Genomic DNA, 54,295 nt, shown 5'->3' with positions numbered 1-54,295 from the left:
GTCGGCTTTGTTCAATCCCTGCAGCGCGCCGTAGTGGCGCTCGTTGAGGCGCCAGCTCTTGACCACCGGCAGCCAGGTGCGGTCCATGGCATCCAGCACATGCCAGAGGGTGTGGGTGGCGCGCTTGAGCACGGAGGTGTAGGCCACGTCGAAATCCCAGCCTTCTGCCTTGAGCAGCCGGCCGGCTTCCAGGGCCTGCGCCACGCCTGTGGGGGTCAGATCGACATCGGTCCAGCCGGTGAAACGGTTTTCGAGGTTCCAGGTGGATTCGCCGTGGCGGATCAGGACGAGTTTGTACATGGTGTGCGGCAGTGAGCGAAGCGGTTTCTGGGCGGAGAGGGCGGGTCGTCAGAGCATGGGGAGAGAAAGAACGGCCATGCCCGCGCCTTGGTAAACCAGACATTTTAGAATCCCTGCCTTGTCCCAGAAAGGTGAACCCTGTGAGTTTCTTTGTCGAAAACTGGACCCTGATCGCCGTGGCCGTGGTTTCCGGAGGCATGTTGTTGTGGCCGGTGCTGCGCAGCGGTGCGCTCAACCCGACCGACGCGGTGCAACTGATCAACCGTGAAAAAGCGGTGGTGGTCGATGTCTGCAGCCCCGAAGAATATGCGGCGGGCCACGTGGCTGGCGCCAAAAACGTGCCCCTGGCCGACCTGGAAAGCCGCCTGCCTGCCGTGGTCAAGAACAAGGCGTTGCCCGTGATTCTGGTCTGTGCCTCTGGCGTGCGTTCCAAGCGCGCGGTGGCCGTCGCACGCAAGCTGGGCTACGAGAAGGCGCAGAGCTTGTCTGGCGGCCTGGCGGCCTGGCGCGGCGCGAGCCTACCGGTCGAGAAGGCCTGAGCCATGGCCCAGCACGTTCGCATCTATTCCAGCGACTACTGCCCCTACTGTGCCCGTGCCAAGGCCCTGCTGCAGCGCCGGGGGGTGACCGATTACGAAGAGATCGTAGTCGACGGCCGTCCGGATGTGCGTGCCGAGATGACACGCATCACCGGTCGCACCAGCGTGCCGCAGATCTTCATCGGAACCACCCACGTCGGTGGCAGTGACGACCTGCACGCCCTGGACGCCCAGGGCGGACTGGTTCCCCTGTTGCAACAGGGCTGAGCCGGTGGCCCGCTTGCCGGGGCCTCTGGCGCAAAGGCGATAATCGCCCAGTGCCCGCTGCGGGACGCCTCCCCGGCGGGCTTTGTTTTGTCCGACGTTTGAAAGCACATCATGGCCGACCAAGATCCCGTGTTCCAGATCCAGCGCATCTACCTGAAGGAAGCCTCTCTGGAGCAGCCCAATTCGCCCGCCATCCTGCTGGAGCAGGAACAGCCGTCGGTCGATATCCAACTGGGCGTGGAAGCCAGCCCGGCGGCCGATGGCGTCTACGAGATCACGGTGACCGCCACGGTGCAGACCAAGATCAAGGACAAGACCGTGTTCCTGGTCGAGGCCAAGCAAGCCGGCATTTTCGAGATCCGCAACCTGCCGCAAGAACAGATGGGGCCGATCATGGGCATTGCCTGTCCGCAGATCGTCTATCCCTACCTGCGCGGCAACGTCGCCGACCTGATCCAGCGCGGCGGCTTCCCGCCGGTGCACCTGGCCGAGATCAACTTCCAGGCCATGTACGAGCAGCAACAGGCGGCTGGGACCAACGGCGCCACCCAATAAGCGGGACCCGGGGATGAAGATCGTCGTCCTCGGTGCAGGTGCCTGGGGAACGGCGCTGGCCGTCAATGCCGCCGGGCATGCGGGCGCTTGCCATGAGGTCACGCTCTGGGCCCGCGATGCGGCCCAGGCGGTCCAGATGCAGGCGGCGCGCGAAAACACGCGCTATCTGCCCGGGCATCCGTTTCCGCCGGTGCTGCAGGTCAGCCACGAGCCGCTGTCGCCCGATGCCGGGTTGCTGGCCCGGGCGGATCTGATCATCATCGGCTCGCCCATGGCCGCCCTGCGGGGCATGTTGGCCTATTTGCGCACGCTGCACGTGCCCGTCGCGTGGCTGTGCAAAGGTTTCGAGTCTTCGCAAGAGCCGGGCGTGGCGGGTCTGATGGGGCATGAAGTGGCGGCGGCCGTGGCCCCGCAATTGCGGGCCGGCGTGCTCAGCGGCCCGAGTTTTGCCCAGGAAGTGGCCCGGGGCCAGCCGACAGCGCTGGTTGCCGCCAGCGAACACGCCAGTGTTCGAGAGGCGCTGGTCGCGGCATTCCATGGCCCCACGCTGCGGGTCTATGCCAACGAAGACATCGTGGGCGTCGAGGTGGGCGGTGCGGTCAAGAACGTGCTGGCCATTGCCACCGGCCTTTGTGACGGACTGGCGCTGGGGCTCAACGCGCGGGCCGCGCTGGTCACCCGCGGGCTGGCCGAAATGACACGGCTTGGGTTGGCGCTGGGGGCGCGCGCCGACACCTTCATGGGGCTGTCGGGCCTGGGCGATCTGGTGCTCACCGCCACGGGAGATCTGTCGCGCAACCGCAAGGTGGGCCAACTGCTAGCCCAGGGGTTGAGCTTGCGGCAGGCGGTCGACTCCTTGGGCCATGTGGCCGAAGGGGTTTACAGCGCGCGCACAGTGGTGCAGCGGGCCCGTGCCCTCGGGGTGGAGATGCCCATCAGCGAAGGCGTGGTGGCCTTGCTCGAAGGCCGTCTCAAGCCCGCCGAAGCCGTGGCAACCCTTATGGGGCGTGATCCGAAAGACGAAGCGCTCTGAAGGCGAGTGCCGCCCTGGCACCCACCGGGCCCGGCTCAGATTTCGAAGTTGTCGATCAGGCGGGTCTGGCCCAGCCGGGCTGCGCCCAGCACCACCAGCGATGCCGGTGCCGCTGCGTCGGCGGCGGTCGGCGGCTGCAGGTCTGTGCGCCGGCGCACGGTCAGGTAGTCGGGTTTCCAGTTCCGGCCGGCCAGGGCCTGGAGCGCTTGCTGTTCCAGTGCCGGTAGCTGGTCGGGCAATCCATGGCCGGCGGCCAGCGCATCGCGCGCCAAGGCGCGCAGTGCGAGCGAGAGCTGCACCGCTTCGGCACGCTCGGTGTCACTCAGGTAGCCGTTGCGCGAACTCAGCGCGAGGCCATCGGCAGCCCGCTCGGTTTCCACGCCCACGATGTGCACGGGCAGGTTGAACTGTTGCACCATGCGCCGGATGATCATCTGCTGCTGGTAGTCCTTCTTGCCAAAGATCGCATGGCCAGGCTGGCTGGCGGTCGCGAACACGCACTGAAACAGCTTCATGACCACCGTGCACACACCGGTGAAGAAGCCCGGCCGGAAGTGGCCCTCCAGGATGTCAGCCAGATCGGGGGGCGGCAGAACCTTGAAGCCCTGGGGTTCCGGGTAGAGCTCTTTTTCCGAGGGAGCGAACACCACATCACAACCCTGCGCGGCCAGCTTGGCGCAGTCGGCTTCGAGGGTGCGCGGGTAGGTGTCGAAGTCCTCGTGCGGGGCAAACTGCAGGCGGTTGACAAAAATGGACGCCACCGTCACGTCGCCCAGCGGCCGGGCGGCACGCACCAGTTGCAGGTGGCCTTCGTGCAGGTTGCCCATGGTGGGCACGAGGGCCGGCGATTGAAAGGGCGCGAGCGCGGCGCGCAGGTCGGCGATGGTGTGAACGATTTTCATGAGGGAGCGATGAGCAGGCAGAGGCTGGCGGGCCTCTGGCGGGGACGGGTCTACCAGGCGTGCAGGCTGTCGTCGGGGAAGCTGCCGTCCTTGACGGCGCGCACGTAGGCCGCCATGGCGTCTCGCACGCTGGACTGACCTTCCATGAAGTTGCGCACAAACTTGGGGTTCTTGCCCAGATTGATGCCCAGCATGTCGTGCATGACCAGCACCTGGCCGGCGGTTCCCTTGCCGGCGCCGATGCCGATGGTGTGGCAGGTTTGCAGTTCCGTGGTGATTTCCGCCGAGAGCAGTGCCGGCACCATTTCCAGCACCAGCATGCCGGCGCCCGCGTCCTGCAGCTCCAGCGCGTGGCGGCGCAGTTGCAGGGCAGCGGCGTCACCGCGCCCCTGTACCCGGTAGCCACCCAGGGCATGGACAGTTTGGGGTGTCAGACCGAGGTGGGCGCACACGGGAATGCCGCGTTCGACCAGGAAGCGCACGGTTTCGGCGGTCCAGCCACCGCCTTCGAGCTTGACCATGTGGGCGCCTGCGCGCAGCAGGTCGGCTGCGCTGCGCAGGGCCTGTTCTTTTGATTCGTGGTAACTGCCAAAGGGCAGATCGCCGATCACCCAGGCCGTGCCCTGCACCCGGCGCAGGCCCCGCACCACGCTTTCGGTGTGGTAGCACATGGTCTCCAGCGTGACACCGGTGGTGCTCGACAGACCCTGGCAGACCATGCCCAGCGAGTCGCCGACCAGAATGCATTCCACCCCGGCAGCATCGGCCACGGCGGCAAATGTGGCGTCATAGGCGGTGAGCATGGTGATCTTCTCGCCGCGTTCGCGCATTTCAGCCAGACGCGGCAGGCTCACCGGCTTGCGCGCCGGCAGAGGCGAAGCGGCCGGCAACGTGCCGTAGGGCGTGGCGGATGGTCCGCTCGTGTTGGTTGAGCTCATGGTTTGTTCCTCATGAGGTGGTCACAGTGGGGCGCACTATATTCCATCTGGTCATTTCGATCCCGGTATGCTCGACCCCCATGAAACATTTGTCTGACTTCACAGCCGAAGACCTTGCCGCGCTGGCGCGTGCCGATGTGGCGCGCGCGCTGGCCGAAGATGTCGGCACCGGTGACCTGACCGCTGCCCTGGTGGACAACGGCCGGACCGCGCGGGCCCGCATCCTGGCGCGCGAGCCGGCGGTGATCTGCGGCGGCCCCTGGGTGGAAGCGGCGGTGCTGGCCTGCGATGCCCAGGCGCGCCTGCACTGGCACGTGGCCGAGGGCCAGCGCTGCGGTGCCGATCAGGTGGTGCTGGAGATCGAGGGCCGGGCCCAGTCCCTGCTGACCGCCGAGCGCACGGCGCTGAACTTCCTGCAACTGTTGTCGGCCGTGGCGACCAAGACAGGGGCATTCGTCGAGGCGGTCGCTGGCACCCGCGCGGCCATTGTCGACACGCGCAAGACGCTGCCGGGGCTGCGCCTCGCGCAGAAGTACGCGGTCAAGACCGGCGGCGGGGTGAATCACCGCATCGGCCTGTACGACGCGGTCCTGATCAAGGAAAACCACATCGCCGCCGCAGGCGGGGTGGCGGCCGTTCTGCAGAAGGTGCAGACCGACGCGCCCGAGGCCATGTTTGTGGAGATCGAGGTGGAGACCCTGCCGCAGCTCGAAGAAGCCCTCCGCTGCGGTGCGACCATGATCCTGCTGGACAATATGGACCTGCCGACCCTGCGCGAAGCGGTGCGCCTCAATGCCGGTCGCGCCATCCTCGAAATCTCGGGCGGCGTGAGTTTTCAGACCGTGCGCGGCCTTGCAGAAACCGGGGTTGACCGCATCTCCATCGGTGCCTTGACCAAGGACGTCAAGGCCATTGATTTTTCGATGCGTTTCGACGCTCTTTGATTCCTGATACCGCGTTTTCGTGACAGTCGCCCCCGCCATGAACAGTTCCGATTCCGCCGTCATTGACGTCGAGTACGAGCAGCCTGCCTGCCCGACCCAGCATGCCTGGGCGCGCGTGCCGGTCGAGCCCGGTCCCAAACGGCGTGCCGAGCTCAAGGACCGCATTCGCCGCCTGCTCCAGGAACGCAACGCGGTCATGGTGTCGCACTATTACGTGCACCCGGACTTGCAGGACCTGGCCATGGAAACCGGGGGCATCGTCAGCGATTCGCTGGAGATGGCCCGTTTCGGGCGCGACCACGCTGCCACCACCCTGGTGGTTTCGGGGGTGCGGTTCATGGGCGAGACGGCCAAGATCCTGAGCCCGGAGAAAACCGTGCTCATGCCCGATCTCGACGCCAATTGCTCGCTGGATCTGGGCTGCCCGATCGACGAATTCAGCGCGTTCTGTGATGCTCATCCGGACCGCACGGTCGTTGTTTACGCCAACACCAGCGCCGCGGTGAAAGCCCGGGCCGACTGGCTGGTGACCTCCAGCTGTGCGCTGGAGATCGTGCAGGCCCTCAAGGACAAGGGGCACAAGATTCTGTGGGCGCCCGACAAGCACCTGGGGGCCTACATCCAGCGCGAAACCGGGGCCGACATGGTGATGTGGTCGGGTTCGTGCATCGTGCACGACGAGTTCAAGGGCTTCGAGCTGGAGGCGCTCAAGCAGGAGCATCCCCAGGCCAAGGTGCTGGTGCACCCCGAAAGCCCGGCCGATGTGATCGCGCTGGCCGATGCGGTGGGTTCCACGTCGGCCATTCTCAAGGCTGCCCGCGAAATGGCTGCCCGCGAGTTCATCGTTGCCACCGACAACGGCATGATGCATGTGCTGCGCCAGCAGAATCCCGACAAGGTGTTCTTCGAGGCGCCCACGGCCGGCAACAGCGCCACCTGCAAGAGTTGCGCTCACTGTCCCTGGATGGCGATGAACGGCCTGGAAGGGGTTGCGCAGGTGCTGGAGCGGGGGCTGAACGCCATCGAGGTGGATCCGGCGCTGATCCCGCGTGCCCGGCAGCCGATCGACCGCATGCTGGCTTTCACGGCCGCGTACAAGGCCGGGCACGACGCGGGTGCACTGGTGCCGAATATCGGCGCGGCCTGATTGGCAGGGGCACTGTCCGCATGGAGACCCCAACAAAAAGGCCCGCGGTTGCGGGCCTTTTTGTTGGGGCGGGGCTGCCCGTCTGGGGCTGCGCACTACCGGAAGATCGCGCTCAGGTCGGAACCTTCTTGAGCATTTCCAGGCCCACCTTGCCGTCAGCGATTTCGCGCAGAGCGGTCACGGCCGGCTTGTTCTTGCTCTCGATCTTGGGGGCGTGGCCCTGGCTGAGCATGCGGGCGCGGTAGGTGGCGGCCAGCACGAGCTGGAAACGGTTGGGGATTTTCTCCAGGCAGTCTTCGACGGTGATGCGTGCCATGGCGTTCTCTCGGAAAGTCAGTGAATGTTGAGGGCGCCAAAGGTGTCGGCGCGGGCGATGCGCTGCGCTCCATAACGCAGGCGCTGAGCGTGGACGATGGCTTTCAGGTCGAAAAGCGCACGCTCGAACAACTCGTTGATTATAACGAAATCGAATTCCCGGGCGTGGGCCATTTCCTGGGCCGCGTTCTGCAGGCGCAGCTCGATGGTTTCGGCACTGTCCTCGTTGCGGCGCTCCAGCCGCGAGCGCAGTTCCTCCCAACTGGGGGGGAGGATGAAGACCAGGACCGCGTTGGGAAAGATCCGCTTGACCTGGATGGCCCCCTGGAAGTCGATCTCCAGCACCACATCAACCCCCTGGGACATACGCTGCTCGATGGCGGTCTTGGAGGTGCCGTAGCGGTTGCCGTGCACGCTGGCCCATTCCAGGAAAGCGTTCTGCGTGACCATCTGGTCGAAGGTTTCGTGGCTGACGAAATAGTATTCGCGGCCGTGCACCTCCTGGCCGCGCGGCGCGCGGGTGGTGTGGGACACGGAGGGCGAGACCCGCTTGTCCAGCTCCATCAGGGCTTTCACGAGGCTGGACTTGCCGGCCCCGCTGGGGGCGGCCACGACAAACAGGTTTCCGGGGTAATCCATGGCCTTGGTCATTCGATGTTCTGCACTTGCTCACGCATCTGCTCGATCAGGACTTTCATGTCCACCGAGATGCGGGTGAGCTCCAGGCTGGAGGATTTGGCGCCCAGGGTGTTGGCTTCCCGGTGCAACTCCTGGATCAGGAAGTCCAGCCGTTTGCCGGTTTCGCCGCCCTTTTTGAGCAGGCGTTCAATTTCGTCCAGGTGAGCGGCCAGGCGGGTCAGTTCTTCCGCCACGTCGATGCGGATGGCAAAGGCTGTGGCCTCGGCGAGTGCCCGGTCCTGGGCACTGGCGCTGGCGGCATCGGCGCCGGCATTGCCCAGGGCCTCGTTCCAGCGGTCCAGAAAGCGCTGCCGCTGCTGGGCCACCAGTTCGGGCACCAGGGGCTGGGCCTCTTTGGCGAGCTTGCGCAGTTGCACGAGCCGGTCTTTGAGCATGGCGGCCAGCTTCTGACCTTCGCGCTCGCGGGCCTCGATCAGGCCGTCCAGGGTGGTCTGGGCCAGTGTCAGCAGGCTGTCGTTCCAGCGGCCGGGCTGGGCCTGTTGGCGCGAGGTCAGTTGCAGGATCTCGGCCACCGACAGCGGAGCGGCTTTGGGGCACCAGGCCTGGATGCCGTCCTGCAGGTTCACCAGGCGCTGCAGATCCGAGGGGTTGGGGGCTGGCGGGCCGCTGTCGCTGCGGCCTTCGATCCAGGCGCGCACCTCCACTTTGCCGCGCTTGAGCCGGCTGGACAGCAGCTCGCGCAGAGCGGGTTCGGTGCCGCGCAGGTCTTCCGGCAACTTGAAAACCAGATCGAGAAAGCGGCTGTTGACCGAGCGGATTTCCAGGCCGAGCGCGGCCTGGGGAGCGTCGGAACTGCCTTGCGCAGGCCCGCCAGTTTGGGCTGTGGCGTAGCCGGTCATGCTGTAAACTGCCATCGAATATGGGGCCCTGAAGTTGAGTGGTCCAAAACGAGGCGTTCCGGAAGCCGTTCAAATTATGTCAAAGGTCAAGCCCGCCCCCTTGCCGCCGGACACCGTGATCGGCGGCTACCGCATTGTCAAGAAACTGGCGGCGGGCGGATTCGGGGTGGTTTATCTGGCCGTGGACACCGAGGGCCAGCAGGTCGCCATCAAGGAATACCTGCCATCGTCGCTGGCTTCCCGCGGGCCTGGTGAACTGCTGCCCCAGGTGCAGCCGGAAAAGCTCTCACTCTACCGGCTGGGGCTCAAGAGCTTTTTTGAAGAAGGGCGCGCGCTGGCGCAGATCTCCCACCAGTCGGTGGTGAGCGTGCTCAACTTCTTTCGCGAGAACGAGACCGTCTACATGGTGATGAACTACCTGGAGGGGGCTTCCCTGCAGGAATTCATCATCACCGCGCGCGAGCTCAAGAAGCAGAAGGTGTTTCGCGAGTCGACCATCCGTTCGCTCTACGACGAGGTGCTGCGTGGCCTGCGCATCGTGCACCAGCACAAGATGCTGCACCTGGACATCAAGCCGGCCAACATCTTCATCACCGACGACAACCGCGCGGTGCTGATCGACTTCGGTGCTGCCCGCGAAGTGCTGAGCAAGGAGGGCAACTTCATCCGTCCGATGTACACGCCCGGTTTTGCCGCGCCCGAGATGTACCGGCGCGACTCGAGCATGGGGCCGTGGACCGACATCTACGCCATCGGCGCCTGCATCTACGCCAGCATGCAGGGCTACCCGCCCAACGATGCGCCTCAGCGGCTGGAAAAAGACCGTCTGTCGCTGGCACTGTCGCGTCTGCGCGGTGTTTATTCCGACAACCTGATCGAGGTGGTCGAATGGTGCATGTCGCTCGATCCGCTGTCCCGCCCGCAGTCGGTGTTTGCCTTGCAGAAGGAACTCAGTCGGGAGACGGAACGCAGCTACACCAAGCTGACAGTGGCTGAAAAGATGCGTCTGCAGTTCGACAACATCGTTTCCGACAACAAACGGTCGGCCCGCAAGACCACCGCCGCAGGGACCCGCTTCAAATGAAGTTTTCGGTCTATCAGATCAGTCGGCAGGGAGGGCGCGAACGCAACGAGGACCGCATGGGGTATGCATATACCCGCGAGTCCGGGCTGTTCGTGCTGGCCGATGGCATGGGGGGCCATCCCGAGGGTGCCATGGCGGCCCAGTTGGCCCTGCAGACCTTTTCGGCCTATTTCCAGAAGGCGGCCAGCCCGACCGTGCGCGAGGTGCCGGACTTCCTCTCCAGCGCGCTGATGGCTGCCCACCACCAGATCATCCGGTACGCTGCGGAAAAAGGCATGCTGGACACCCCGCGCACCACGCTGGTGGCGGCGGTGATGGAACGCAACCACGTGCACTGGATTCACTGCGGTGATTCCCGTCTGTACCTGGTGCGCGAAGGGGAGTTGCTGACCCGCACGCGCGACCATTCCTACATCGAGCAGCAGGCCCACCTGGGTCGTTCCACCGAGCACATCAACCGCAACATCCTCTTCACGTGCCTGGGCTCGCCCGCCAAGCCGGTGTACGACGTCTCCGGTCCGGTGCAACTGCAACAGGGCGACCGGGTGCTGCTGTGTTCGGACGGGCTGTGGAGCACCGTCAAGGATTTCGAGATTGCGGACCAACTGGCCCGGCATCCGCTCGAACACGCTGTGCCTGAGCTGGTCGAAATGGCCCTCAAACGGGGCGGTCCACGTTGCGACAACGTCACCGTGCTGGCGATGGAATGGGAGACGCCCGACGAATTCCAGACCACCCGGGTGTCGACCGAAGACATCGAAGAAGGCGTTTTCGCCTCGACCATCCAGTCGGGCGTGCCCGATCCGTCGGTCGAGGATCTGGATGACGAGGCGATCGAGCGTTCGATTGCCGAAATCAACGAGGCGATCCGGCGCACAGCGGAAAAAAATGCGTAGCGCTCGTCACCTCTGTGACCACCGCACCCCAGGGGTGGCGCGGTCGAGCCGGTGTTGCCGCATTCCGGGCTGAGCGTCCGGCCTGTCGGCCTGACGGCTCATCACCCTGTTCATCACTGATTTCGAGGTTTTCCCATGACTGTTTCCTCCCGGCCTGGCCAACGGGCCGCCAATGCCTTGCGCCCCGTGCGCATCACCCGCGGCTACACGATGCACGCCGAGGGCTCGGTGCTGATCGAATTCGGCCACACCAAGGTGCTGTGTACCGCGTCGGTGGAAGAAAAAGTGCCGCCCCACAAAAAAGGCAGCGGCGAAGGCTGGGTGACGGCCGAATACGGCATGCTGCCGCGCGCCACCCACACCCGCAGCAGCCGCGAAGCCGCCAAGGGCAAGCAGACCGGGCGCACACAGGAAATCCAGCGCCTGATTGGGCGTTCGCTGCGCGCGGTGTTCGACCTCAAAGCCCTGGGCGAGCGCACGATTTCGCTCGACTGTGACGTGCTGCAGGCCGACGGCGGTACGCGCACCGCCAGCATCACCGGCGCTTTCGTGGCGGCCCAGGACGCGGTGAACAAGCTCATCGCCGAAGGCAAGCTGGCAGCGTCGCCGATCAAGGACCACGTGGCCGCGATCTCGGTCGGTATCCTGGACGGGCAACCGTTGCTGGACCTGGAGTACGTGGAAGACTCGGCCTGCGATACCGACATGAACGTGGTCATGACCGGCGCCGGTCACTACGTGGAGGTGCAGGGCACGGCCGAGGGCGTGGCCTTCACCCGCAAGGAAATGGACGCGCTGCTGGCGCTGGCTGAAAAAGGCATTGGCGAACTGATCGGTGCCCAGAAGGCGGCATTGGGCGCATGAAGCTGGTCCTTGCATCCAACAACCCGGGCAAGCTGGCCGAGTTGCAGGCGCTGTTTGCGCCGCTGGGCGTGGAACTGGTGCGGCAGGCCGAACTGGGGATTCCCGAAGCCCCCGAGCCCCACCACACCTTCATCGAAAACGCGCTGGCCAAGGCCCGGCACGCCGCACAAGTGAGCGGTCTGCCGGCGCTGGCCGACGATGCCGGTCTGTGCGTGGAGGCTTTTGGTGGGCAACCCGGGGTCGACACCGCCTACTACGCCACGCGCTTCGGCTACGAGAAGGGTGATACCAACAATGTGCGGGCCTTGCTTGAACAGATGCAGGGCGTGAGCGACCGGCGTGCCGCGCTGGTCAGCACCCTGGTGGCGCTGCGCAGTGCCGACGATCCGGAGCCGCTGGTGGCCACGGGCCGGGCGCCCGGCCTGATCACGCAGGCACCCGTGGGTGAGCAGGGTTTCGGGTTCGACCCGGTCATGTTCCTGCCCGAATTCGGCCAGACGTTTGCGCAATTGCCACCGGCGGTCAAGAACGCCCACAGCCACCGGGGCAAAGCCGCCCAGCAGATGCTTGAGCTGATGCGCACCCGCTGGTTCGCTCAGCCATGAGCGAAACGCCCCACTGGAGCGACGTCCGCCACTGGATGCGCCCCGGCACCTTGCAACTGCAAGGCCTGCCTCCCCTGTCGCTGTATGTGCACCTGCCGTGGTGCCTGAAGAAGTGCCCGTACTGCGACTTCAATTCCCACGAGTGGTCGGCCACGGCCGCCGCCGGGGCACCGCTGCCCGAGCAGGCCTACCTGGATGCCCTGCGCGCCGATCTGGAAGCCGCGCTGCCGCTGATCTGGGGTCGTCCGGTCCACAGCGTGTTCATCGGAGGCGGCACGCCCAGCCTGTTTTCGCCCGAGGCGATCGATCGCCTCTTGGCCGATCTGCGGGCGCGGGTACGGCTCGACGCCGACGCCGAAATCACGCTCGAAGCCAACCCCGGCACGTTCGAGCGCGACCGTTTTCGCGCCTTCCGCCAGGCCGGCGTCACGCGCCTGTCGATCGGGGTGCAGAGCTTCAACGACCGGCACCTGAAGGCCCTGGGTCGCGTGCACGACCGGGCCCAGGCGCTGGCCGCCGTCGAAGAGGCGGCCCAGGCTTTCGACACTTTCAACCTCGACGTGATGTACGCGCTGCCCGGGCAGTCGCTGGCCGAATGCGAGCAGGACATCCGCACCGCGCTGGATTTCCAGCCGCCGCACATCTCCATCTACCACCTGACCATCGAACCGAATACGGTGTTCGCCAAGTTTCCGCCGACCGTGCCGGAGGATGACGACGCCTACGCGATGCTGGACCGCATCACCGAGCGCACCGGCGAAGCCGGGTTGCAGCGCTACGAAGTCTCGGCCTACGCCCGGCCGGGGCATCGCAGCCGCCACAACCTGAACTACTGGCAGTTCGGCGACTACCTGGGGCTGGGCGCCGGAGCGCACAGCAAGCTCAGTTTTGCGCACCGCGTGGTGCGGCAGGTGCGGGCGCGCGAGCCGCGGCTCTACATGGAAAAGGCTCTGGCGGGCGATCCGGTGGTGAGCGTCGACGAGGTGGCGCGGCGCGACCTGCCTTTTGAGTACATGCTCAATGCCCTGCGTCTGCGTGAAGGGTTTCTGCTCACCGATTTCGCGGCCCGCACCGGCCTGCCGCTGTCGAGCCTGGCTGCCCGCCTGCGCGAGGCCGAACAGCGTGGCTGGCTCACCGTACGGGGCGACGAGGTCATGCCCACCGCCCTCGGCTTCGATTTTCTGAGCGACGTGCAGGCACTGTTCCTGCCTGATTGAGACAGCGCTGGGTCAGTCGGCCTGGGGCGGGGTGGGGCTCAGGCGCAGCCGCAGCGTGGCGGTGGTGCCCTGTCCCGGCTTGCTGCTGAGGCCAACCGATCCACCGTGCAGCTCGGCGATTTCCTTGACGATGGAAAGGCCCAGACCGGTGCCTGGAACCCTGCCCGAGGTGTCGGCGCGATAGAAGCGCTCGAACGCGCGCGCCATTTGTGCTGGCGTCATGCCGAGACCTTCGTCGCTGATCCGGATGCGTGCACAGGCCGCCCCCTCGCTCGCATCGGTGTCCACCGTCAGGCGGATCTGGCTGCCCGGGGGCGAGTACTTGAACGCGTTGCTCAGCAGGTTGAGCAACGCACGTTCGATTTTTTCGGTGTCAGCCATGACCTGAAGTGCCAGCGCCCCTTCAACGTGAATGGTGCGACCGGCTTCTTGGTGACCCATGTCGGCCACCGCGTTGTCGATGATGTCACCCAACCGCGTTGGAACGATGTGAAAGTCTTTACCTTGCCGCGCTTCGATGCGCGAAAGGTCGAGCAGTTCCTGAATCAGGTGCGACAGCAATTCGCTCTGGCGGTGCACCGTTTGCAGGAGGTCGCGCCGCTGGTGCTCGGGGTATTCGCGATGCAGCATCAGCTCGGTGAAGCCGAGGATGCTGGCCAGCGGCGTTCTCAGTTCATGCGCTGCGGTGGCCAGGAAGTCGCTCTTGATGCGATCGAGTTCCGTTTGCTGCGTGATGTCCTGGAAGTACAGAATGGTTTCGCCACTGCCGGCCAGATTGCGCCGCACTTCGCGTTGCACCACGCGGGGGTAGGGGTGCGTGAGGATCATGACGTCGCGCAGATTGGCGGTGCCCACCTGCTCGACGGGCCGGTAGGTCTCGGGGTTTTCGCACAGCGAACGGAACCACGCGTCGAATTCCTGGCCATTGCACTGTTCCGGGGGAATGCCGATCATCGCCCGCATGGAAGGATTGGTGGAGGTGAGTTCGCCGTCCTTGTCGAACACCGCAAAACCGTCGGGACTGAGGTGAAAGGCCGCGTTGAGACGTGCGGTGCGCTCGATCAGGCGCTGCTTGACCTCGATCTGGCCTGTGACGTCCTCCATCACATGGATGTAGTGGGTGATGACTCCGGCGTCATTGCGGACAGGTGAAATCGACAGTTTGTTGTGGAAAGGGGCGCCCTCCCGGCGGTGGTGGACGAGCGTGGTCGTGAGCGATCCTCCGCGGTGCATGGTCTCCGCCAGCAGTGCCAGGTCTTCCGGATTGGTGGCTGCGCCGTCAAGGATGGACAGGTCCTGCCCGAGTACATCTTGCGGTGCATAGCCGGTGATCCGGCTGAAGGCGCGATTGGCGTAGACGATGGGATGGGCCAGCTTGCGGGCGTCGCTGATCACGATGCCATTGAGCGCGCAGTCGACCGCGCGGCTGTAGAGCGTCAGGTTCTCGTGATCGAGCTTGCGGTCAGTCAGGTCCCGCACGATGCAGGTGTAGCGGATGTCCGGATCGTTGTTGACTTCGCTGATCAGCACATCCACCGGAAACGCCGTGCCATTGCCGCGCAGGGCCTGGCATTCGATCCGGCAGGTACGGCTCTGGGTGCTGTGAATGAGCGTACCGTTGCGCATCAGTTGCTCCAGTTCCTGAATCCTCAGGCTGGGCAGGATCAGCGTCAGCGGCGCCCCATGCAAGGCCCCTGACGTGGGGCCGAAGATGTGTTCGCTGGCACGGTTGGCGTTGTCGATCAGGCCCTGGGGCGTGACGCTGATGATGGCGTCGGCGGCCGTGTCCAGCACCGCTCGCAGGCGCGACAGTTGCCGTTGTGTGTGGCCGATCTGGAACCCCAGTTCACGCGACGCGGCATTGAGTGCCAGACCCAGCCGCCGCACCTCGCGGCTGCTCCAGGGCACGTGGGCGGTGAGGCCGGGCGACTGAGCGATCTGTGTCGAGAGCTTGGCCAAGGCCATGATCGGCCCGATCGACTTCATGAGGCAGCGCCGAAGGATGAACAGCGCTGCGGTCAGGGCCCCCATGGTCAGCAGCCAACTGGTGAACCACTCGGAGGCAGCGCCCAGCAGCGCGCCTTGGGTGGACACGTGCACTTCGATCCAGCCGTGCTCCAGGTAGTCAGTGGCCGTTGGGATGCTGTCGGGCATATCGGGAACCGCCAACAGCGTGTAAACCGATATGGTGTTGTGGCCGTTGATCTGGGGTGAGGCAGGAGGGGACACACGCTGGCCGCGCGGGAAGAGGCTGCGCACGGTGGCGTTGTCGCGCCGTTCGGACTGGACCTGGAGCCAGCCGTCCGGACGTACCAGACGGACTTCGCGAACACCGGGGAGCGACGCGGTCTCTTCGAGCACACCGGTCAGGGCGGCGAAAGAGATGTCCTCAGGCCGGTTCGGATCGGTGCTGGTGGCCAGGTGCGCCGCCAGGCGCGACGCAGAGGTCGCCCAGGCACGCGCGTCCTGCTGGATGTTGACGCTCAGGCGCTGGTAGGCGTAGAGACTGAGCAGGAGGGTGCAAGCCAGAGTGCACGTGATGACCAGAATGTCGACCTGCGTGCGCAGGCTTTGGCGAGACAACCAGTGGCCCAGGCACTGAAGCTTTCGGATGGCCACATGCCGGGGGCTGGGAATGGCGGTTTTCGATGCAGGCATCAGCGGCATCGCCCGAGCAAGGTGTCGACCGTTTCCAGCAGCTTCAGGGGGCTGAAGGCCTTGGTGAGGTAGGCGTCGCACTGCACCTGCTCACCCAGGGCACGGTCGGTCTGCTGGGCGCGGGCCGTCAGCAGGATGACTTTGGTGTGCGACAGCGCGGGGTCCGCCTTGATCTTCTGGCACACCTGGAAACCATCGAGTTCGCCGGGCATCATCACGTCCAGGAGGATCAGGTGGGGCTTGATGCTCTGCGCCAGGCGCCAGCCATCACCGCCGTTGTCCGTCTCGTGCAGCTCGGCGTCTTCCAGGTGCTCCAGGGTCAACTGGATCAGTTTGCGGATGTCGGGGTGGTCATCGACGATCAGGATGCGGGTGCTCATGTGGGGCTCCGGGGGCGTGAACGGGCGATCAGGCGGGACAGGTCCTGCGCGTAGAGCTGGGCCTGCAACAGATCCAGTTGCTGTGTGTCCTGGTGGCGGGCACCCGTGGGAATTTCCAGCCGCACGTCGATCTCTCCGGGTGTTCCGTCGTAGCGCAACCGCCCCCCGTGCAGCTGCAGGATGCGGTGACTCATGGGCAGCCCGATGCGCAGGGTGGGTTCCTCGGCAGCCGATGCCGGCTCTTCCACCGGACGGAACAGGCCGTGGGCGTAGCGCTCGAGAGCGACACCGGGCAACACACCCAGATTGCGGATGTTGATCAGCAGGTGATGCCCCGCCGAGTGGAAGCGCACACGCACCAAGGCTTTCTCGTCGATGGTGCTGGGTTTGCCGGCGTGCTCGATGGCGTTGCGCAGGCATTCCATCAGCGCGCGCCGGATAAGCCGCTGGCTGCCATAGACCGGGGGCAGATCGACCTTGTCGCCTTCGAGCACGAAGCCGGTACCGGACGCACGGGCCAGCGGGGCCAGTTCCTGGCAGATGTCGCGCACCATGTCCGGCATGACCATGCGGTCGTCGCCGATCAGCACATCGTCGCCAAAAATACCGATCAGGTCGGAGAGCCGGTCGAGCCGCTCACGCAAGACCTGCACGGCCAGGGCCGCCGGGTGGTCATCCAGCAGATTCAGGTCGCGCAGGGCAGAAGCTGTGCTGTCCAGGGGGCCCATGAGTTCGTCTTCCAGCAGGTCCATGATCTGCTGCAGGCTCATCCGTGGAGGCGGTGCGGGTGCGGGTGTGGACAGCTCGTCCGCTGGGGCAGGCGTCTGCAGTACCAGCCGCTCGGTCAGCGCCATGGCCACCAGGCCAGCAATGGGGCGCGGAGCAAAAGTGCAGCGCAACGGCACCATGCCCTCATCCGAGTTCACGTCGATATCGACTTCGACCTGGCGTTGGCCCGCGCCCAGGCTGATGTCGCGAATGAGATTCTTGATCTGCGGATCGCTGGGCAAACTCAGAATCGGGCGTGCCGGTATCTTTTTGGCCGCACGGTTGGCGAAGGCCACCCGTCCTTCAGGCGTGAACAGGACAAGCGCGCTGGAAATGAGGTCCAGGAGGGCCAGCAAAGGATTGCTGGAGGGCGCAGGGCTGACAGTCATGGCGCACTTCGCAAAGCAGCGATATCGACGTTTATCCATCCATCTTGAGCGGTTTTGTCCTTCCTTGAAACGCTGCAGCGCAGCATGCGCTGCCCTTATTTTTGAAGCACTGGAGAGCTTTCAGATGACCCCTTTGGTCTTTGTATCCACCAATGGATTACAGATGGCGGTACAGGTGGCTGAGCCTGTAGGTCCATTGACGGACAGGCCTGCTGTGCTGCTGTTGCACGGCTTTCCGGAATTGGCCCATTCCTGGCGACAACAGATGCATGCGCTCGCGGCAGCCGGCTACCGCGCCATCGCGCCGGATCTGCGCGGCTATGGCGACACCGGCGCACATGGCGAGGTGGCCGACTACCGCATGGCGAATCTGGCGCAGGACGTGCTGGGGCTGCTCGATGCACTGGGTATCGCCAAGGCCGTGGTGGTTGGGCATGACTTCGGCGGCGCACTGGCCTGGACCTTGGCGCGCGATCACGCTGACCGCCTGCACGGCGTGGTGTCGCTGTGCACGCCCTACACCCGGCGCACCGACACCGACCTGGCCGAAACCATGCGCCGCACGCGCGGACCGGACAACTACATGGTGTTCTTCCAGACCCCGGGCGCCGGTGAGGCCTTGTTGACAGCGAACCTCGACACGCTGTTCGACCGCCTGATGCGCCGGCCTGCGATGAGCATCGACGAATTCAACCAGCGTTCTGTGCACGCGCGTGCGTTGCCGGCCGATCTGTTTCTCGGCGTGCCCGAACTCATGGGGGAACGCTTTCTGGACGAGGCCGCCATTGCTCACTACACACAGGCCTTTCGGCGCACCGGTTTCACCGGACCGTTGAACTGGTACCGCAATCTGCCGCGCAACTGGGCCGACACCGAGGGACGGCCCGATCAGGTGACGGTGCCCGCGCTCATGCTGTGCGCAGACCGGGACTGCTTCCTGCCGCCCTCCACGACCCGAGGCATGGAGCACATCGTGCCCGACCTGGAGCGCCACACGGTGAGCGACTGTGGGCACTGGATGCAGCAAGAGCGGCCGGAAGCGGTCAACCGGCTGCTGCTGGACTGGCTGCAGCGCCGCATGCCCACATCGGATCGCTGACACGCGAGCGCGCAGCACCGCGCATACAAACCGGGGAGCGTTTCAGCGGGCCTGGCGCAGCGCGTTCACCAGCGCGCTCACGGCCGGTCGTTCCGCCGACGCCGGCGTCGTGCACACACACAGATGGCGGCGTGCCCAGGCGTCCTGCAGGGGTTGCACGCGCAGGTGTGTGGCGGTGTGGGGGCTGCGCAGCACCGCCCGTTGCGGCAGGATGGCCACACCGGCGCCGGCCGCGACCAGTTCGACCACGGCCTCCAGGGAGCCGACCCGCACGCGGTAGTGTGGCAACCGGCCACCGCGCCGCGCCTGCTGGGCGAGAAAACGGCTCAAGCCACTGTCTTCGGGCAGGCCTACCCAGGGCCGCTCCAACAACTGGTGAAGCGACAAGGCTTTGGCAGAACGCTGGCGCCCGGGAAGCAGGGCGACCAGATCGTCGTCGACCCAGCGATGGCTGGGCAGGCCCTGGGTGTCGACATGGCTGGCGACGATGCCCACATCGCAGGCGCCGCGGCGCAGCGCCTCCAGCACCGCTTCGCTGGGCATGTCCTGCAGGTCCAGGTCGATCGCGCGGTGCCGCGTCAGGAAATCGCCCAGCAGGGGCGGCAGCACCTGCGTGACGGCCGAGGTGTTGCCGTACAGCTTGAGGGTGCCGCGCAGGCCGTCCGCAAAGCGGCTCATGTCGGCATGCAAAGAGGCCATGCCCGAGAGGATGCGGTGCGCATGCTCGGTCAGTGCCAGGCCCGCGTCGGTGAGCGCTGCGCCCGACTTGGTGCGCACCAGCAAGGGTGTGCCCACACGCGCTTCCAGGCCCTTGAGCCGGGTGCTCGCGGCCGCCAGCGAAAGGCCCAGGGTCTGGGCGGCGGCGGTGATGGTGCCGGTGTCGATCACGGCGATGAACAAGCGCAGATCAAACGGGTCCAGGCGGAAGTCGACCGGTCGCATGGGGGGGGGCATCTCGTTCCTTCGGGAAAGCCGAAGGATATGCGCAGGTCTTTGTGATTCACAACCCGGCCGTCGCAACCGACCATGTCGGCATGATTACCTGGGAGTTCATCGCCATCGGCGCGGTCTTTGGGTTGGCCGGCAGCGTCAAAGGGGTGACGGGCATGGGGCTGCCCACTGTGGCCATCAGCCTGCTGGGGCTGTGGATGCCGCTTGGGCAGGCCGCTGCGTTGCTGGTATGGCCATCGCTGGTCACCAATCTGGCGCAATGCTGGGGGCGCGATGCACCGCGGCTGTTGCGTCTGCTGTGGCCGATGGGGCTGCTGCTGGTGGCGGCCGCGGTGGTGACGCCGCCGTTGCCCGCCACCGGGGCGTCGGGGCGAGGGATTCTGGGCGGGGTGTTGCTGGCCTACGGGCTCTGGGGGCTGGTGCGGCCGGCACTGCCTGACCTGTCGCGCCGCCCCTGGTTCTGGGGCATGGCCGCCGGGGCGCTGACCGGTGCCGTGACGGCCTGGACCGGGGTGTTTGTGATGCCCCTGGTGCCCTATCTGCAGGCGCTCAAGCTGGACAAGGAGGCGCTTGTGCAGGCGCTGGGCATGTCTTTCACGGTGGCCACGCTGGCGCTGGCTTGGCGCCTGCACGGCCTGGCCGCTGCCGGTGCCTGGCAATGGCCCAGTGTCTGGGCGCTGTTCGCGGCATGGACGGGGCTTTGGTGCGGCGCCCGTCTGCGCGCGCGGTTGAACGGTAGGGCCTTTCAGCGGGGCGTGTTTCTCAGCTTCGTGTTGCTTGGGGCGATCAATCTGTGGTGGCGTTGAAGCCGGCGAGCCCGGGCGTTTCCACGCCGGCTATCGAACTCGCCGAATGTCTTGAGCGCGCTTACCGGTTGGCCTTGTTGTTGCACGACGGGGCGGTGGCGAGCGACGCGATGGGTAACGCCGATGAGCCCGACGCGCAGAAGTTTGCGGCGCGGGTGCTGTCTGCGGAGTTGGTGACGTTGCTGGACGTTGCGCGGGCCGCACAGGTTCTGGAGGCTGCTCGGGTGGCTGCGCACGATCGGCAGGGCTCTCCACCGCGGTGTTTTCTGGCGGGCCAGAATGGGCCATGAAAACCAGAATCTTCATCACCGTGGTCGCTTTGCTGGGAGGCACGGCAACCTGGGCCCAGGTCCACCGTTGTGCGCAAGCCGACGGCACCGTGGTCTTCCAGGATTTCACCTGCGACGGCCGTCCCTCGCCCGAGAGCCTGCGGGCCGCTGAGGCGCGGCAGGCCCAGGCCCAGCAAGCCGCCGGCCCGCAACGGGAGCAGGAACGTCGCAAGACGGCGCTCCAGGCCGCCCAGAGCAATGCGCATTACCGCCGAACGACCCAGGGCCATGCCCGAAACTGCATGCCTTGGCACCAGATCCGCAACCTGGAAACCTCGGCCAGCAGCGTCACGCTGTCGGACAAAGAGCGCAAAACACTGCGTCAGCAGATAGAGGCCGAGAAGCGCTGCCACCGGTCGAAGTGAAGCGCTTGACGGCCTGATGCCGTCCTCCGCTGAGAGACGGTCGTCCATTGGGCGCGACTGTGCATCAACGCACAAACGCGGCGCTTTTTCGAATCGCCTCTCCCAGATGGGGGATGGACAGTCAGGAGCCTGTTGGCATGATTGACGCTGGAATAGCACGCGACGCGTGGTCGATTCGATGTGTCAGCTGTTTTCCGGAATTGCGAGATTATTCTCTTTGGAGAAAATTTATTTTTGTTCTTAATAGGAGTTTGTGGTGAGGAATCGTGTTTTTTTGTTCCTGATTGTTCTGGCGAGTGCTCTGGCATCGGGGTGTGCATTCAAGACCACACCTTATGGTGTTTCCGTGGCGAATGTCGAGGCCATCAAGTCCGCTGGCATCAAACCCGTGGCTGTTGAGAAGTTTGAATCGTTCAGCCCCGGCCTGACAACATTGATGTGTCGCGGGACAGGGCCAGTCACTGTGGAGCCAAGTTATGAAGCCTATATCGAGAAGGCGCTGATTGACGAACTCAAACTGGCGGGAGTTTACGATGTCGGATCCAAGATCAGAATCAAAGGCCGACTGGATAAGGTGGACTTCAGTTCTGCCATTGGTGGGGGGAAATGGTTTTTCTCTGTGACAGTATCTTCAGAGAGTGATGAGGGTTACAGCACAAGCTCGGAATTTCCATTTGAATCGAGCTTTGTGGGTGATCGTGCCTGTCAGGAGGTTGCACAGGCATTTGTGCCTGCCGTGCAACGGCTGATCAAGGATGTGGTGAGTGACGCTCGTTTCAAGAAGCTGGCTCAATAAAGAATCCCCGTTGCCGGAGCCCGGTTGTGATCAACTGGGTCTAAAAAAAATTCAGGAGGAAACGTGAATGCATGTCATAAAACTCTCTTGGCGGTCTTGGTCACCATATTGACTGCTTGTGGTGGCGGAGGTGGTGGCGAGGCTGCGCCAAGCCTGAGGCAGTACGCAGGTCTGTGGAAGAGCCCCTGTTTCGTGATCAACAACAGCCTCTCGGGTCAGACGGTGTTGCGTATCAAGGACGGAACGGCATCAGGCAATGCGCTGAGGGGCTCCTGGGAAAGCTCGCTCTATCCCAATACCCAGTGCTCCGGTGCTGCTTCGGGCACCGAGTGGTACTACCTGGATGGCACGGCGAAAGGCACCAGGGAGACGTCGGCCGGGTTGGCCAACAAGGTGGAATGGGGATTTTCGAGCCCGAATGTCGGGACACCACCATCTCCATATGGTCAACTGATGGTTCTCAAAGACGGGCTTCTTTATTTGGGTGACCGGTCCCACATTGCCGACGATGGGTATCCTTCCGACGTGGATCTATCGATCGCCTGGACCCGCTGAGGGGCGGCCATCGGGTAGCCCTTGAGGCGGCAGGGAGGAGCAGGGGCTGCCTGCCCGCAGGGTGTCAGATGCGGGGGGCGGCAGGCTGTCGCGCACGGGGCTTGCCTGGGATTCCTCTTTCCCGTTTGAAGCCATTCGGTGTGTTAGATTGCGCGATTTCTTATATTCATAAGCAATCAGGGCAAGCCGATGCAGTGGTGATGCCCGCGTGGCATGGCATTCAATTTCGCGTTGCATGGCGTCAGGGGCATGGCCGCCATCCTGGTGCTGCTGTTTCATTCGGCCAGTCCATTTCCGGGCTTGGTCCAGTTCCTGAGTGATGTGCCGGTGTTAGGCGCCCGCTGGGATCTTTCGTTTCTCGTTCGCACGGGCTGGATCGGTGTGGACTGGTTCTTTGTGCTGTCGGGTTTCGTGCTCGCTGGCACTTTGTGGGCAAAGTCCCTGAGCCCGGGCGAAGTGTTGCGCTTCTGGTGGCGCCGGAGCGTGCGCATTTTCCCGGCGCTGTGGCTGCAGTTGCTGACCCTGGTCCCCCTGCTGTATGCCCTCGGGCTCATGGCCAGTATCGACTGGACCCAGGTTTTCGGCAACGCCGTCCTGTGGCTTCGCCCCTTGCCGTGGGGGTACCGCAGTCTGAACGGGGTGTATTGGACGCTGGTGGTCGAGTTCTCGTTCTACCTGCTGCTGCCCTGGCTGCTGATGCTGCTGCGCCGCACCCACATCCTGCTGTTGCTGGCCTTGGTGGTGGGGGCCCAACTGCTGGGCCAGTTCGGGCGCGCCTTGGTGCCGCATGTGGAGTATCTGTACCAGTTCCTGCGGTATGTGTTTCCATTCCTGGCGGGTTTGCAAGTGGCCTTCATTGCCGGCGTTTCGCTGCACTTGCTGGCAAAGCCGTGGCCCGAACGGCAGCGGCAGATGCTACTGGCGGTGCTGGTGCTGGTCTACCTCGCGATGCTGTGGGGACTGAACCATTTCCACAGTGCGATTCCCCGGGGGCACTGGTCGCCGCTGGTCTGGCGGATGGTGATGGCCCTGATCATCGCGGCCATTCTCTGGACCCTGCTGGCGCCCATGCGCGGCACGGGCTGGCTGGCCTCGCGGCCCATGGTCTGGCTGGGGGACATCAGCTACGGCATCTACCTGTGGCACCTGCCTGTGCAGACCGTCACCGCCAAGCTGTGGCCCGACATGTGGACCACACCGCTGGCCAGCGTGGGTGGCCTGCTGTTGACCACGATGGTGACGCTGTTGCTGGCCTCGGTGAGCTATCACGCGGTGGAGCGCCCGCTCATGCGCCGGTTTTCCGGCAAGCGTCAAATGGTCGTGTCACCCGCCCGGCCTGCACCGCCCGATGCGCTCGTGGCGAGGTCGGTCCAATGAAGATGATCAGGGACGGGGCCGATGGCGCTGCACCGGCGCAGGGAACGGTGGTTGCCGCCCTGAGGGCCTTCAGGCCATCGATATTTTGGGGCGGGAGGGACGGCGGGCAGAAACGAAAAAGCGGCCTGGAGGCCGCTGGTTTCCTGCTGTTCTGGCGGAAGGGGTGGGATTCGAACCCACGGACGGTTGCCCGTCGCCGGTTTTCAAGACCGGTGCAATCGACCACTCTGCCACCCTTCCTGAGCGCATCTGTCGATCGGGGATTCTAGCTTGACGCGTTCTGCGGGGCGGCGGTGAGCATGCCGCGCTTTTCGATGAAGCGCACCACCTCGTCGACGCCGGCCAGGGTCTTGAGGTTGGTCATCACCCAGGGGCGGCGCTCGGTGTCCGGGCGCATGCGCGCCGTGTCCTGTTTCATCACGTCCAGATTGGCGCCGACGTGCGGGGCCAGGTCGGTCTTGTTGATGACGAACAGATCGCTCTTGGTGATGCCGGGGCCGCCTTTGCGCGGAATCTTTTCGCCGGCCGCCACGTCGATCACGTAGATGGTGAGGTCGCTCAACTCCGGGCTGAAGGTGGCGGCGAGGTTGTCGCCCCCGCTTTCGACGAAGACGATGTCGGCATCGGGGAAGTCGCCCAGCATGCGGTCGATGGCTTCGAGATTGATCGAGCAGTCCTCGCGGATGGCGGTGTGCGGGCAGCCGCCGGTTTCCACGCCCATGATGCGTTCGGCGGGCAGCGCGCCGCTCACGGTGAGCAGGCGCTGGTCTTCCTTGGTGTAGATGTCGTTGGTGATGGCGACCAGGTCGTAGCGCTCGCGCATGGTCTTGCACAGCATTTCGAGCAGGGTGGTCTTGCCGGAGCCGACGGGGCCGCCAATGCCCACGCGCAGGGGGGGCAGGTTCTTGGTGCGGTTCGGGATGTGGTGCAGCGCGTTCATGGCAGGTCAGGACCGGAACAGTCGGGAGTATTGGGTTTCGTGGCGGGCCGAGAGGATGGCCAGCATGGGGGTGAAGGCCTGGCGTTGTTCGTCGGGCAGGGCGATGGCGTGCTCGACGGCAGCCGGGATCTCGCCCACCAGACGGGCCAGCATGCGTTGGCCGGCCCCCTGGCCGAGCGGGACCGACTTGATGGCCGCCTGGACCATGTTCTCTGCCCAGCCGAAGGCGAAGCCGGTGAGGCTCTGGGGCAGGGGGGCGCCCGTGGCTGCGGCGGCGCAGGCCATGGCCACCGGGTAGGTGGGCGGCGCCAGACGGGCCTGCAGCAGGCTGTCCGTGATGCCCTGGCCCAGCGCGCCCAGCGAGCGGGCCCATTCCAGCAGCGACCGGCCCATCTGTTCGGTCTGCAGGCGTAGCTCCTGCGTTTCGCGCGTGGTCAGCACCCAGTCGTTGAGCGCGCGAATGCGCTCCAGATCGTGCGCCTGCCAGGCGGCGAAAGCCTGGGCAAAGACGGGCAGGTCGCTGCGGGCCTGGCCCAGGTGGAGCTGGTCGACCAGCCATTGGGCCGCGCTGTGCTCGTCGGTCACCAGGCCCGCGTCGATGGCCGCTTCGAGGCCCTCGGAATACGAGAACCCGCCCACCGGCAGCGCCGGCGAGGCCAGCCAGAGGGTGTGCAGCAGCCCTGCGGGCGGGGGAACGGGAGCGATGGCGCTGGTGGACTCAGCCGTGGTCATGATCGTGGGAATGCCCAGGGCCGTGACCCTGTCCGTGGCTGTGCTCATGCCCATGGTGGTGGTCGTGCGCGTGCCCGTGGTCATGCCCATGGCTGTGGCCTGCGTGGCCGCCATGCCCGGCGGCATAGGCGCCGCCTTCGGGTTCGAACGGCTCGCGCACCTCGACCACGTTCAGGTGCATGGCGCGCAGCATGTCGGCCAGCACATGGTCGGGCTCGATCTTCAGATGATCGGGCCGCAGTTCGATGGGCACATGGCGGTTGCCCAGGTGGTAGGCCGCACGCATGAGGTCGAACGCCGGGTCGTGATCGTGTCCGTGGTGGTGGTCGGTGCAGGCGGTGATGCGCAGCACCGGTTGCGGCGCCGCGACCACCCGCAGCAGCGATCCGTCCTGCGTGACCAGCACGTCGCCGCCGCGCACCACGGTGCCGCGCGGCAGGAACACGCCGACACGGCGCCCCTCGGACGATTCGGCGTCGAAGCGGCTTTTCTGGCGCACATCCCAGTCCAGCGTGACCGTGGCTGCGCGGCGCACGAGCACGGCCGCGAGGCCTTGGGCCTGAGGGATGAGCTTGGAGACTTGTTGCATGGATGTCCCTGTTTTGCTATCAAAACAGGAAGTATCGCTGGGCCATGGGAAGTTTGCTGGCGGGCTCGCAGGTCAGCAGCACGCCGTCGGCGCGCACGGTGTAGCGCTGGGCGTCGATCTCCATCTTGGGCAGGTAGCTGTTGTGCACCATGCTGGCCTTGGTGACGCTGCGGCAGTTCTGCACCGCCACCGTGGTCTTGGCCAGGCCGTAGCGTTGCGCCACGCCGGTCGCCTGCGCGGCAGGCGACACGAAGGTGAGGCTGCCCTTGGCCAATGCGCCGCCGAAGGCACCGAACTGCGGGCGGTAGTGCACCGGCTGCGGCGTGGGGATGGAGGCGTTCGGGTCGCCCATGGCGGCCAGCGCGATGCTGCCGCCCTTGAGCACCAGCGCCGGCTTGACGCCGAAAAACGCGGGCTTCCAGATCACCAGGTCGGCCCACTTGCCGACTTCGAGCGAGCCGACGATGTGCGACATGCCGTGCGCGATGGCCGGGTTGATCGTGTACTTGGCGATGTAGCGCTTGACGCGGAAGTTGTCGTTGCGGCTGCTGTCTTCGGGCAACGCGCCACGCTGGTTCTTCATCTTGTCGGCCGTTTGCCAGGTGCGGATCACCACCTCGCCGACGCGGCCCATGGCCTGGCTGTCGCTGCTCATGATGCTGATGGCACCCAGGTCGTGCAGGATGTCTTCGGCGGCGATGGTTTCGCGGCGGATGCGGCTCTCGGCAAAGGCCAGGTCTTCGGGAATGCCGGCGTCCAGGTGGTGGCAGACCATCAGCATGTCGACGTGTTCGTCGAGCGTGTTGACGGTGTAGGGCATGGTCGGGTTGGTGGACGAAGGCAGGAAGTTGGCCTCGCCGACCACGCGGATGATGTCGGGCGCGTGGCCGCCGCCAGCCCCTTCGGTGTGGAAGGCGCACAGCGTGCGGCCTTTGGTGGCCGCGATGGTGTCTTCGACGAAGCCCGATTCGTTGAGCGTGTCGGAGTGGATCGCGACCTGGGTGTCGGTTTCTTCGGCCACGTCCAGGCAGTTGCTGATGGCGCTGGGCGTGGTGCCCCAGTCTTCGTGCAGCTTCAGACCGATCACGCCGGCATCGATCTGCTCGCGCAGCGGTGCGGGCTGGCTGGCGTTGCCCTTGCCCAGAAAGCCCAGGTTCATCGGCAGGCCGTCGGCCGCCTGCAGCATGCGCTCAATGTGCCAGGGGCCGGGCGTACAGGTGGTGGCAAAGGTGCCGGTGGCCGGGCCGGTGCCGCCGCCGAGCATGGTGGTCACGCCCGAGGCCAGGGCTTCGTCCACCTGCTGCGGGCAGATGAAGTGGATGTGGCTGTCGATGCCGCCGGCGGTGACGATGTTGCCTTCGCAACTGATGATTTCGGTCCCCGGGCCGATGACGATGTCGACCCCCGGTTGGGTATCGGGGTTGCCGGCCTTGCCGATGGCGACGATGCGGCCGTCCTTGAGACCGATGTCGGCCTTGACGATGCCCCAGTGGTCGACGATGAGCGCGTTGGTGAGCACGGTGTCGACAGCGCCTTCGGCGCGCGTGCGCTGGCTTTGCGCCATGCCGTCGCGGATGGTCTTGCCGCCGCCGAATTTCACTTCCTCACCGTAGCCGCCGGCGGCCAGGGTGTAGTCCTTCTCGACCTCGATCAGCAGGCCGGTGTCGGCCAGGCGCACGCGGTCGCCGACGGTGGGGCCGAACATGTCGGCGTAAGCGCGTTTGGGAATGCTGGCCATGTCAGGGCTTTCCTTGGAAATCAGAGCTTGCCTTGCGTCAGGCCACGGAAGCCGTACACGATGCGGTCGCCCGCGAAGTCCACCAGTTCGACGGTGCGCTGTTGCCCGGGCTCGAAGCGCACCGCGGTGCCGCTGGCGATGTTCAGCCGCTTGCCCTGCGCGGCGCTGCGGTCAAAGGCCAGCGCAGCATTGGTCTCGGCAAAGTGGTAGTGCGAGCCGACCTGCACCGGGCGGTCTGCGGTGTTCTTCACCACCAATGTCAGCCCGGCACGGCCGGGGTTGAGGGCATGGTCGCCGTCGTCAACAAGGAGTTCGCCGGGAATCATGGGGATGTCCTCAGGCGGCCAACTGGCTGAACAGGTAGACGCCAGCGGCGCTGAGCGCGGCGCCCAGGCTGCCCAGCGCCAGACCACTGCGCCGGCCCAGCCAGCGCTTGATCGCCAGGCCGATGCCAACGCCGCCGATGTGCAGCACGGCCGTGGTCAGCAGGAAGCCGAGCGCGTAGCCGGCAAAGCCGGTCTCGGGCGTTTCGGCACCGTGGGCCAGGCCGTGCAGCGACGCGGCCGCAGCGATCAGGCCCAGACCCAGGGCGGGCGGCAGGGGCCTGGCCGCCAGGATCAGCATGGCGCCGAACATCACCACGCTCAGCGAGATGGCGTGTTCCAGGTAGGGCACGGTCAGGCCCATCATGCCCAGCACGGCGCTGGCCACCAGGGCCAGCAGGAAGGTGGCCGGGCCCTGCCAGGCCTTGTTCGCGGGCAGGGCCGAGACGGACCAGATGCCCACGGCGACCATGGCCAGCAGGTGGTCGGGACCGAAGGGGTGGACCAGGCCTTCCAGGAGGCTGCTGGTGCCGTGGCCGGTGTGGGCCTGGGCGGCGAGGGCGGTGGTACCGAGCGCGGTGGATAGGAGGGTTTTGACGAGTGTTGTGTGTTTCATGAAGGTCCTCGGCAGAGAAGGCGGTGGCACGAAGTGTCCGGGTCAAGGATGCGGTGGAACCGGCTTTGCCGGGCCACTCGCATCGCCCCCTTGGGGGGTGACGGGCGAAGCCCGGCGCGGGGGGGTCAACTGATCGGCGTGTGGACAGTGACGAGCTTGGTGCCGTCGGGGAAGGTGGCTTCGACCTGGATGTCCGGGATCATCTCGGGCACGCCCTCCATCACGTCGTCGCGCGTCAGCACGGTGCGGCCCTCGCTCATGAGCTGGGCCACGGTCTTGCCGTCGCGGGCGCCTTCCATCACGGCGGCGGTGATCAGCGCGATGGCTTCGGGGTAGTTGAGCTTGAGGCCGCGGGCCTGGCGCCGCTCGGCCAGCAGGGCGGCGGTGAAGATCAGCAGCTTGTCTTTTTCGCGAGGGGTCAGTTCCATGGCGGTCGGCGGGGAAAAGGGCGTCGGGTGACCAAAGGCTGTCGATTCAGCAAATACTGTGCCTGCAAGGCACCTTGTTGGTGCGTGGCACAAAATCTGCAGCATTTTCGAGGTGAACACCTCTGCTGAAAACGCCCATACGCCCTTGCCCGCGCCGGTGGACGCGCCGCAGCGCATCATCAAGGTGCGCCGCGACTACAACAGTTGGGTGGCCAGCGAAACCATGGAGGACTACGCGCTGCGCTACACGCCGCAGCGTTTCCGCAAGTGGAGCGAATGGCGCGTGGCGAACACGGCTTTCGGCGTGGCCTCGTTCCTCATCCTCGAAGCGGTGGGCGCCACGCTGCTGGTGCAGTACGGCTTCATCAACGCCTTCTGGGCCATTCTGGCCACGGGGCTCATCATCTTCCTGGCCGGCCTGCCCATCAGTGTGTACGCCGCGCGCTACGGGGTCGACATGGATCTGCTCACGCGTGGCGCGGGCTTCGGGTACATCGGCTCGACGATCACCTCGCTGATCTACGCCACCTTCACTTTCATCTTCTTCGCGCTGGAGGCGGCGGTCATGGCCTACGCGCTGGAGCTGGCGCTGGACATTCCGCCCGCCTGGGGTTACCTGATCTGCGCCGTGGTGGTGATTCCGCTGGTCACGCACGGGGTGTCGGCCATCAGCCGCTTCCAGGTGTGGACGCAGCCGCTGTGGCTGGTGATGATGACCGTGCCGTTCGCGGCCGTGCTGATCATGGACCCGGGGGCTTTTGCCGGCATCGTGCACTACGGTGGTGAATTCGGGGTGGGTGAAGATTTCCGTTGGAACCTTTTTGGTGCAGCGCTCACCGTCGGTATCGCGCTCATCACGCAGATGGGCGAACAGGCCGACTACCTGCGTTTCATGCCGGCCCCCCGGCCGGGCCAGCACTGGCGCTGGTGGGCCGGGGTGCTGGCCGGCGGGCCGGGCTGGGTGATCCTGGGCGTGCTCAAGATGCTGGGAGGCGCGCTGCTGGCCTGGCTGGCGCTGTCGCACATGGTCTCGCCCGAACACGCGGTGGACCCGAACCAGATGTACCTGGCGGCCTACGAATACGTGCTGCCCTACGGCTGGGCGGTGGCGGCCACGGCGCTGTTCGTGGTGGTCTCGCAGCTCAAGATCAACGTCACCAACGCCTACGCCGGCTCGCTGGCCTGGAGCAACTTCTTTTCGCGCCTGACGCACAGCCACCCGGGCCGGGTGGTCTGGGTGGTGTTCAACACGCTGATCGCCTTCATGCTGATGGAGATGAACGTGTTCCAGGCGCTGGGCGAGGTGCTCGGGCTCTACAGCAACCTCGCCATCGCCTGGATCATGGCCGTGGTGGCCGACCTGGTCATCAACAAGCCGCTGGGCTGGAGCCCCAAGGGCATCGAGTTCAAGCGCGCCTACCTCTACGACATCAACCCCGTGGGCGTCGGGGCGATGGTGCTGGCCTCGCTGCTGTCGGTGGCGGCCTACCTGGGGTTGATGGGGGCGATGGCGCAGGCGTTTTCGGCGGTGATCGCGATGGTGACCGCGCTGGTGACGGCGCCGCTGATCGCGTGGGCGACGAAGGGGCGCTACTACATCGCCAGAGGAGAGGGCCCCCACGCTCCGACCTCCATCGAGGAGGGCGGCTATCGGCGGCTGGGCGTGCTGAAGTGCGTGATTTGTGAACGGGACTACGAAGGCCCCGACATGGCGCACTGCCCGGCCTACCAGGGCGCCATCTGCTCGCTGTGCTGTTCGCTCGACGCGCGCTGCGGCGACCTGTGCAAACCCCACGCGCGCCTCTCGGTGCAGTGGCAGGGGGCGCTGCGCATGCTGCTGCCGCAGCGCGTGTGGCCGTACCTGCGCGCCGGGCTGGCGCACTACCTGCTGATCATGCTGGTGATGGCGCCGCTGCTGGCGGCCGTGCTGGCCCTGCTGTACCGCCAGCAGACGCAGGCGCTGGAGACCCAGGCGGTGGCCGGCCTGGTCGACGCCGCGCTGCGCGCCGGCTTTCTGCATGTGTACGCGGTGCTGCTGCTGATCGCGGGCATCGTGGCCTGGTGGCTGGTGCTGGCGCACAAGAGCCGCGAGGTGGCGCAGGAAGAGTCGAACCGCCAGACCCGATTGCTGATGCAGGAGATCGAGTCGCACCGCCGCACCGACGAGGCCCTGCAGCAGGCGCGCCGCGCCGCCGAGCAGGCCAACCAGGCCAAGAGCCGCTACATCAGCACCATCAGCCACGAGTTGCGCACGCCGCTCAACAGCATCCTTGGCTACGCCCAGTTGCTGCAGGAAGACACCGATCTGCCGCAGCACCAGGCACAGGCCATCCGCGTCATTCACCGCGGGGGCGAGCACCTGCTCTCGCTCATCGACGGCACGCTCGACATCGCCCGCATCGAGTCGGGCCGGCTGGCGCTGGACGTGCGCCCCATGGCCTTTGCCGACGTGGTTCGCGAGGTGGCCAGCATGTTCGAGCTGCAGGCTGCCGCCAAGGGCTTGCGCTTCGTGTTCGACGCGCCGGCCGACCTGCCGCTGGCGGTGCGGGCCGACGAAAAGCGCCTGCGCCAGATCCTCATCAACCTGCTGGGCAACGCGGTGAAGTTCACCGGCCTGGGCGAGGTGCGCCTGCGCGTGCGCCATGCGCGCGAGATGGCGCATTTCGAGGTGCACGACACCGGCCCGGGCATGAGCGCGGCCGACATGGAACGCATCTTCGAGCCCTTCGCGCGCGGGCAGGGCGCGGTGGCCGCGGCCGGGCCCGAGGGCGGGACCGGGCTGGGCCTGACCATCGCCAAGATGCTCACCGACCTCATGGGCGGCGAGATGACGGTGCGCAGCCAACCCGGCGCGGGCACCGTGTTCACCGTGCGACTGTTCCTGCCGGCGCTGCAGGGCGTGGCGGCGCGGCGCGTGCGCCCCACGCTGCCGGTCACCGGGTATGCCGGCGCGCGCCGCCGGGTGCTGGTGGTCGACAACGAAGAAAGCGACCGCGAACTGCTGGCCAACTGGTTGCGCCCGCTCGGGTTCGAGGTGATGCTGGCCACCAACGGCCACGACGCACTGGCCCTGCTGGAGGGCGTGCAGCCCGGCGGTGCCCAGGCGCCCGACGCGATCTTCATGGACCTGGCCATGCCCGGCATCGACGGCTGGGAAACGCTGCGCCGTCTGCGCGCCGGTGGCTGGGGTGCGGTGCCCACCGCCATCGTGTCGGCCAACGCCTTCGACAAAGGTCTGCAGGCCGAAACCGAAGAGGCGGCACCCACTGACTTTTTCGTCAAACCCGTGCGGCGCGACGACCTGCTGCTCTGGCTGGGCCAGCAGTTGCGGCTGGAATGGCAGCACCCGGTGCAGGCCGAGGCGCCTGCGCCCACACCCGTTCCCGCCCGCGCGCCGCTGGCGTCCGAAGCGCCGGCCTGGGCCGCAGGCGACGCCCAGGCCCTGCTGCCGCTGCTCGATCTGGTGCGCCTGGGCTACTACAAAGGCATCGTGCAATGGCTGGACGACTGGGTGCGCCAGCACCCCGAGCAAGCCGATTTCGCGCAGGGCATCCGCACCATGGCGCGCGAATTCCGCTTCGAAGCCATCGAGCAGCGCCTGCTGCAGGCGGGCGTACCATCGCGCCTGCCGACCGAACCGAGCTGACCCCATGGCCGCGAGCGACCCTCCTTCCCCCGACATGTCCCCGGCCGATCCGCTGGCACCGCCTGTGGTGCTGGTGCCGGAATCCCGCCTGGTGGTGCTCATCGTCGACGACGTGCCCGACAACGTCGCGCCGCTGCACGACGCGCTCGATGACGCGGGTTTTGCGGTGCTGGTCGCGCTCGACGGCGAAGCCGCCGTGCGGCGTGCGCAGCAGGCGCGGCCCGACGTCATCCTGCTCGACGCCGTCATGCCCGGTATCGACGGCTTCGAGGTCGCGCGCCGGCTCAAGGCCGACCCGCGCACCGCGCCCATTCCCATCATCTTCATGACCGGGCTCACCGAGACCGAACATCTGGTGGCCGCGCTCGGCGCCGGCGGTGTGGACTACGTGACCAAACCCATCAAGCCGCGCGAAGTGATCGCGCGCATGGGCGTGCACCTGGCGCAGGCGCGCCACCTGCGCCAGGGCGCGGTCGAACGCAGCCAGGCGCGCAACGCGCTCGACGCCTTCGGCTACGCCACCATCACCGTGCGCGCACGCGACGGCCGCCTGATGTGGCAGACCCCGCTGGCGCGCGACCTGCTGCTGCGCTACTGCGGCACCGAGGCCCCGGCCACGCCCGACGTGGTGCTGCAGTGGCTGGCGCGCCTGCTGCCCGAGCTGCAGGCGGCCGATGCGGCCCAGCGCCCCGAACCGCCGCGACTCACGCTCGACCAGGGCCCACGGCGCCTGACCTTTCGGCTGCACCAGCGCGTGGGCGACGAAGAGGCCGACGAACTCGGGGTCGGCGAGCCCGGTGACTGGCTCATCGTCATGCAGGAAACGTCGGACGCCAGCGTGCTCGAAGCCCTGGCCCAGGCCTTCGGCCTCACCGCGCGCGAGGCCGAGGTGCTGTACTGGGTCGTCAAGGGCAAGATCAACCGCGACATCGGCGACATCCTCGGCGCCAGCCCGGCGACGGTGAAGAAGCACCTGGAGCGCATCCACGCCAAACTGGGGGTGGAAACGCGCACCGCCGCCGCCGCGATGGCGATCAACCGCGTGCCGCTGCTGCGGCCGCAACACGGCGGCTGATCCGGCGTGCGCCGGTCCCGGCATACGCCACATGGCGTACGCCGAGGCGCCGGCGGGCCGATTCCGTGCCCGTTCCGCCGCCCATACGCCACCCGGCGTACAGACGCTTTCCAGGGGCCTCCCTAGCATCCGTCTGACCCCATCGAACAGCCGTGCAGGCCGGGCGGTGGCGAAAGTCAGACCCCCCAACGGATGTTCCCGAACCCTGGAGAAGCGCCATGATGCAACGTCGATTTACCCTCAAAGCCCTGTCGGCTGCCGCCGCGCTGGGCGCCTTCGGCCTCTCGGCCCACGCCGCCGACACCATCAAGGTCGGCATCCTGCACTCGCTGTCGGGCACGATGGCCATTTCCGAAACCGTGCTCAAGGACGTGGCCCTGATGGCCATCGACGAGATCAACGCCAAGGGCGGCGTGCTGGGCAAGAAGCTCGAACCCGTGGTGGTCGACCCGGCCTCCAACTGGCCGCTGTTCGCCGAAAAGGCCAAGCAGCTGATCGATCAGGACAAGGTGGCCGTGACCTTCGGTTGCTGGACCTCGGTGTCGCGCAAGTCGGTGCTGCCGGTCTACGAAGAAAAGAACGCCCTGCTGTTCTACCCCGTGCAGTACGAAGGCGAAGAGCTGTCCAAGAACGTGTTCTACACCGGTGCCGCGCCCAACCAGCAGGCCATTCCCGCCGTGGAATACCTGATGAGCAAGGACGGCGGCTCGGCCAAGCGCTTCGTGCTGCTGGGCACCGACTACGTGTACCCGCGCACCACCAACAAGATCCTGCGCGCCTTCCTGCACAGCAAGGGCATCAAGGACGAGGACATCATGGAGGAGTACACGCCCTTCGGCCATGCCGACTACCAGACCATCATCGGCAAGATCAAGACCTTCGCTTCGGCCGGAAAGAAGACGGCCGTGGTCTCGACCATCAACGGCGACTCCAACGTGCCCTTCTACAAGGAACTGGGCAACCAGGGCCTGAAGGCGACGGATGTGCCGGTGGTGGCTTTCTCCGTGGGTGAAGAAGAGCTGCGTGGCGTGGACACCAAGCCGCTGGTGGGCCACCTGGCCGCCTGGAACTACTTCATGAGCATCAAGAGCCCGGCCAACACCGCGTTCGTGAAGGCCTGGAGCGACTACGCCAAGGCCAAGAAGATTCCGGGCCACATGGACAAGCCGCTGACCAACGACCCGATGGAAGCCACCTACATCGGCATCCACATGTGGAAGCAGGCGGTCGAGAAGGCCAAGTCGACCGATACCGACAAGGTGATCGCCGCCATGGCCGGCCAGACCTTCCCGGCACCAGGGGGCTTCACTTCCACCATGGACCCGAAGAACCACCACCTGCACAAGCCGGTGTTCATCGGCGAGATCAAGGCCGACGGCCAGTTCAACGTGGTGTGGAAGACCAAGGGCCCCGTCAAGGCCCAGCCGTGGAGCCCGTTCATTCCTGAAAACAAGGGCAAAAAGGACGAGCCGACGAAATAAGGGCTCCCCCCTGCGCCGCTTTCGCGGCTTCCCCCCTCTGTGGCGCGCCTTCGGCGCTTCGAGGGGGGACGGCACCTGCGGCCCGGCAAAGCCGGTTCCGCGGTGCCTGCTGGGTGAAGGCACGCGGTTTGCGGCGTTTTTTGCTCCCTCTCCCGGTGGGAGAGGTTCGGGGTGATGGTTGGGTCCCACATTGAAAAGACATTTATGACCATGCGCGGGCTGTTGCGTTCTTTTGTGGTTGCCGGGGCTGTGGCCGTGAGTGGCGTGCTCGGTGCGACCGCCGCGCACGCGCTGACGCCGGAAGACGCGCTGGTGCTGGCTTCGGGTGCCAGCGACGAGCGCATCGATGCGCTCAATCGGCTGGCGGCCGAGGACGATCCCCGGGCGCTGGCGCTCATCAACGCCCTGGCCGACGACGCGGTCAAGTTCCAGGGCGAGCAGGTGCTCATCGTGCAGGCCGACGGTTCGGCCATCGACGCAGTGACGGGCGAGCCCGCTCCGGTCAGGGAAGAGGCCGAAGACGCCCTGCTCAACAACCGCATGCGCGGTGCCTTGGCGACGGCCAAGGCCGGGCACGATTTGTTCGAAGACGATGCCGCCCGCCAGGTGGCTGCGGCCCAGGTGGTGCTGCGGGGTGCGGTGGAAGACGCCGACGATTCGGGCCTGCCGCTGCTGGAAAAGGCGTTGGCCCAGCCCACGCTGGCGGCTGCAGCGCGGGCCAGCCTGGAGCAGGCGCGGTCCATCCTGCAACTGGCCAGCGACGACGACGCGGTGCGCCTGAGCGCGGCGCGTGTGCTGGCCGACAAGGCCCCACCCAGCCTGCGGCCGATGCTGGCCGAGCGCCTTGACGCCGAAAGCAACCCCGATGTGAAGAAGGCCCTGTCCGACGCCATCGCGGCGCTGGACAGCGCCCGTGCTCTGGCCAGCGGTGTCTCGCAGGCCTTCACCGGCATCAGCCTGGGCTCCATCCTGCTGCTGGCGGCGCTGGGCCTGGCCATCACCTACGGGCTCATGGGTGTGATCAACATGGCCCATGGCGAGCTGATCATGATCGGCGCCTACGCCACCTGGCTGGTGCAATCGTTCTTTCGCAGCGCACTGCCCGGGTGGTTCGACTGGTACCTGCTGGCCGCGGTGCCGGTGGCCTTCATCACTTCGGCCCTGGTGGGCGCGGTGATGGAGCGCACGGTGATCCGCTTTCTCTACGGCCGGCCGCTGGAGACGCTGCTGGCGACCTGGGGCATCAGTCTGGTGCTGATGCAGTCGGTGCGCAGCCTGTTCGGCGCGCAGAACGTGGGCGTGGAAAACCCGTCGTGGATGAGTGGCAGCCTCACCTTCATGAACGGCCTGGTCACGCTGCCCTGGAACCGCATCCTGATCATCGTCTTCGCGGCCGGCGTGTTGCTGGGCGTGGTGCTGCTCATCGGCCGCACGCGGCTGGGGTTGTTCGTGCGGGGTGTCACGCAGAACCGGCCCATCGCGTCGTGCATGGGCGTGAACACCGCCCGCATCGACACCTATGCCTTCGCGCTGGGCTCGGGCATCGCCGGGCTGGCGGGCTGCGCGCTCAGCCAGGTCGGCAACGTCGGCCCCGACCTGGGCCAAGGCTACATCGTCGACTCGTTCATGGTCGTGGTGCTGGGCGGTGTCGGGCAGATCGCGGGCACGGTGTATGCCGCGCTGGGGCTGGGCCTGGTCAACAAATTCCTCGAAGGCTGGGCTGGCGCCGTGCTGGCCAAGATTGCCGTGCTGGTGTTCATCATCGTCTTCATCCAGAAGCGGCCGCAGGGCATCTTCGCTTTCAAGGGCCGGGAAGTATGACCACCCCCATCGCTTGCCCACTGCGTGTGGCCGCTCCGCCCCTCAAGGGGCAGCGCCTGCGGCCCGGCGGAGCCGGTTCCGCGGCGCTCTGGACCATTCACTTCGCTCGCGAGGGGCACTGTTCATGACCGCTGTTTCTGTTTCTCTCCCCGCGCCTGGCCCGTTGCTCACCCGCAAAGGCTGGAGCGCCTTCATCGTCGCCCTGCTGGTGGTCTGCGCCGTGGCGCCCATGCTCAACCTGCTGGTGCCGGCCGACAGCCCGTTGCACCTGTCGGACTACATGGTCGGCCTGCTGGGCAAGATCATGTGCTACGCCATCTGTGCGCTGGCCATGGACCTGATCTGGGGCTACACCGGCATCCTCAGCCTGGGCCACGGCCTGTTCTTCGCGCTGGGCGGTTACGTGATGGGCATGTACCTCATGCGCCAGATCGGCACCGACGGCAACTACAAGAGCGAGCTGCCCGACTTCATGGTGTTCCTCGACTGGAAGGAATTGCCGTGGCACTGGGCGCTGAGCGACAGCTTCATCGCCACGCTGCTGCTGATCGTGCTGGTGCCGGGGCTGGTGGCCTTCGTGTTCGGCTACTTCGCCTTCCGCTCGCGCATCAAGGGCGTGTACTTCTCCATCATCACGCAGGCGCTGACCTTCGCCGCGCTGCTGCTGTTCTTCCGCAACGAAACCGGCATGGGCGGCAACAACGGCTTTACCGACTTCAAGCGAATCCTGGGTCTGCCCATCGCCACGCAGGGCATGCGCATGACGCTGTTCGTGCTCACGGGCCTGACGCTGCTGGGCTTCTTCCTGTGGGCCCGCTGGCTGGTCAACTCCAAGTTCGGGCGCGTGCTGCAGGCGGTGCGCGACGCCGAGAACCGGGTCATGTTCTGCGGCTACAACCCGCTGCCCTACAAGCTCACCATCTGGACCATCTCGGCCGTCATGTGCGGCATCGCCGGCGCGCTGTACGTGCCGCAGGTGGGCATCATCAACCCCGGTGAAATGAGCACGGCGGGCAGCATCGAGATCGCGGTCTGGGCGGCGGTGGGCGGGCGTGCCACGCTGGTCGGTCCCATCGTGGGCGCCTTCCTGGTCAACGGCGCCAAGAGCTGGCTCACCGTGACCTTCCCCGAGTTCTGGCTCTACTTCCTGGGGGCGCTGTTCATCGCCGTCACGCTGTTCATGCCGCAGGGCATCGTGGGGCTGGTCCGCAAGCTTCGGCGCCCACCGGCTGCGGCCGGGCAAGGAGAGTCGGCATGACGCCCGATCTGATGGAAGCGGGCGCCCAGCGCCTGCAGTCGCTGCACACGGCCCAGGTGGCCGGTGCCACCGAATCCGGCGGGCGCACCGCCGGTTACGGCCGCCCGGTGACCGCCGGCGAGGTCGACGTGACCCACGGCCGCATTCTCTATCTGGAGGATGTGCACGTGGCCTTCGACGGCTTCAAGGCCATCAACGGCCTGAACCTGGACATCGCCCCCGGCGAGCTGCGTTGCATCATCGGCCCCAACGGCGCGGGAAAGACCACCATGATGGACATCATCACCGGCAAGACCCGGCCCGACAGCGGCACGGTGTTCTTCGGCAGCACCATCGACCTGCTGCGCCACCGCGAAGCCGACATCGCGGCCATGGGCATCGGGCGCAAGTTCCAGAAACCCACGGTGTTCGAGCAGCTCACGGTGTTCGAGAACCTGGAGCTGGCGCTGGCGACCGACAAGCGCGTCGCGCATTCGCTGACGTTTCAGCTCAACGGCGAGCAGAAGGACCGCCTGGGCGAGGTGCTGCAGACCATCCACCTGGCCGACAGCGCGGCGCGCCTGGCTGGAACGCTTAGCCACGGGCAGAAGCAGTGGCTGGAGATCGGCATGCTGCTGATGCAGAACCCGAAGCTGCTGCTGCTCGACGAGCCGGTGGCGGGCATGACCGACGAAGAAACCGAGCGCACGGCGCAGCTGTTTCTCAGCCTCAAGGGCAAACACTCGCTGATGGTGGTCGAACACGACATGAGCTTCATCCGCACCATCAGCGAAAAGGTCACGGTGCTGTGCGACGGCTCGGTGCTGGCCGAAGGCACGCTCGACGAGGTGCAGGCCGACGAGCGTGTGATCGAAGTCTATCTGGGGCGCTGAGGAGACACGCATGAGCCTGCTTGAAGTCAAGGGCGTCAACCAGTACTACGGCGGCAGCCACATCCTGCGCAACGTCAGCCTCACGGCCGAACTGGGCCAGGTGACGGTGGTGCTGGGCCGCAACGGCGTGGGCAAGACCACGCTGCTCAAATCGCTGATGGGCCTGGTGCCGATCAAGAGCGGGAGCATCACGCTCGACGGCAAGGCGATCGACAAGGCCACACCGTACGAGCGCGCCCGCATGGGCGTGGGTTTCGTGCCGCAGGGGCGCGAGATCTTTGCCCGGCTGACGGTGCAGGAAAACCTGCAGATGGGGCTGGCCTACAAGAAGGGCGGCACGCCTATTCCGGCCGAACTGTTCGAGCTGTTTCCGGTGCTCAAGCAGATGCTGGGCCGGCGGGGCGGCGACCTCTCGGGTGGCCAGCAGCAGCAACTGGCGATCGCGCGCGCGCTGGCGGCGGGGCCCAAGCTGCTGATCCTGGACGAACCCACCGAAGGCATCCAGCCCAACATCATCAAGGACATCGGCAAAGTGATTCGTATGCTGGCCGAGCGCGGCAACATGGGCATCGTGCTGGTGGAGCAGTACTACGACTTTGCCGAAGAACTGGCCGATCAGTACGTGGTGATGGAGCGCGGCGAAGTGATCGCCAGCGGCCCGGGCAGCGAGATGCAGGCCAAGGGCATCCGGCAACTGGTGGCGATCTGAGCCCCCACGCTCCGCCGCTGGCGCGGGTCGCTGCCCCTCACGCTCCGTGCCTTCGCAGGCGCCAGGCATGCCGTACCCGTCATGCCCGCGCAGGCGGGCATCCAGGTGGCTGGCATGGGTGCAACGGGGCGCGTTCAGGCGCCCACGGCGTTGACGCTGGCGAGCAGGCCTTCGTTGCGGGCCGGTGGCCGGTAGGCGGTGGGCAGCGAGATGCCGCCCGCAGCGCGGCCGGTGTGGCTCTGTTCCCCCAGCCCTGCATGCACATCGGTGGTCCGATACCGCACCCGCAGGGCCTGGGCCTGTTCGAGCAAGGCCGTGTGGTCGGGGATGCGCTGCTGGTAGCGGTGCAGCACCAGGTGGGCCGACTCGATGACCTTGGCGTTGAGTGTGCGCTGGCCGTCTTCGAGCAGCTTGATCACGGCGCCTTGCGGGTCGCCCTTGAGGCTCAGGCTCATGGCCTGTTCGGTCAGGCGCAGGATTTCGCCATGGCCGGCGCGGATGCGGTTGATGAAGTCGTTGCGGCCGACGGCGGCACAGGCGAGCAGCTCGGTGAGCGCACGGCTGGTGCAAAAGCGCAGACCCAGCAGGTCGACCGTGGCATCGACTTCGTAAAGCTGGATCGAACGCAGCGCCAGGCGGGTCATGAGCCCCAGCAGGTTGCTGGCCGATTCGAAATCGAAGGCCGGCTCCAGCACGTCCTTCGCCAGCCGCCGGACTTCTTCCAGGGCCCGGGCATGCTGCAGTTCGTGGATGTAGATCAGCGCGTGCACCACGTCGAGCAATCGCTGCGGCCGGGGCCTGTCGGGGTGGCGGCTGCGCAGGTGCATGAGCTGGTCGGCGCAGCGCATCAGGCCCCGGTGGTCGTTGGCGTCGAGCCGGGCGAAGGCCAGCAGCACCAGCGCCTGCGGGTCGTAGAGCTTGGAGTCCAGGCCGACGCGCGTGGCGCGGTCCAGCAGCTCGACCCCTTCGGTGCGTTCGCCAGCGTAGTAGGCCAGCATGCCGTGCTTGAGCAGGCGGTTCACCGACGAGGGCGTCAGCCGCGTGGCCATGCGGAAGGTGGCCAGGGCGTTCTGGAAGTTGCCCAGCTCGAACTGTGCCCGGCCCATCACGTCGTAGGCGTCGGAATAGCCGGGCTCGGTTTCGATCAGGCTTTCGAGCGTGGTCGTGGCGCGCTGCGGATAGCCGGCTTCGAGCTGCGCACGGGCCACGCCCAGTTTGGCCCAGGGCAGGGTCTTGGCCTCCACCACCGCTTCGTACAGCTTTTCGGCTTCGCTGAGCAGACCGCCGCGCAGCATCAGTTCGGCGCCGATGCGGGCCGCGTAGAGCCAGTAGGGGCGCCGCTCGTCGAAGTGGGCCTTGCACATCTGGGCGGCGCCGTCGAAGTCTTCGTGGTCGATGGCGGCAAAAATCTCTTTGAGCGCGCCCTTGCGCTCGCGTGCTTGCCGGATGCGTTCGATCAGCCCGGCGGCGGTGTGGGGTTTGATCAGGTAGGCGTCGAGCGCGGATTCAGCGGCTTCGGCGACCTTGCTGTAGGAGGACTCGGCCGTGACCATCACGAACACCGTGTAGAACGGCAGCAACTGGTGGCGGCGCAGGTCGTCCAGCAGATCCTGGCCGGTGATTTCCTCGCGCTCGAAATACTGCTCGGAGATCACCACGTCGTAGCTCGACATTTCGAGCTTGCTGCGCGCATCGACCAGCCGTGCGCATTGCACGATGGTGCCCACGCCGGCTTCGCGCAACTGGTTGACGATGATCGAGCGCGACTGCGGGTTGCCGTCGATGACGAGGGCGCGCGCGTCTTGCAGATCGCTCTTTTCGGCACTCATGGGCAGATCGGGCGAAGGAACGGGTTCCGGGACGGCATGCCCCATTGTGCACAAACCGACCTGGACCGGCGGCAGGAACAAGCCCGCAAAGACCGCTCAGTTTGCGCCCGGGTGCGGTGCAAGGTCAAACCCGCCAGATGCGCGGTGGCGTGCCCGGCACGCCCCAGGCGGCAGGGCGCAAGGCGGCCCAGGCGGCCTGCAGCGTGGCCATCAGCGGTTCGACCAGCGGTGCCAGCGCCCGCACCACCAGCATCTGCGGGTTCGGGCAGGTGGCGCCGGCCTGCACACCGGGCGGCAGGGGGTCGAGCACCTGTCGAACGGCTTCGAGCAGGTGCTCCTGGCGCTGCCGCCCCAGCGGCGTGCCCGAGGCCAGCAGCAGCGTGCCCAGGCAGCGTTGGCCGGCCAGGCCCAGGGGGGCGTCGAGCAGGCGCTGATCGCGTGCGTCCAGCGTGGCCTGCTCCAGCCACAGGCCCGGAATCTCCAGCCGCTGCCGAAAGCGCCCGCGGTCGAAGGCCTGGCCGGTCGAGGGCAGGCCCAGGGCCGTGACGTCCCAGGCGATCAGCTCGGCGTTGCCCGCGAGTTCGGCGGTCCAGTGGTTGACGGCTTCGCAGCCGGGGTAGGCGATGGCTTCGAGGGGCAGCCATTCCAGGCGCGCGCCGCTGTCCAGATGGAGCGCCACGCGCTGGGTGGCGGGCAGGTCGTCGGCGGCGTAGAAGCGCGTGGCGCCGGGGGTGGAGATCAGCGCGTGCGTGCCGGCGGCGGCGTGCACCTGCAGCTCCAGCGTGTCGCCGCCGACCAGTCCGCCGGGTGGGTGCACCACGACGTTGTGGCAGATCGCGTCGCCTTCGGGATAGAGGCTTTTGAAGATGCGCAGCGGGCCGTCGTGCTGGTGTTGCAACACCGTGCGCTGGCCTTGCAGCCGGTAGTCGAGCGAGAGATGGGCTTGCCAGGGCATGGGCGCCAAGTGTAGGGGCTGCCGCCCGCGGCCAATGCCCTGGCCGCCAGGGCCGTCAGGCGGCTCGGGATCGGCGTGGCGGTGCGCGGTTCAGGGCGCCGTGGCGGGCAGCGTCAGCGCGGGCGCTTCGACGCCTGCGGGGAGCGAGCCGGTGCTGACGCGGAACATATGGCCTTCGGGGTCGGCCAGCACGGCCTGCCATTGGCCGTAGTAGGTGGCGTAGGGCCCCTTGACGATGCGCCCGCCGAGCGCCGCAGCGCGATCGGCGGCGGCATTGACCTCGGACGGGTTGTCGAGCATGAAGGTCGCGTAGGCGGTGACGGGGGCCGATGCCGGGTCGGCCGGCTGGCGGTCGGCCAGTTGCAGCACGCCGTAGGCGGGGGGCGCGTGAAAGCCGAACTGGAAATGTTCGGTTTCCACCGCGCGGTAGATCGGCGAACGGCTGTGGCTGTCTTCGGGCAGGCCGAGCAGGGCCTGGTAGAACGCCAGCTGGGCGGCGATGTCGGTACAGAAAAGGTTGACGAAGAGTTTCATGCGGGGAGCGAAAACAGGCCGGGCACGCGGGCTGTGCCCGGCCGGAGGTCAGGCGGAGGCGGTCTCGCCGGCGGCTTTCTGAAGGCCGTAGGTCTTTTCGTACATCTCGCGCAGGTGTTCACCGGCGGTGCAGGCCACGAACCGCGACGGCCTGTCGGCCGTGACCGTGCCGGGCACGGCTTCGATCCGGGCCAGGTAGTTGGGTTCGTAGAAGAACGGGACCGAGAAGCGCGGTGCGCCGCCCGAAAACACGTTGCGCACGCGGTGCGGGTTGGAGTGGTACAGCCCGTTGGTCCAGCGCGGGATCATGTCGCCGAGGTTGACCACGAAGCAGCCTTCGATGGGGGTGGCCGCCACCCACTGGCCGTCGGGCATCTGCACTTCCAGGCCGCCGTGGGCGTCTTGCGCGAGGATGGTGATCGCGCCCCAGTCGGTGTGGGCCCCGGCGCCGAAGGTGCGGTCGTCCGCGTCGGCCGGGTGGGCCGGGTAGCGGATCATGCGCAGCGTGACCATGGGGTCGCGGCAGGACGCGTCGAAGTGGTGCTCGGGCAGGTCCAGTGACAGCGCCATCAGCTGCATGATCCGCTCGGAGAGCCGGTTCATTGCCGCGATGTAGCGCTGGCAGGTGGGCCGCGCCTGCGGCAGCTCTTCGGGCCACTGGCTGGGGCCGTAGGTCTGGTAGCCGGCCTGGACGAAGGGGTGGTCGTCGGGCCAGTCCATGCCGCAGTAGAAGCTCTCCTTGAGGTCGGGCTTCATCTCGGCGTCCAGCGTCTGTTCGCCCAGGCTTTCGTAGCCGCGCATGATGGGCGAGTGTTTCATGGACAGCGCCGCGCGCCGTTCGGCGGGCAGCTCCAGCAGCGCTTTGGCGAGCGCGAACTGGGTGGCCACCATGGCGGGGTCCACCCCGTGGTTGCGGACGTAGAAGAAGCCGGACGTGGTGGCCGCCTCGCGCAGCTGGCGGGCCACCGCCAGGCTGCGGCGGCTCCCGGGCGCCAGGGCGTCCGCGAGGTCGATGACAGGGATGCCCATGGCCGCCTCAGGCCTTGAGCTGGCGGTCGGCCATGGCGGGCAGGAACTTGTCGGTCCAGAAGTCGGCCAGCGTGGGCGCGCTCTTCAGGCCGAAGGCCGCCACGGTTTCATCGATGGTCGCCTGCAGGCGCGCCGGCGTGGCTGCGCCCCAGCCGTTGGCGCGGGTGTCGGGGGTGTTCATCGTGCCGTCGACGATGAGCTTGAGCCGCTCGAATTCCAGCGTTTCGTTGGCCAGGGGCTCGCGCGTCTTGACCGCCGCGCCACCGGCCTTGGGGTCGGCGATGCAGTCCAGCCAGCCGCGCGTGGAGGCTTTGACGAAGGCCTTCATGGTGTCGGCCTGCTCCATGCTCTTGGCGTTGGCCACCAGGCCATTGCCATACGACTTCATGCCGTGGTCGGAGAAACGGAACACGGTGAGCTGGTCGGCGGTGACGCCGCGGGCCTTGAGGTTGAGCAGGCCGGTGAAGAAAAAATAGGCCACGGCATCGAAGTCGCCCTTGACGAAGCGGGTGTCGCCGATATCGGGTGCGACGTTTTCCCACTTCACCCCGCTGGGGTCGAAGCCCTGTGCCTTGGCGAACACCGGGAACAGCTTGCGCGAGGCGTTGAAGGGCTGGCCGAGAATGGTCTTGCCGGCGAGGTCGGCCGGCTTCTTGATCGGGCCGTCCTTGCGCACGATGACCGCGTTGGGGTTCAGGTCGTACTGCATGGCCACCGCCTTGAGCGCGGCCTGCGGGTTGGCCAGGTTGAACTCGATCATGGTCGAGAGGTCGGCCGACGCGGCCTCGTAGGCCCCGCTGGCCACCAGGCCGATGGCGGCGGCCGAGCCGTTGCCGGTGTCGATGGTCACGTCGAGGCCGGCGTCCTTGTAGTAGCCGCGCTGCAGGGCCAGCAGGAAGCCGGCGCCCGAGGCCTCCACCTTCCAGCCGAGGTTGAACTTGAATTTCTGCAGGGAACCCTGGGCGCGCACGAAAGGCGTGGCGGACAGGAGAGAGGCTGCGCCGGCGGCGCGCAGGAGAGAACGACGTTGCATGTAAGGACTCCGAAAACAAGCGGGCACGCAGAGGGACCCGTTCCTGAAGGTGCGAAGGACGGCTTGGGCCGCACGACTTTCAAGAGCAATTTCCGGGCGGCTGTTTCGGCCGCTGAACGCTTCTACTCTCGCTGTCCGCAGACGCAGAATCCATGCCACGCACCCGGTGCCGGTGCCGATCCTGTGCAGACCGCGCGCAAGGTGGAGGGGCAAGGCGTGTCGGGGTCGCGAGCGTGTCCAAGATGAGGCATGGAGCACCAGCTTGGTGTGCAGGCAGGGGATCCTCTCCCCATCACTGGGGCAAAGCGCTGGCCTGAAATCTGCTAGCCTGTTTGGCGAGAGTAGAAGCGTTCACCAGCGGCCGATTTCGTCGGCTGTCCTGGCCGGGAATTGCTCTTGAGGTCCAGCCCGGCAGGGCAGACGGTCTTCAGGAGTCACGCTGACCCCAGCGCCCGGGTTTCCTCCCTGACCGATCGCCATGCCGGATGGTCCTGAAACCTTTTCGAGGCCTCTGGCCTGTTTTCAGGAGCGATTCCGTCATGAACACATCCACCCCTTTTGAACTGGCCGAACTGCAGAAAGAGGCGCGCATGGGCGCCCAGGGTTCGGAAACCACCGCGCGTGCGGTACCCCTGATCGACCTGTCGGACTTCGATCGCCGCCGCGACGAGATCACCGAACAGCTGTGGCGCGCGGCCGTCGATGTCGGCTTCTTCCAGCTCGTCAACCACGGCGTGCCGGTGGCCCAGGTGCGTGAAGCGTTTGCGATGAGCGAACGTTTCTTCGCACTGCCCCAGGCGACGAAGGCGCAGTGGCCGCTGGCGCGCAATGCCGGTTGGGAAAGTCTGGCCCAGGTGCGGCCTTCCACGGGCGTGCCCGATCAGAAAGAGAGCTACCAGATCACGCGACCGCGCATGGCCGGTCTGTATCCGGCCGAAGCCGATCTGCCGGGCTTCCAGGCCACGATGCTGGCCTTCGAGCAGGCGAGCTGGGCGGTGGGCATGAAGGTGCTGTCGTGTTTTGCCGAGAAACTGGGTTTCGAGCGCGACTTCTTCGCGCGTGCGCACGATCCCGACGCCGACACCTACCAGAGCACGTTGCGCCTGCTGCACTACTACCCGATCCCGGAAGACGTGCAGGACAAGCTGGACTATGTGCGCGGCGGCGCGCACACCGACTTCAATTGCCTGACCATCCTCTATCAGCGCGATGGCCAGGGCGGCCTGCAGGTGTGCCCGGGCAAGGAGTTCGAAGCCCAGGAATGGACGACGGTGCCGCCGCGCGAAGACCTCATCACCTGCAATATTGGCGACATGCTCATGCGCTGGAGCGACGACCGCCTGCTGTCCAACTTTCACCGTGTGCGCAACCCGCTGCCCGGCGAATACATGGGCGGGCGCTACAGCATCGCTTTCTTCTGCCAGGCCAACACCGACGCGCTGATCACTTCGCCATCGGGCAAGTACCCGGCCATGACCGCCGGCGACTATCTGGCCGAACGCATGAAGGCCAACTACCGCCGCAAGGACTGACGGGCGGGTGGGCGGCGAGCGCGGTCAGCGAGCCGCCCAGAACCCGGCGTGTGTGGCGAGCATCTCGGCCGCCACCGCCGGCACCGGGCCGACCACTTCCGTGGGGCGCTGTCCGCGCGCGAACACCTCGCGGCAGGGCAGGCTGAGCGTGGGGTTTTCGGGGTGGTTGCCCGTGAGGGCGAGCAGGGCCGTTTCTTCGGCGCCGTAGACCACGCGCCCGATGCCGGCCCAGTAGACGGTGCCGGCACACATGGCGCAGGGCTCGAACGTGGTGACCAGCGTGCAGCGGGCGAGGTATTCGCCGGGGTAGTTGGCGGCGGCGGTTCGCGCCAGTGTCGACTCGGCGTGGTTCACCGTGTCGATGTTGCCCTGCTCGGCCAGCACGGTTTCGCCGTCGGGCGCCACCAGCAGCGCGCCGAAAGGGTGGCGGCCCATGCGCATGGCACGCAGGGCCACCTCGTTGGCGCGCCGCAGATGGCGCGCGACCTGCTCGCCGGTCATCATCCCTGACTTCCGCGGTGCGCCCAGCCGGTGGTGTGCTTTTCGACCCAGCTGAACAGCTCGTACATCACCATGGCCATCACGCCGACGACCAGCAGGCCGCTGAAGGCCAGGCCCATCTGCATGGAGCTGCCGGCCGAGATCAGCAGGTAGCCGATGCCTTCGTTGGCGGCGGTCATCTCCGACACCGTGGTGCCGACAAAGGCCAGCGTGATGGCGACCTTGAGCGAGCCGAAGAAGTAGGGCAGCGAGCGCGGCAGGCCGACCTTCATCAGCACGTCCCATCGCTTGGCGCCGAGCACGCGCAGCACGTCTTCCAGCTCGGGCTCCAGCGTCGCCAGGCCGGTGGCGATGTTGACCATGATGGGGAAGAAGCTGATCAGGAAGGCGGTGAGGATGGCCGGGCCGACGCCGATGCCGAACCACACCACGAGGATGGGCACGAAAGCGGCTTTGGGCAGGGCGTTGAAGGCGGTCATCAGCGGGTAGATGGCCGCGTAGGCCAGGCGCGAGGAACCGATCAGGAAACCCAGCAGCACCCCCACCACGATGGCGACGCCGAAGCCGGCCATCGTCACCCAGTAGGTGCGCCACGCGTGACCCAGGATGACGGTCTTGTGCTCCAGCGTCTGTTCCCAGATGCGCGAAGGGCTGGGGAAGATGAATTCGGAGACCCCGAAGCCGCTGCAGATGACTTCCCAGACGATGATGATGGCCAGGAGAAGGATCCAGGGCGACCAGCGTTCGACGTGTTTCTGTTTCGTGCTCATCGCTCGCTCCTTACTGGTTGATCACGGTGCCGGCTTTTCGCATGGCGCCGATATGGCCGCGCAGTTCGTGCACGATGTCGGTGAATTCGGGGGTGTAGGTCACCTCCAGGTCGCGGGTGCGCGGAATCGGAATGTCGCGCTGCACGACGAAGCGGCCCGGGCTGCGGCTCATGCAGTACACCGTGTCGGCCAGGAAGACGCTTTCGCGCAGATCGTGCGTGACCAGGATGACGTTGAATTTCTGCGCTTCCCACAGGTCGCGCAGCGTGCACCAGAGTTCTTCGCGCGTGAACGCATCCAGCGCGCCGAAGGGTTCGTCCAGCAGCAGCATCTTGGGTTCGTGGATCAGCGCGCGGCAGATGCTGGCGCGTTGCTGCATGCCGCCCGACAGTTCCCACGGGTACTTCTTGCCCATGCCGCCCAGCCCCACGCTCTCCAGCAGCTTGAGGGCGCGTTCCTCGAACTCCTTGCGCCGGTCGCGGAACTGGCTGCGGAACGGTTCCACGATCTCCAGCGGCAGCAGCACGTTGTCGATGGTGGTGCGCCAGGGCAGCAGCGAAGGCGACTGGAAGGCCATGCCCGAAATCTTCAGCGGACCGGTGACGGGCTGGCCGTCGATGCGGATCTTGCCCATGCTGGGCATGCGCAGCCCGGTGGTCAGCTTCATGAAGGTGGACTTGCCACAACCCGATGGGCCGACGATGGCGATGAACTCGCCCTTCTTCACTTTGAGGTTGATGTCTTCGACCGCGAAGATGTTCTTGGCCAGCAGGTCGTCGTTGTAGGCCAGCCAGACCTGGTCGAAGTCGACGAAGGGGGCGTCGCTGCCTCCGGGGGCTTCTTGCATGGAGCGCTCCTGAAAAAAAGGCCAGCCGGCTTTCGCAGAACTGGCCCAGGTCAAAAATGTCGCCGGGATTTATTTCTTGGGCAGGATGTTCAGTTCGGCGGCCGGCGGCAGCAGCGTGGCCGTCCAGACGGCGGTCGGGTCGATCCGGGTCTTGGTGCCGAAGGCGTCGGACACCTGCGAAGCCATCAGCGCCATGCGGCCGGGCACGGCCTGGCCAAAACCTTCCTTGTAGGCGTCGGGGCTGGCGACCACCGCGTCGATGGCCATCTTCAGGCGGCGCGTTTCCAGCGCCACGTTGATGATGCCGTCGCGCGCCTTGACCGTGTCGATGGCGGCGGCGGGGTTGGCGATCACCTCCTTGGCGCCCTTGGTGAAGGCGGACAGGAAGGCCTTCACCGCAGCCGGGTTCTCCTTGATCAGCTTGGGGCTGGCGATGATGGCGTTGCCATACAGCTTCACGCCGTAGTCGGCATAGGGGAACACCACCACGTCGGCCGGCTTGACGCCACGCGCCTCCAGGTTCAGCAGCGAGGTGAACGAGAAACCGGTGATGGCGTCGATGTCACCACGCACCAGCATGGTCTCGCGCAGCGGCGGGTCCATGGCGGTCCAGGCCACGTTGCCGATGCCGTTGGCCTTCTGGAAGATCGGGAACGCCTTGCGGCCGGCGTCGAACACCGGGGCGCCCAGCTTCTTGCCATTGAGGTCGGCCACCTTGGTGATGCCGCTCTTCTTGAGCGTCAGCACGGCAGCGGGGGTGTTGTTGTAGACCATCATGACGGCCACCGGCTTGTTCGGCGCGTCCGGGTTGTTGGCGTGGAACTCCATGAGGGCGGCCATGTCGGCGAAGCCCAGGTCGTAGGTGCCCGAAGCCACGCGGGTGACCGTGCCGCCGGAGCCGTTGCCGGCATCGATGCTCACATCCAGGCCCGCTGCCTTGTAGTAGCCCTTGGCTTCGGATTGCAGGAAGAACGCGGCCGGGCCCTCGAAGCGCCAGTCCAGCTGGAACTTGATCGGCGTCTGGGCATGGGCGGTCCCGAATACCGTGGTGGCAGCCAGGGCGGCGGCGAACTGGAGGGCTTGGCGCTTGTTCATGAGGGCTCCGTTGTAAGGATCGGTTGCAGGAGGGTGATGCCTACCAGCAATTTCGGTGCCAGCAGACGGGTGGGGAAGGGGTATTGAATACAGAATGTGTATGCAGATTCTGCGCAGACGGCCCCAACCGACCATCCGAAACAACCCTGTATTGGTGCGAAAGCGCGGCGCGTGCACCGCTACTGTGCAGGCTGAGGCGGGTCAAGGCAAGAAAAAAGGGCCGCGAGGGCCCTTCGGAGGTGGTGGTGAGGGTGCGTCTCAGTGGGCGTCGGCCTGCTTGGCGGCTGCCACGGCGGCCTGGCTGTCACCGCGGGCGCCGTTGAAATACAGATTCAGCAACACCGCGCAGATCGAGGCCAGCAGAATGCCCGACTCGATCAGCGGATGGATCGCGTGCGGCATCCACTGCGAGTACTTGGGCGCCACCAGCGGGATCATGCCGAAGCCGATCGAGACCGCCACGATCAGCGCGTTGTGGCGGTGGGTCTTGAAGTCCACGCCGCCCAGGATGCGGATGCCGGTGGCCGCCACCATGCCGAACATCACCAGCCCGGCGCCGCCCAGCACCACGGTGGGCAGCGACTCGACCAGCGCCGCCATCTTCGGCAGCAGGCCGAGCACCAGCAGGATCACGCCCGCAGCCACACAGACATAGCGGCTCTTGACACCCGTGACGGCGACCAGGCCCACGTTCTGCGAGAAGCTGGTGTACGGGAAGGTGTTGAAGATGCCGCCGATGAGGGTGCCCAGACCGTCGGTGCGCAGGCCGCGAGCCAGGGCCGGCTGGTCGATCTTGCGGTCGGTCATCTCGCCCAGGGCCAGGAACATGCCGGTGGACTCGATCATCACCACGATCATCACCAAGGTCATGGTCAGCACCATGATCGGGTCGAAGATCGGGACACCAAAGTGAAACGGCAGCACCACGTCCACCCACTTGGCCTGACCGACCTTGTCGAAGTGCATCATGCCCATCGTGGTTGCCATGACCCCGCCGACCACGATGCCCAGCAGCACCGAGATGTTGGCAAGAAAGCCCTTGGCGAACTTGGCCACCAGCAGGATGGTGGCCAGCACCACGGCCGACACGGCCACGCCGGGCAGCGCAGCATAGCGCGGGTTGGGCTCGGTGGGGGCCAGCGTCAGGCCCTGCGGCACAGTGGGGTAGCCGGGTGTGCCCGCGGCGGCGGCGCTGCGCAGTGTGCTCAGCCACTCGCTGTGCTCCGGTGGCACCACCAGCGGGGCCGTGGGCCCCACGGGATTGCCGAAAATCCAGTTGATGCCCACGCGCATCAGGTTGATGCCGATGACGGCGATGATGGTGCCGGTGACCACCGGCGGGAAGAAGCGCAGCAGGCGGCTGACCATGGGCGCGATCACGACGGAAATCACGCCCGCGCCGATGATGGCGCCGAACAGCATGCGCGCCCCGTCGGTGCCCGGCGTGGTGTTGGCGATGGCCACCATGGGGCCGACGGCGGCGAAGGTCACGCCCATCATCACCGGCAGCTTGATGCCGAACCACTGCGTGACGCCGAGCGCCTGGATCAGGGTGGCGATGCCGCAGCAGAACAGGTCGGCCGAGATCAGCATCGCGACTTCCTGCGGGCTGAGCTTGAGAGCGCGGCCCACGATCAGCGGCACCGCCACCGCACCCGCGTACATCACCAGCACATGCTGCAGGCCCAGCGCAGCCAGTTTGCCGTTGGGCAGTTTCTCGTCCACGGGATGAACCGACGCTGTCATGGGATCTCCTTTTTGCATGCAAATCTGTATACAAATTATGTGTACCCAGTGTTGGGAGATCGATAGGGGCAAACCCTTGCGGAGGCTTGGGTTGCCCTCTGGTTCGGAGACGTGGCTTGGTCGGGGCAGGGTGGAGCCCCCTGGCGGCGTAGGCTGTTCGGTGGGTTCCAACCACTTCCGGTCGTGTCTAAAATGAAAAAGTGTGATTTCTCACGCAAAACCCATGAAAAAAACACGGTTCATCAAGGAGGTCGATGCGGGTTGACATCTACGAGCCTCTCTGGCGCATCGGGCAGACTCTGAAAGAGCCTGCGTTTTTGCCGCTGCCGCTGCCGGACAACCGCCATGCATCGTGGCGCGAGCTGCGCATCCAGGTCGATTTCTTTCGCCGCGGAGGGCATCAGGTCGCCGAGAAGACGGGCATCTTTTCGCCCAAGTTCCGGCTCAAGTCCAACCTGTCCGGTGACCAGTTTCTGGCGTTTGCACGCTCGCATCCGGACGCCGATGTGTGCTTCGTCAACGTGTTCCCGACCATGCCTTACTACTCCTACAACGTCTGGATGCAAGGCGAGGCAGCACATCCGGGGCTGGTGCAGCGGGCCCAGCGCCTGCTGGCCGCCGCCGGGCTGGACTGGGACCTGTCGAAGACGCCTCGCCACCACCGTGGGCACCTGTGTTACGCCAACTTCTGGGTCGGCACGCCAGCCTTCTGGCAGGCATACGTGGGCGAGGTGCTGGACCCGGTGGCACGGTTTCTCGAAACCTGCCCGCAGGCTCCCGAGGCGCGGGCGGTGTTCGAGTCCGCGCCCTATCTGGTGGAGGCGCCCTTCCTGCCCTTCATTGCGGAGCGGCTTTTTTCGACCTTCGTGTCCCGCCGCCCCGATATCCGGACGGCGCCGTTTCACCCGGTGGGTCATGACCCCTTGGCGAATTGCAGCAGCGCCTTCCGGCGGGAGGTGGTGCAGCACCTGCGCGCGCGTGTGGACGAGGCCGATGCGGCGAATCATTTTCCCGAATCGCTGATCCGGGAGCAGGCCCTGTTCTCCAAGCTGTCGACGATGTACCACCACCTGCATTTCCAGCTGCACAGCCACCCGCATCTGGTGCCAGAAGAGATGCCGCCATCCGGCTGCGAGGTGCCTGCCGCTCCGCCTGTGGAGGGCGCTACGGGATGAGGCAGCGCATCGAGGCGATTTCGCCCGAAACTGGGAAGCGCTTGCCGAGACTGGGTGTCGGGGCGATCTTCAAGGACGAAAAACCCTACGTGATCGAATGGCTCGCGCACCACCGTCTGCTGGGTGTCGAGCGGTTTTTTGTGGCCGATAACCAGAGCACTGACGGCACCACCGAATTGCTGGAGGCCCTGCAGGCCTGTGGTTTTCTGGCTTGTCACCGATTTCCCAGTCCGGAGGGGCGTGGGCCCCAGTTGCCGGCCTACCGGATGCTGTTGGAGACGCACGGGCACGAGGTGGAGTGGCTGGCCTTCATCGATGCCGACGAATTCATCTGGCCCATGGGAGAAGAAGACTCGTTGCCGGCGTTTCTGCAGCAACTGGCCGAGCGCCGGCCCCAGATGGGCGCCCTGGTGCTGAACTGGGCGTCGTACGGTTCCGACGGCCAGCTGCACCAGGCGCCGGGGCTGGTGGTCGAGCGCTTCACCCGGCATGCCCCTCGCGACCATTTCGCCAATGTGCCGGTCAAGACGGTCTTTCGTCCAGGCGACTTCGAAGGGTTCACGTGTTCGCACAACGTGCAACTGGCACCGGGACGCAGCCACCTCCATGCAGACGGCCAGCCGCGCCAGACCCATCCCGACTATCTCGACATTCCGGAAAAGCGCTACATCCGGAGTGAACGGGTGTGCTGGGAGGGCTTTCGCATCAACCACTACGTGATCAAGTCCTACCAGGAGTTTGCGCAACGCAAGCGCCGCAAGGGGCGCGTGTTCGTGCCCCGGCCTCTGGGACAGAGCTATTTCCTCTGGCACGACAACAACGATCAGCACACGCCTGTGGCGCCCGGTCACCTGGAACGTTTGCGTGCGGAAATGGCCCGCATCGAGGCGGCGCTGACGGCCGTCGGCTGGGTGGACGGGGATCGGGATGCCGGGGCGTGTGAGTCCCTGCGCCCTCCGTTCGGTGGGCGGGTGGGCCGTGTGATCCGCACGGATGCCGGCTTGCACCTTCGTGGCTGGTGCCAGGCCTGGCACCACGCGCACGTCCAGGGGTTGGTGGCCGTGGTCAATGGCCAGGTGCATCGGGTGCCGTTGTTCGAGCCGGCCCCCTTGCTGGCGGCGCACCAGCCTGCGCCCGCCCTCAAGGGTCCACAGAAGTACCTGAATCCCCAGGCGCCGGAGGGCAGTGGCTTTCGGGCCTTTGTTCCCCTCGATCCGGCGGTCGTCATCGGCACGCTGGACATTGCGGGGCTGCTACCGGATGGGGGGCTGACCGAACCGCTGGAACAGGACGCGCCAGCGTCTTAACAGGCTGTTGAATTTCGCTCCCATAAAACCTGGCATTCAGGAGCATCGTTGTAGATACTGACTGCTCGCTCAACAAGGAGTCCAGACGATGCGAGGT

55 protein-coding genes and 1 tRNA gene (1 of these 56 cut by a window edge) are annotated in these 54,295 nt (G+C 66.2%); 28 read left to right on the top strand and 28 right to left on the bottom strand.

Going from position 1 to position 54,295, the window contains the following annotated elements; all coding sequences use genetic code 11:
• Nucleotides 1-300, bottom strand: partial view of a 2,3-diphosphoglycerate-dependent phosphoglycerate mutase gene (gene gpmA / locus QQK43_RS12750; protein WP_284308079.1) — the beginning only. 447 nt of this gene lie to the left of the window's left edge; the window shows 300 of its 747 coding nt (coding positions 1-300); the start codon lies at nucleotides 298-300; its stop codon lies beyond the left edge, outside the window.
• A 197-nt stretch (nucleotides 301-497) separates the two neighbouring features.
• Here gpmA and QQK43_RS12745 point away from each other — a divergent pair, with 197 nt between their 5' ends.
• From QQK43_RS12745 to QQK43_RS12730, 4 genes are all read left to right on the top strand, one after another.
• Nucleotides 498-839, top strand: a complete 342-nt coding sequence (locus QQK43_RS12745) for a rhodanese-like domain-containing protein (protein ID WP_370465270.1) — start codon at nucleotides 498-500, stop codon at nucleotides 837-839.
• 3 nt (nucleotides 840-842) lie between these two features.
• Nucleotides 843-1,106 (top strand): glutaredoxin 3, encoded by a 264-nt coding sequence (gene grxC / locus QQK43_RS12740; protein WP_284308077.1) that lies wholly within the window; start codon nucleotides 843-845, stop codon nucleotides 1,104-1,106.
• Between the two features lie 111 nt (nucleotides 1,107-1,217).
• On the top strand, nucleotides 1,218-1,661 hold the full coding sequence (gene secB, locus QQK43_RS12735) for a protein-export chaperone SecB (RefSeq protein ID WP_234266852.1): 444 nt from the start codon (nucleotides 1,218-1,220) through the stop codon (nucleotides 1,659-1,661).
• A gap of 13 nt (nucleotides 1,662-1,674) precedes the next feature.
• The gene (locus tag QQK43_RS12730; protein ID WP_284308076.1) at nucleotides 1,675-2,694 is read left to right on the top strand and encodes an NAD(P)H-dependent glycerol-3-phosphate dehydrogenase; all 1,020 of its coding nucleotides are present in this window, start codon (nucleotides 1,675-1,677) and stop codon (nucleotides 2,692-2,694) included.
• 35 nt (nucleotides 2,695-2,729) lie between these two features.
• On the opposite strand, the gene panC is transcribed toward QQK43_RS12730, so the two are convergent.
• Both panC and panB read right to left on the bottom strand, forming a co-directional pair.
• The gene (gene panC / locus QQK43_RS12725) at nucleotides 2,730-3,596 is read right to left on the bottom strand and encodes a pantoate--beta-alanine ligase (protein WP_234266849.1); all 867 of its coding nucleotides are present in this window, start codon (nucleotides 3,594-3,596) and stop codon (nucleotides 2,730-2,732) included.
• 50 nt (nucleotides 3,597-3,646) lie between these two features.
• Entirely contained in the window at nucleotides 3,647-4,534 is an 888-nt protein-coding gene (panB, locus tag QQK43_RS12720; protein WP_234266848.1) for a 3-methyl-2-oxobutanoate hydroxymethyltransferase, read from the bottom strand.
• Between the two features lie 80 nt (nucleotides 4,535-4,614).
• Here panB and nadC point away from each other — a divergent pair, with 80 nt between their 5' ends.
• Nucleotides 4,615-5,478, top strand: coding sequence for a carboxylating nicotinate-nucleotide diphosphorylase (gene nadC, locus QQK43_RS12715; protein WP_284308075.1), 864 nt, complete (start codon nucleotides 4,615-4,617; stop codon nucleotides 5,476-5,478).
• Between the two features lie 37 nt (nucleotides 5,479-5,515).
• The gene (nadA, locus tag QQK43_RS12710) at nucleotides 5,516-6,625 is read left to right on the top strand and encodes a quinolinate synthase NadA (protein WP_234266846.1); all 1,110 of its coding nucleotides are present in this window, start codon (nucleotides 5,516-5,518) and stop codon (nucleotides 6,623-6,625) included.
• A 112-nt stretch (nucleotides 6,626-6,737) separates the two neighbouring features.
• Here the strand turns inward: nadA and rpoZ are convergent, their stop codons facing one another.
• Genes rpoZ through QQK43_RS12695 form a run of 3 tightly spaced genes read right to left on the bottom strand, consistent with a single transcriptional unit; the run spans nucleotide 6,738 to nucleotide 8,493 of the window.
• Nucleotides 6,738-6,941 carry a DNA-directed RNA polymerase subunit omega gene (gene rpoZ / locus QQK43_RS12705; RefSeq protein ID WP_234266845.1) on the bottom strand — a complete coding sequence of 68 codons (204 nt, stop codon included), beginning with the start codon at nucleotides 6,939-6,941 and terminating at the stop codon, nucleotides 6,738-6,740.
• A 17-nt stretch (nucleotides 6,942-6,958) separates the two neighbouring features.
• On the bottom strand, nucleotides 6,959-7,579 hold the full coding sequence (gene gmk, locus QQK43_RS12700; RefSeq protein WP_234266844.1) for a guanylate kinase: 621 nt from the start codon (nucleotides 7,577-7,579) through the stop codon (nucleotides 6,959-6,961).
• 8 nt (nucleotides 7,580-7,587) lie between these two features.
• On the bottom strand, nucleotides 7,588-8,493 hold the full coding sequence (locus QQK43_RS12695; RefSeq protein ID WP_284308074.1) for a YicC/YloC family endoribonuclease: 906 nt from the start codon (nucleotides 8,491-8,493) through the stop codon (nucleotides 7,588-7,590).
• Between the two features lie 61 nt (nucleotides 8,494-8,554).
• On the opposite strand from QQK43_RS12695, the gene QQK43_RS12690 reads away from it, so the two are divergent.
• From QQK43_RS12690 to hemW, 5 genes are all read left to right on the top strand, one after another.
• Nucleotides 8,555-9,562, top strand: a complete 1,008-nt coding sequence (locus tag QQK43_RS12690; RefSeq protein ID WP_284308073.1) for a serine/threonine protein kinase — start codon at nucleotides 8,555-8,557, stop codon at nucleotides 9,560-9,562.
• The gene (locus QQK43_RS12685) at nucleotides 9,559-10,458 is read left to right on the top strand and encodes a PP2C family protein-serine/threonine phosphatase (protein ID WP_234266841.1); all 900 of its coding nucleotides are present in this window, start codon (nucleotides 9,559-9,561) and stop codon (nucleotides 10,456-10,458) included. The genes QQK43_RS12690 and QQK43_RS12685 overlap by 4 nt, the downstream gene beginning before the upstream one ends.
• A 135-nt stretch (nucleotides 10,459-10,593) precedes the next feature.
• Nucleotides 10,594-11,322, top strand: a complete 729-nt coding sequence (rph, locus tag QQK43_RS12680; RefSeq protein WP_284308072.1) for a ribonuclease PH — start codon at nucleotides 10,594-10,596, stop codon at nucleotides 11,320-11,322.
• A complete protein-coding gene (gene rdgB / locus QQK43_RS12675; RefSeq protein WP_284308071.1) occupies nucleotides 11,319-11,927 on the top strand; it encodes an RdgB/HAM1 family non-canonical purine NTP pyrophosphatase in 609 nt (202 codons plus the stop codon). Before rph ends, rdgB begins: the two co-directional genes overlap by 4 nt.
• Entirely contained in the window at nucleotides 11,924-13,144 is a 1,221-nt protein-coding gene (hemW, locus tag QQK43_RS12670) for a radical SAM family heme chaperone HemW (RefSeq protein ID WP_284308070.1), read from the top strand. The genes rdgB and hemW overlap by 4 nt, the downstream gene beginning before the upstream one ends.
• A gap of 12 nt (nucleotides 13,145-13,156) precedes the next feature.
• Here the strand turns inward: hemW and QQK43_RS12665 are convergent, their stop codons facing one another.
• The 3 genes from QQK43_RS12665 to QQK43_RS12655 are packed head-to-tail and all read right to left on the bottom strand — an operon-like array spanning nucleotide 13,157 to nucleotide 17,339.
• Nucleotides 13,157-15,802: a PAS domain S-box protein gene (locus tag QQK43_RS12665; protein WP_284308069.1), complete on the bottom strand. Its 2,646-nt coding sequence runs from the start codon at nucleotides 15,800-15,802 to the stop codon at nucleotides 13,157-13,159.
• A complete protein-coding gene (locus tag QQK43_RS12660) occupies nucleotides 15,802-16,182 on the bottom strand; it encodes a response regulator (RefSeq protein ID WP_284308068.1) in 381 nt (126 codons plus the stop codon). The genes QQK43_RS12665 and QQK43_RS12660 overlap by 1 nt, the downstream gene beginning before the upstream one ends.
• Nucleotides 16,179-17,339: a sensor histidine kinase gene (locus QQK43_RS12655; RefSeq protein WP_284308067.1), complete on the bottom strand. Its 1,161-nt coding sequence runs from the start codon at nucleotides 17,337-17,339 to the stop codon at nucleotides 16,179-16,181. The genes QQK43_RS12660 and QQK43_RS12655 overlap by 4 nt, the downstream gene beginning before the upstream one ends.
• Between QQK43_RS12655 and QQK43_RS12650 the strand changes: the two genes are divergently transcribed.
• Entirely contained in the window at nucleotides 17,284-18,438 is a 1,155-nt protein-coding gene (locus QQK43_RS12650; RefSeq protein WP_348533531.1) for an alpha/beta fold hydrolase, read from the top strand. The genes QQK43_RS12655 and QQK43_RS12650 overlap by 56 nt on opposite strands.
• 42 nt (nucleotides 18,439-18,480) lie before the next feature.
• On the opposite strand, the gene QQK43_RS12645 is transcribed toward QQK43_RS12650, so the two are convergent.
• Nucleotides 18,481-19,392 carry a LysR family transcriptional regulator gene (locus QQK43_RS12645; RefSeq protein ID WP_284308066.1) on the bottom strand — a complete coding sequence of 304 codons (912 nt, stop codon included), beginning with the start codon at nucleotides 19,390-19,392 and terminating at the stop codon, nucleotides 18,481-18,483.
• An 80-nt stretch (nucleotides 19,393-19,472) separates the two neighbouring features.
• Here QQK43_RS12645 and QQK43_RS12640 point away from each other — a divergent pair, with 80 nt between their 5' ends.
• The 6 genes from QQK43_RS12640 to QQK43_RS12615 all read left to right on the top strand — a co-directional run bounded on the left by QQK43_RS12640 (nucleotide 19,473) and on the right by QQK43_RS12615 (nucleotide 23,617).
• On the top strand, nucleotides 19,473-20,195 hold the full coding sequence (locus QQK43_RS12640) for a sulfite exporter TauE/SafE family protein (protein ID WP_284308065.1): 723 nt from the start codon (nucleotides 19,473-19,475) through the stop codon (nucleotides 20,193-20,195).
• Nucleotides 20,186-20,485, top strand: coding sequence for a hypothetical protein (locus QQK43_RS12635; RefSeq protein WP_234266828.1), 300 nt, complete (start codon nucleotides 20,186-20,188; stop codon nucleotides 20,483-20,485). The genes QQK43_RS12640 and QQK43_RS12635 overlap by 10 nt, the downstream gene beginning before the upstream one ends.
• The gene (locus QQK43_RS12630; protein WP_234266827.1) at nucleotides 20,482-20,889 is read left to right on the top strand and encodes a hypothetical protein; all 408 of its coding nucleotides are present in this window, start codon (nucleotides 20,482-20,484) and stop codon (nucleotides 20,887-20,889) included. Before QQK43_RS12635 ends, QQK43_RS12630 begins: the two co-directional genes overlap by 4 nt.
• 274 nt (nucleotides 20,890-21,163) lie before the next feature.
• Complete coding sequence (locus QQK43_RS12625; protein ID WP_284308064.1) at nucleotides 21,164-21,685, top strand: hypothetical protein; 522 nt, start codon at nucleotides 21,164-21,166, stop codon at nucleotides 21,683-21,685.
• A gap of 192 nt (nucleotides 21,686-21,877) precedes the next feature.
• The gene (locus QQK43_RS12620; RefSeq protein WP_284308063.1) at nucleotides 21,878-22,240 is read left to right on the top strand and encodes a hypothetical protein; all 363 of its coding nucleotides are present in this window, start codon (nucleotides 21,878-21,880) and stop codon (nucleotides 22,238-22,240) included.
• Nucleotides 22,241-22,453: 213 nt separating this feature from the next.
• The gene (locus tag QQK43_RS12615) at nucleotides 22,454-23,617 is read left to right on the top strand and encodes an acyltransferase family protein (protein WP_284308062.1); all 1,164 of its coding nucleotides are present in this window, start codon (nucleotides 22,454-22,456) and stop codon (nucleotides 23,615-23,617) included.
• 152 nt (nucleotides 23,618-23,769) lie between these two features.
• On the opposite strand, the gene QQK43_RS12610 is transcribed toward QQK43_RS12615, so the two are convergent.
• From QQK43_RS12610 to QQK43_RS12575, 8 genes are all read right to left on the bottom strand, one after another.
• Nucleotides 23,770-23,857: transfer RNA gene (locus QQK43_RS12610), tRNA-Ser, on the bottom strand.
• A 25-nt stretch (nucleotides 23,858-23,882) separates the two neighbouring features.
• The gene (gene ureG / locus QQK43_RS12605; RefSeq protein WP_284308061.1) at nucleotides 23,883-24,557 is read right to left on the bottom strand and encodes an urease accessory protein UreG; all 675 of its coding nucleotides are present in this window, start codon (nucleotides 24,555-24,557) and stop codon (nucleotides 23,883-23,885) included.
• A gap of 6 nt (nucleotides 24,558-24,563) precedes the next feature.
• On the bottom strand, nucleotides 24,564-25,289 hold the full coding sequence (locus tag QQK43_RS12600; RefSeq protein ID WP_284308094.1) for an urease accessory protein UreF: 726 nt from the start codon (nucleotides 25,287-25,289) through the stop codon (nucleotides 24,564-24,566).
• A complete protein-coding gene (gene ureE, locus QQK43_RS12595) occupies nucleotides 25,276-25,878 on the bottom strand; it encodes an urease accessory protein UreE (protein ID WP_234266816.1) in 603 nt (200 codons plus the stop codon). Before ureE ends, QQK43_RS12600 begins: the two co-directional genes overlap by 14 nt.
• 19 nt (nucleotides 25,879-25,897) lie before the next feature.
• Nucleotides 25,898-27,616: an urease subunit alpha gene (gene ureC, locus QQK43_RS12590; protein WP_284308060.1), complete on the bottom strand. Its 1,719-nt coding sequence runs from the start codon at nucleotides 27,614-27,616 to the stop codon at nucleotides 25,898-25,900.
• 20 nt (nucleotides 27,617-27,636) lie between these two features.
• On the bottom strand, nucleotides 27,637-27,942 hold the full coding sequence (locus QQK43_RS12585; protein WP_284308059.1) for an urease subunit beta: 306 nt from the start codon (nucleotides 27,940-27,942) through the stop codon (nucleotides 27,637-27,639).
• A 10-nt stretch (nucleotides 27,943-27,952) separates the two neighbouring features.
• Nucleotides 27,953-28,555: a HupE/UreJ family protein gene (locus QQK43_RS12580; protein ID WP_284308058.1), complete on the bottom strand. Its 603-nt coding sequence runs from the start codon at nucleotides 28,553-28,555 to the stop codon at nucleotides 27,953-27,955.
• Nucleotides 28,556-28,680: 125 nt separating this feature from the next.
• Entirely contained in the window at nucleotides 28,681-28,983 is a 303-nt protein-coding gene (locus QQK43_RS12575) for an urease subunit gamma (protein WP_234266812.1), read from the bottom strand.
• 112 nt (nucleotides 28,984-29,095) lie between these two features.
• Between QQK43_RS12575 and QQK43_RS12570 the strand changes: the two genes are divergently transcribed.
• From QQK43_RS12570 to urtE, 7 genes are all read left to right on the top strand, one after another.
• Entirely contained in the window at nucleotides 29,096-32,629 is a 3,534-nt protein-coding gene (locus QQK43_RS12570; RefSeq protein WP_440589175.1) for a hybrid sensor histidine kinase/response regulator, read from the top strand.
• 34 nt (nucleotides 32,630-32,663) lie between these two features.
• Nucleotides 32,664-33,704, top strand: coding sequence for a response regulator (locus tag QQK43_RS12565; protein ID WP_284308092.1), 1,041 nt, complete (start codon nucleotides 32,664-32,666; stop codon nucleotides 33,702-33,704).
• Nucleotides 33,705-33,925: 221 nt separating this feature from the next.
• The gene (gene urtA, locus QQK43_RS12560; RefSeq protein WP_234266873.1) at nucleotides 33,926-35,185 is read left to right on the top strand and encodes an urea ABC transporter substrate-binding protein; all 1,260 of its coding nucleotides are present in this window, start codon (nucleotides 33,926-33,928) and stop codon (nucleotides 35,183-35,185) included.
• Nucleotides 35,186-35,395: 210 nt separating this feature from the next.
• The gene (gene urtB / locus QQK43_RS12555) at nucleotides 35,396-37,006 is read left to right on the top strand and encodes an urea ABC transporter permease subunit UrtB (RefSeq protein WP_234266872.1); all 1,611 of its coding nucleotides are present in this window, start codon (nucleotides 35,396-35,398) and stop codon (nucleotides 37,004-37,006) included.
• Between the two features lie 124 nt (nucleotides 37,007-37,130).
• Nucleotides 37,131-38,264, top strand: a complete 1,134-nt coding sequence (urtC, locus tag QQK43_RS12550) for an urea ABC transporter permease subunit UrtC (RefSeq protein ID WP_284308057.1) — start codon at nucleotides 37,131-37,133, stop codon at nucleotides 38,262-38,264.
• On the top strand, nucleotides 38,261-39,136 hold the full coding sequence (gene urtD, locus QQK43_RS12545; RefSeq protein ID WP_284308056.1) for an urea ABC transporter ATP-binding protein UrtD: 876 nt from the start codon (nucleotides 38,261-38,263) through the stop codon (nucleotides 39,134-39,136). Before urtC ends, urtD begins: the two co-directional genes overlap by 4 nt.
• Before the next feature lie 16 nt (nucleotides 39,137-39,152).
• The gene (gene urtE, locus QQK43_RS12540) at nucleotides 39,153-39,845 is read left to right on the top strand and encodes an urea ABC transporter ATP-binding subunit UrtE (RefSeq protein ID WP_284308091.1); all 693 of its coding nucleotides are present in this window, start codon (nucleotides 39,153-39,155) and stop codon (nucleotides 39,843-39,845) included.
• A gap of 134 nt (nucleotides 39,846-39,979) precedes the next feature.
• Here the strand turns inward: urtE and QQK43_RS12535 are convergent, their stop codons facing one another.
• The 5 genes from QQK43_RS12535 to QQK43_RS12515 all read right to left on the bottom strand — a co-directional run bounded on the left by QQK43_RS12535 (nucleotide 39,980) and on the right by QQK43_RS12515 (nucleotide 45,225).
• On the bottom strand, nucleotides 39,980-41,674 hold the full coding sequence (locus tag QQK43_RS12535; protein WP_234266808.1) for a response regulator: 1,695 nt from the start codon (nucleotides 41,672-41,674) through the stop codon (nucleotides 39,980-39,982).
• Between the two features lie 124 nt (nucleotides 41,675-41,798).
• Nucleotides 41,799-42,629: an urease accessory protein UreD gene (locus QQK43_RS12530; RefSeq protein WP_284308055.1), complete on the bottom strand. Its 831-nt coding sequence runs from the start codon at nucleotides 42,627-42,629 to the stop codon at nucleotides 41,799-41,801.
• A gap of 90 nt (nucleotides 42,630-42,719) precedes the next feature.
• Nucleotides 42,720-43,163: a VOC family protein gene (locus tag QQK43_RS12525; RefSeq protein WP_284308054.1), complete on the bottom strand. Its 444-nt coding sequence runs from the start codon at nucleotides 43,161-43,163 to the stop codon at nucleotides 42,720-42,722.
• Nucleotides 43,164-43,211: 48 nt separating this feature from the next.
• A complete protein-coding gene (locus QQK43_RS12520) occupies nucleotides 43,212-44,192 on the bottom strand; it encodes an isopenicillin N synthase family dioxygenase (protein ID WP_284308053.1) in 981 nt (326 codons plus the stop codon).
• A 7-nt stretch (nucleotides 44,193-44,199) separates the two neighbouring features.
• Nucleotides 44,200-45,225 carry an ABC transporter substrate-binding protein gene (locus QQK43_RS12515; protein ID WP_284308052.1) on the bottom strand — a complete coding sequence of 342 codons (1,026 nt, stop codon included), beginning with the start codon at nucleotides 45,223-45,225 and terminating at the stop codon, nucleotides 44,200-44,202.
• 539 nt (nucleotides 45,226-45,764) lie between these two features.
• Between QQK43_RS12515 and QQK43_RS12510 the strand changes: the two genes are divergently transcribed.
• A complete protein-coding gene (locus QQK43_RS12510; protein WP_284308051.1) occupies nucleotides 45,765-46,757 on the top strand; it encodes an isopenicillin N synthase family dioxygenase in 993 nt (330 codons plus the stop codon).
• Between the two features lie 24 nt (nucleotides 46,758-46,781).
• Here QQK43_RS12510 and QQK43_RS12505 read toward each other — a convergent pair whose 3' ends face one another.
• From QQK43_RS12505 to QQK43_RS12485, 5 genes are all read right to left on the bottom strand, one after another.
• Nucleotides 46,782-47,261 (bottom strand): nucleoside deaminase, encoded by a 480-nt coding sequence (locus QQK43_RS12505; RefSeq protein ID WP_370465268.1) that lies wholly within the window; start codon nucleotides 47,259-47,261, stop codon nucleotides 46,782-46,784.
• Nucleotides 47,258-48,028, bottom strand: a complete 771-nt coding sequence (locus QQK43_RS12500) for an ABC transporter permease (protein ID WP_234266802.1) — start codon at nucleotides 48,026-48,028, stop codon at nucleotides 47,258-47,260. The genes QQK43_RS12505 and QQK43_RS12500 overlap by 4 nt, the downstream gene beginning before the upstream one ends.
• A 10-nt stretch (nucleotides 48,029-48,038) precedes the next feature.
• Nucleotides 48,039-48,875, bottom strand: coding sequence for an ABC transporter ATP-binding protein (locus QQK43_RS12495; protein WP_234266801.1), 837 nt, complete (start codon nucleotides 48,873-48,875; stop codon nucleotides 48,039-48,041).
• 69 nt (nucleotides 48,876-48,944) lie between these two features.
• A complete protein-coding gene (locus QQK43_RS12490; protein WP_234266800.1) occupies nucleotides 48,945-49,970 on the bottom strand; it encodes an ABC transporter substrate-binding protein in 1,026 nt (341 codons plus the stop codon).
• Between the two features lie 258 nt (nucleotides 49,971-50,228).
• The gene (locus QQK43_RS12485; protein WP_284308050.1) at nucleotides 50,229-51,716 is read right to left on the bottom strand and encodes a nucleobase:cation symporter-2 family protein; all 1,488 of its coding nucleotides are present in this window, start codon (nucleotides 51,714-51,716) and stop codon (nucleotides 50,229-50,231) included.
• Between the two features lie 254 nt (nucleotides 51,717-51,970).
• On the opposite strand from QQK43_RS12485, the gene QQK43_RS12480 reads away from it, so the two are divergent.
• On the top strand, nucleotides 51,971-52,891 hold the full coding sequence (locus QQK43_RS12480) for a hypothetical protein (protein ID WP_284308049.1): 921 nt from the start codon (nucleotides 51,971-51,973) through the stop codon (nucleotides 52,889-52,891).
• 41 nt (nucleotides 52,892-52,932) lie between these two features.
• Nucleotides 52,933-54,198 carry a glycosyltransferase family 2 protein gene (locus tag QQK43_RS12475; protein ID WP_284308048.1) on the top strand — a complete coding sequence of 422 codons (1,266 nt, stop codon included), beginning with the start codon at nucleotides 52,933-52,935 and terminating at the stop codon, nucleotides 54,196-54,198.
• Nucleotides 54,199-54,295: the final 97 nt, after the last annotated feature.

The organism is Hydrogenophaga electricum (genome assembly GCF_030160815.1).
Classification (GTDB): Bacteria; Pseudomonadota; Gammaproteobacteria; order Burkholderiales; family Burkholderiaceae_C; genus Hydrogenophaga; species Hydrogenophaga electricum.
Note: the sequence above shows the minus strand (reverse complement) of the source record. Positions and strands in the feature narration are given on the sequence as shown.

Excerpts from the sequence above, each read along its gene's own strand:
- ureG (WP_284308061.1), bottom strand. The coding sequence starts at position 24,557 with ATGAACGCGCTGCACCACATCCCGAACCGCACCAAGAACCTGCCCCCC.
- QQK43_RS12510 (WP_284308051.1), top strand. The coding sequence starts at position 45,765 with ATGAACACATCCACCCCTTTTGAACTGGCCGAACTGCAGAAAGAGGCG.
- QQK43_RS12585 (WP_284308059.1), bottom strand. The coding sequence starts at position 27,942 with ATGATTCCCGGCGAACTCCTTGTTGACGACGGCGACCATGCCCTCAAC.
- secB (WP_234266852.1), top strand. The coding sequence starts at position 1,218 with ATGGCCGACCAAGATCCCGTGTTCCAGATCCAGCGCATCTACCTGAAG.
- QQK43_RS12730 (WP_284308076.1), top strand. The coding sequence starts at position 1,675 with ATGAAGATCGTCGTCCTCGGTGCAGGTGCCTGGGGAACGGCGCTGGCC.
- QQK43_RS12495 (WP_234266801.1), bottom strand. The coding sequence starts at position 48,875 with ATGCAAGAAGCCCCCGGAGGCAGCGACGCCCCCTTCGTCGACTTCGAC.
- QQK43_RS12695 (WP_284308074.1), bottom strand. The coding sequence starts at position 8,493 with ATGGCAGTTTACAGCATGACCGGCTACGCCACAGCCCAAACTGGCGGG.
- QQK43_RS12615 (WP_284308062.1), top strand. The coding sequence starts at position 22,454 with ATGGCATTCAATTTCGCGTTGCATGGCGTCAGGGGCATGGCCGCCATC.
- QQK43_RS12490 (WP_234266800.1), bottom strand. The coding sequence starts at position 49,970 with ATGAACAAGCGCCAAGCCCTCCAGTTCGCCGCCGCCCTGGCTGCCACC.
- QQK43_RS12505 (WP_370465268.1), bottom strand. The coding sequence starts at position 47,261 with ATGATGACCGGCGAGCAGGTCGCGCGCCATCTGCGGCGCGCCAACGAG.
- QQK43_RS12660 (WP_284308068.1), bottom strand. The coding sequence starts at position 16,182 with ATGAGCACCCGCATCCTGATCGTCGATGACCACCCCGACATCCGCAAA.
- QQK43_RS12580 (WP_284308058.1), bottom strand. The coding sequence starts at position 28,555 with ATGAAACACACAACACTCGTCAAAACCCTCCTATCCACCGCGCTCGGT.
- QQK43_RS12655 (WP_284308067.1), bottom strand. The coding sequence starts at position 17,339 with ATGACTGTCAGCCCTGCGCCCTCCAGCAATCCTTTGCTGGCCCTCCTG.
- rdgB (WP_284308071.1), top strand. The coding sequence starts at position 11,319 with ATGAAGCTGGTCCTTGCATCCAACAACCCGGGCAAGCTGGCCGAGTTG.
- QQK43_RS12575 (WP_234266812.1), bottom strand. The coding sequence starts at position 28,983 with ATGGAACTGACCCCTCGCGAAAAAGACAAGCTGCTGATCTTCACCGCC.
- panC (WP_234266849.1), bottom strand. The coding sequence starts at position 3,596 with ATGAAAATCGTTCACACCATCGCCGACCTGCGCGCCGCGCTCGCGCCC.
- QQK43_RS12745 (WP_370465270.1), top strand. The coding sequence starts at position 498 with ATGTTGTTGTGGCCGGTGCTGCGCAGCGGTGCGCTCAACCCGACCGAC.
- urtD (WP_284308056.1), top strand. The coding sequence starts at position 38,261 with ATGACGCCCGATCTGATGGAAGCGGGCGCCCAGCGCCTGCAGTCGCTG.
- panB (WP_234266848.1), bottom strand. The coding sequence starts at position 4,534 with ATGAGCTCAACCAACACGAGCGGACCATCCGCCACGCCCTACGGCACG.
- QQK43_RS12630 (WP_234266827.1), top strand. The coding sequence starts at position 20,482 with ATGAAAACCAGAATCTTCATCACCGTGGTCGCTTTGCTGGGAGGCACG.
- rpoZ (WP_234266845.1), bottom strand. The coding sequence starts at position 6,941 with ATGGCACGCATCACCGTCGAAGACTGCCTGGAGAAAATCCCCAACCGT.
- QQK43_RS12530 (WP_284308055.1), bottom strand. The coding sequence starts at position 42,629 with ATGCCCTGGCAAGCCCATCTCTCGCTCGACTACCGGCTGCAAGGCCAG.
- ureC (WP_284308060.1), bottom strand. The coding sequence starts at position 27,616 with ATGGCCAGCATTCCCAAACGCGCTTACGCCGACATGTTCGGCCCCACC.
- nadA (WP_234266846.1), top strand. The coding sequence starts at position 5,516 with ATGAACAGTTCCGATTCCGCCGTCATTGACGTCGAGTACGAGCAGCCT.
- gmk (WP_234266844.1), bottom strand. The coding sequence starts at position 7,579 with ATGGATTACCCCGGAAACCTGTTTGTCGTGGCCGCCCCCAGCGGGGCC.
- hemW (WP_284308070.1), top strand. The coding sequence starts at position 11,924 with ATGAGCGAAACGCCCCACTGGAGCGACGTCCGCCACTGGATGCGCCCC.
- QQK43_RS12650 (WP_348533531.1), top strand. The coding sequence starts at position 17,284 with ATGAGGTCCAGGAGGGCCAGCAAAGGATTGCTGGAGGGCGCAGGGCTG.
- QQK43_RS12645 (WP_284308066.1), bottom strand. The coding sequence starts at position 19,392 with ATGCCCCCCCCCATGCGACCGGTCGACTTCCGCCTGGACCCGTTTGAT.
- grxC (WP_284308077.1), top strand. The coding sequence starts at position 843 with ATGGCCCAGCACGTTCGCATCTATTCCAGCGACTACTGCCCCTACTGT.
- QQK43_RS12600 (WP_284308094.1), bottom strand. The coding sequence starts at position 25,289 with ATGACCACGGCTGAGTCCACCAGCGCCATCGCTCCCGTTCCCCCGCCC.
- QQK43_RS12515 (WP_284308052.1), bottom strand. The coding sequence starts at position 45,225 with ATGCAACGTCGTTCTCTCCTGCGCGCCGCCGGCGCAGCCTCTCTCCTG.
- QQK43_RS12565 (WP_284308092.1), top strand. The coding sequence starts at position 32,664 with ATGTCCCCGGCCGATCCGCTGGCACCGCCTGTGGTGCTGGTGCCGGAA.
- QQK43_RS12520 (WP_284308053.1), bottom strand. The coding sequence starts at position 44,192 with ATGGGCATCCCTGTCATCGACCTCGCGGACGCCCTGGCGCCCGGGAGC.
- QQK43_RS12485 (WP_284308050.1), bottom strand. The coding sequence starts at position 51,716 with ATGACAGCGTCGGTTCATCCCGTGGACGAGAAACTGCCCAACGGCAAA.
- nadC (WP_284308075.1), top strand. The coding sequence starts at position 4,615 with ATGAAACATTTGTCTGACTTCACAGCCGAAGACCTTGCCGCGCTGGCG.
- ureE (WP_234266816.1), bottom strand. The coding sequence starts at position 25,878 with ATGCAACAAGTCTCCAAGCTCATCCCTCAGGCCCAAGGCCTCGCGGCC.
- QQK43_RS12690 (WP_284308073.1), top strand. The coding sequence starts at position 8,555 with ATGTCAAAGGTCAAGCCCGCCCCCTTGCCGCCGGACACCGTGATCGGC.
- urtC (WP_284308057.1), top strand. The coding sequence starts at position 37,131 with ATGACCGCTGTTTCTGTTTCTCTCCCCGCGCCTGGCCCGTTGCTCACC.
- urtB (WP_234266872.1), top strand. The coding sequence starts at position 35,396 with ATGCGCGGGCTGTTGCGTTCTTTTGTGGTTGCCGGGGCTGTGGCCGTG.
- QQK43_RS12685 (WP_234266841.1), top strand. The coding sequence starts at position 9,559 with ATGAAGTTTTCGGTCTATCAGATCAGTCGGCAGGGAGGGCGCGAACGC.
- QQK43_RS12535 (WP_234266808.1), bottom strand. The coding sequence starts at position 41,674 with ATGAGTGCCGAAAAGAGCGATCTGCAAGACGCGCGCGCCCTCGTCATC.
- QQK43_RS12640 (WP_284308065.1), top strand. The coding sequence starts at position 19,473 with ATGATTACCTGGGAGTTCATCGCCATCGGCGCGGTCTTTGGGTTGGCC.
- rph (WP_284308072.1), top strand. The coding sequence starts at position 10,594 with ATGACTGTTTCCTCCCGGCCTGGCCAACGGGCCGCCAATGCCTTGCGC.
- QQK43_RS12500 (WP_234266802.1), bottom strand. The coding sequence starts at position 48,028 with ATGAGCACGAAACAGAAACACGTCGAACGCTGGTCGCCCTGGATCCTT.
- QQK43_RS12480 (WP_284308049.1), top strand. The coding sequence starts at position 51,971 with ATGCGGGTTGACATCTACGAGCCTCTCTGGCGCATCGGGCAGACTCTG.
- QQK43_RS12665 (WP_284308069.1), bottom strand. The coding sequence starts at position 15,802 with ATGCCTGCATCGAAAACCGCCATTCCCAGCCCCCGGCATGTGGCCATC.
- urtA (WP_234266873.1), top strand. The coding sequence starts at position 33,926 with ATGCAACGTCGATTTACCCTCAAAGCCCTGTCGGCTGCCGCCGCGCTG.
- QQK43_RS12525 (WP_284308054.1), bottom strand. The coding sequence starts at position 43,163 with ATGAAACTCTTCGTCAACCTTTTCTGTACCGACATCGCCGCCCAGCTG.